Origin of the sequence: Pseudomonas lundensis (genome assembly GCF_001042985.1) — a bacterium.
Classification (GTDB): domain Bacteria; phylum Pseudomonadota; class Gammaproteobacteria; order Pseudomonadales; family Pseudomonadaceae; genus Aquipseudomonas; species Aquipseudomonas lundensis.
Map to the genome: position 1 here is coordinate 168,608 of NZ_JYKY01000003.1, position 57,193 is coordinate 225,800.

Here is a 57,193-nt window from a genome sequence, read left to right on the forward strand (position 1 = left end):
GGTGCGACCCCGTTCAAGAACCTGTTCCTGAACACCGGCCACGGCACACTCGGCTGGACCATGGCGTGCGGCTCCGGTCGTTACCTGGCTGATGTGATGGCCAAGAAAACGCCACAAATCAGCACCGAAGGCCTCGATATTTCGCGTTACGGCAACCACCAGGAGACTGCTAAACATGGCAATCCAGCGCCAGCTCACCAATGACCGCATGAGCCAGATCGTCGTCCACAACGGGACGGTGTACCTGTCCGGTCAAGTCGGCGATGACATGAATGCGGGTGTCGAGCAGCAGACCCGTGAAACGCTGGTTAACATCGAGCGCCTGCTGGATTTGGCTGGCACCGACAAGCATCACATCCTGTCGGTGACCATCTACCTCAAGGACATCGATGCTGATTTTGCCGGCATGAACCGTGTGTGGGACCAATGGCTGCCCAACGGTGTGCAACCGGCCCGTGCCACCGTTGAAGCCAAGCTGTGCGAACCCGAAATTCTGGTTGAGCTGTCAGTGATTGCAGCTCTGCCTTAACTGTTCTGCTCCGTGTAACAGTCCCTCTTGCGGCGCAGCTCGCAGTTAACGCTGCGGGTAGCGCCGTTTTTTTATTCATTAGCCGTTAGAAGCCCGCCATGCGCCCAGCCCGTGCCCTGATCGACCTTCAAGCCCTGCGTCATAACTACCAATTGGCCCGCGAAGTGACGGGGGCCAAAGCCCTCGCCGTGATCAAGGCCGATGCCTACGGCCATGGCGCCGTACGCTGCGCCCAGGCGCTGGAGGGCGAAGCGGATGGCTTCGCTGTCGCCTGCATTGAAGAAGCCCTGGAACTGCGCGAGGCGGGCATCCGTGCCCCGATCCTGCTGCTGGAGGGTTTTTTCACCGCCCAGGATGAACTGCCGCTGATCGTCGAGCACGACCTGTGGTGCGTGGTGCACTCGCTGTGGCAACTCGATGACATCCTCGCCAGCACGCTCGCCAGACCGATTCACGTCTGGCTCAAGCTTGACACCGGCATGCATCGCGTCGGGCTGCATCCGGCGGACTTTCAGGCGGCTTACCAACGCCTGCTCGCCAGCCCCAACGTTGCGAAGGTGGTGTTGATGAGCCACTTCTCCCGGGCAGACGAACTGGGATGCGGCCGCAGCGAAGAACAGGTGGCGGTGTTCGAAGCGGCCCGCGCTCAATTGAACGCTGAAGTGAGCCTGCGCAATTCGCCCGCGGTGCTTGGCTGGCCGAGTGTGCCCAGCGACTGGGTACGCCCTGGCCTGATGCTGTATGGAAGCACCCCGTTCGAAGAAGCCCATGCGCTGGCTGAACGTTTGCAGCCGGTGATGACACTGGAGTCCAAGGTCATTTGCGTGCGTGAATTGCCTGCCGGCGAACCGGTGGGCTATGGCGCCCGCTTCATCACCGACCGCCCCATGCGCATTGGCGTTGTGGCCATGGGCTACGCCGACGGTTATCCCCGCCACGCCCCCACGGGCACGCCGGTTTGGGTGGGCGGGCAACGCAGCCAATTGCTGGGGCGCGTGTCGATGGACATGCTGTGCATCGACCTGACGGATGTGCCAGAGGCGGGTCTGGGGTCTACCGTTGAACTGTGGGGTAAACACATCCTTGCCAGTGAAGTGGCGGCACATGCTGAAACCATTCCTTACCAGATTTTTTGCAACCTCAAACGTGTGCCACGCCTCTATTCCGGGAGCTGATGGCAGACCGTCCAAATAAGGAGCCAAACGGTTGCGCAGGTTTGAAGTCGAAGTGTTGTAAATACTGAACGCTATCGCCATGATGGCGCCCATTCGACCTAAATCTGAACCCCAGGAGGCTCCCGCATTGGACGTCGGTGAACGACTGCAATCCATCCGCAAACTGAAAGGGCTATCTCAGCGTGAACTCGCCAAACGGGCGGGGGTCACCAATAGCACCATTTCAATGATCGAAAAGAACAGTGTCAGCCCTTCGATCAGTTCGTTGAGAAAAGTGCTGAGCGGCATCCCGATGTCGATGGTCGAGTTCTTTTCCGAAGAAATCCTTCAAGAAACACCGACTCAGATTGTCTATAAAGCCAATGAGCTGATCGACATTTCCGACGGTGCCGTGACCATGAAACTGGTCGGCCGCGCGCACCCTAGCCGGGCCATTGCCTTCCTGAACGAAATTTACCCACCGGGCGCCGACACCGGCGACGAAATGCTGACCCACGACGGTGAAGAAACCGGCATTTTGCTCGAAGGTCGTCTTGAATTGACCGTAGGTCTTGAGACGTTCGTGCTGGAGGCGGGTGACAGCTACTATTTCGAGAGCTCGAAGCCGCATCGTTTTCGCAATCCGTTCGACGTCGCAGCGCGACTAATCAGCGCAGCGACCCCGGCGAACTTCTAAGAAAAGAGGCGCCCTGCAGGCCCTGCAGAGGCGGCCCACGTTGCATTTCGCCACTTATAAGACCCCTTCTACTTTAGGGTTGTTTCAGAGTGGCGGGCTAACCGTTATACTTTCGCCCGCCCGCGAAACCGTGGTTGTGGGCGTGACTAGCCACCATTGAGGGTGAACGCGTGAACCTAATTATGAAAATGCTGGCCGTACCAGCAGCAGTAGTGGCCCTTTGGGCAGTCAACGCTCAAGCAACGACGAACGATGACATCGCAAAACGTCTTGAGCCTGTGGGTAAAGTTTGTATTGAAGGCCAGGAATGCAAAGGGATGGAAGTTGCAGCCTCGGTCGGCGGCGGCGGCGGTATGTCGGCAGACGACATCATCGCCAAGCATTGCAACGCGTGCCATGGCACAGGCCTGTTGGGCGCACCGAAAATCGGTGACACCGCCGCCTGGAAAGAACGCGCAGATCACCAGGGCGGCCTTGACGGCATCCTGGCCAAGGCCATCACCGGGATCAACGCCATGCCGCCCAAAGGCACGTGCACAAGTTGCTCCGATGAAGACCTCAAAGGCGCCATCGAGAAGATGTCCGGTTTGAAATAAACCGATCTCCTGCAAAAAAGCCGCTGATGGGCGGCTTTTTTGTGCCTGCCGTTTCACCCCTGCCCACGGCCCTTACGCCGCAAGGCCGAAAGACCAAGTTACAAACCGTTCAGAAAACTCAGAATTCTCCTACGTGTCCCGTACCGGCATGTCGCTAGCATCGCGACACACCCATCCAGCGACTCATGCCTGTGTACGAAACGTGTGTGGCCTCATCTCATTCCCCTTGCCCCTGTCGCGCCTGCACCCGGCAGCGCAAGGCCGTCCCGGCGTTCAACGCACCTGCAAGCCCGCCAGGGATGGCACGCGGCAGCGTGTTCGCCAAGTCGTGTGCGCTGCCAGACGGGCTGATGGACTTCAGCAATTACAACGAGTTCGTCCCCGTGGAGGCGCTGACCCAGTACGGCGAATTTGCCGTGCTGGGCACCGACATCCGCATTGCCGGTGACCATACGGATTTGCTCTGGATTGGCGGCTCTCTCAGCGCCAGGCTGTTCGCCGCCCGCCTGCAGGGCAGCCTGGCCGTGAAGGCCCCACCGCGAAGCCGGGTCGTCGTCACCGTGCTGATGCCCAGCACCAATTCGGGGGACAGCGCGTTCTACCGTCACGAGCAATATGGCCAACTCACGGAAGGCAACACGCGTGTGAGGTTGACCGTCAAACATCTGCACGACGGCGCCATCAGCGCCTACGGTTTTTATACCGGCACCAAAAGAGAATGGCAGCGAGTCCCCGTCATCGCGGCACACGCGCACGCTGAACAACGGGTCGCCCGCGTGGGCAACGGCCTTGAAATAAGCTGGAAACCCGCACCCGACCCGTCGGCCATCGCCCCCCTTGCGCCCCTCGAAGGGGCATCCCTCAAACCGGCCGCCTGGGTGTTCCCGCCCTCCGATCAGGCCGACACGATGCTGGTCAACCCCGTCTACCCGCCTGACTATCAAGACGCCATTGTGTGGTTTCCCGGCCTTGCCCACCGTGCGCCTGTGTATGTTTCGATCAACGTGCGCTTGCCGGAAACCGGCGAAATCCACAACGTGGGTTAAACACGCTGTTCCTGTTCCGGGCAGGCCGGTCGGGGTTAGTCTTGGTCAGTGCAACCAACACCCGTCACTCTCAGTCACATCTCTACACATGGTGGTTTTGGAGGATCAGATGGTGCAGTCCTGTTCAATCGAGCGCGCAGTCGATGACGTATTGGCGCGGCTTCCCTCGCATATTCACCTGGGTTTACCGCTGGGTCTGGGCAAGGCCAATCGCTTCGTCAACGCGCTCTACCAACGCATCAGGCAACTGCCCGAACGCCGACTGACGATATACACCGCCCTCAGCCTTGGCCGCCCGCCTCTGGGCGAAGGGCTGCAAAGGCAGTTTCTCGAACCGTTCATCGAGCGGGTGTTTGGCGACTACATTGAGCTGGACTACCTCGCCGACCTGCACCGCAACAGCCTCCCGGACAACATCCACGTCGAGCAATTCTTCATGCAGCCGGGCAGCCTGCTCAACAGCCCGTCGGCCCAACAAGACTACGTCAGCAGCAATTACAGCCACGCCGCCCGCGACATCAACGCCAATGGCTTGAATCTGGTCGCGCAACTCATCGCCCGTGATCCGCAGGATGCCAATCGCCTGAGCCTGAGCTGCAACCCCGACATCACCCTGGATCTGCTGCCGATGATCGCCAAGCGTCGGGCCGCGGGCGAGACCATCCTGATGCTGGGCCACGTCCACAGCGACCTGCCGTTCATGCCCGGCGACGCCGAAATGACAGCCGACGATTTTGACCTGCTCATCGAGGAGGAGGAGCGCACCACGCTGTTCTCCACACCCAATATGCCGGTGAGCCTGCAAGACCACTTTATCGGCCTGCACGCCAGCACCCTGGTGCGCGATGGCGGCACCTTGCAAATCGGGATCGGTGCCATGGGGGATGCGCTGGTGGCGGCATTACTGGCACGTCAGGCCGACAACGCAGGCTATCGCGCCTTGCTCGACGACCTGGACATCAGCCCTTGGCACAACCTGATCGAAGCAGAAGGCGGCATCGTGCCCTTCGCCCAAGGCTTGTACGGTTGCAGTGAAATGTTTGTACACGGGCTGATGGTGTTGGTGGACGCGGGCATCGTGCGGCGCAAGGTGTACCCGGACGCCGAACGTCAGGCGCTCGCCAACACGGGCATGCTTGACGAGAGCCTGCACACTGACGGGGTGTGCGTGCATGGCGGCTTCATCCTCGGCCCGGCCAGTTTTTACCAACGCCTGCGGGAGGTGCCTCACAGCAAACGCAGCGAATTCAACATGACCGCCATCAGCTTTATCAACGAGCTGTACGGCCAGGAAGCATTGAAACGCCTGCAACGCCGATACGCGCGCTTTGTGAACAGCGCGTTCACCATGACCCTGCTTGGCGCCGGGGTGGCCGATCAACTGCAAGACGGCCGCGTACTCAGCGGCGTGGGCGGGCAATACAACTTTGTCGCGCAGGGGCACGCCCTGCATGACGCACGCTCGGTCATCATCCTGCGCAGCTGGCGTGAGTCGGGCGGGGAGGTGAGTTCCAACATCGTCTGGGAATATGGGCACTGCACCATCCCGCGCCACCTGCGCGACATCGTGATCACCGAATACGGCATCGCTGATTTGCGCGGCAAGACAGACCGCAAGGTCATCGAAGCCTTGCTCAACATTACGGACTCACGCTTTCAGACCGCGCTCATCGAGCAGGCTCAGCACATCGGCAAGCTGCCCAAAGACTTTTGCCTGGATCCGCGCTTTGCCAACAACAGCCCGGAGCGCTTGCACGCCATCGCCGCGCGCCATCCGCACCTGTTCCCGGAGTACCCGCTGGGCTGTGATTTCAGCGCGCAGGAGCAAGACCTGCTGCGAGCCCTGAACTGGCTCAAGAGCAAATTCAAACTCACGCAGATCTATGAACTGGGCAAGGCCACGCTGGACGCACCCGCGCCCCATGCCTTCCCGGAGCACCTGGCGCGCATGCAACTGGCAAAGCCCACTGGCCTGCGCGAAGAGTTGTATCAGCGCTTGCTGCTGGCGGGTTTACAGGCAACCGCCAAGCCGCACTGAAACACAGGCACGCACGTGCTTTAACCGTTGGCGGCGCACGGCGTGGCCAGCGGTTAAAGAGGCAACGCCTTACTCGATAAAGGTCACTTTGCCGTCGGTCAGGGACTTGACCCGAGCCAACGACTCAACGCGATAACCCTGAGCGTCCAGTTCGGCACGGCCGCCCTGAAACGACTTCTCGATCACGATGCCAAGGCCTGCAACCGTGGCGCCCGCTTGCTTGATGATCGAAATCAGTGCCTGCGAAGCCTTGCCGTTGGCCAGGAAGTCATCGATGACCAGCACGCGGTCGGTGCTTTTCAGGTGACGCGGCGAGATCGCAACGGTGCTTTCGGTCTGCTTGGTGAACGAATAAACGGTCGCCGTCAGCAGGTTCTCAGTCAGGGTCAGCGACTGGTGCTTGCGGGCAAAAATCACCGGCACGCCCAGGTTCAAACCCGTCATCACCGCAGGTGCAATGCCCGACGCTTCGATGGTGACGATCTTGGTGATGCCCGCATCTTTGAACAAACGCGCGAACTCGTCGCCGATCTCTTTCATCAATTGCGGATCGATCTGATGGTTCAAAAAGGCGTCGACCTTCAAAACCTGATCGGAAAGCACGATGCCTTCTTCGCGAATTTTCTTGTGCAGTGCTTCCAACGTAACGTCCTCAAATAGCGCTTATGCGCTGAAGGTAGAGTGAAAAATAGTCGATTTTAGCGTTTAAGCATGGCGCGTATATCGGCCAATGCCGTATTTCCGCGAACCGCTTTAACTTCGGTAGGGGTGTCGTCGTTACCTTCCCAGGCCAAGTCGTCCGGGGGCAGCTCATCCAGAAAGCGACTAGGCGCGCAATCGATGATCTCGCCGTACTGTTTACGCTTGGCGGCAAAGGTAAACGCCAGCGTCTGACGTGCGCGGGTAATCCCGACGTAGGCCAGGCGCCGTTCTTCTTCAATGGTGTCGGCTTCAATACTGGAACGGTGCGGCAGGATTTCTTCTTCCATGCCCATGATGAACACGTAGGGGAATTCCAGGCCCTTGGACGCGTGCAAGGTCATCATCTGCACGCCTTCGGCGCCGTCTTCCTCTTCTTGCTGACGTTCGAGCATGTCACGCAACACCAGCTTGCCGATGGCCTCTTCGATGGTCATGCCGCCGTCTTCGTCTTTTTCGAGGGTGTTTTTCAACGCCTCGACCAAAAACCAGACGTTGGCCATGCGGTAGTCCGCCGCTTTCTCGCTCGAACTGTTGGTGCGCAGCCAGTTCTCGTAGTCGATGTCCATGATCATGCTGCGCAGCGCGGCTATCGGGTCTTCGCCCGCGCACTGCTGGCGGATGCGGTCCATGAAGCGCTTGAAGCGTGCCAGTCGGTCGGTGTAACGGGTGTCGAGGTGCTCGCCCAGGCCGATTTCGTCGGTGGCCGTGTACATCGAAATTTTGCGTTCAGTGGCGTAGTTGCCGAGTTTTTCCAGCGTCGTGGAACCGATTTCCCGGCGCGGCACGTTAATCACCCGCAGGAAGGCGTTGTCGTCATCCGGGTTCACGATCAAGCGGAAATAGGCCATCAGGTCTTTGACTTCCTGACGTCCGAAGAAGCTGTTACCGCCAGACAGACGATACGGAATCTGATGGTGCTGCAATTTCAGCTCAATCAGTTTGGCCTGATAGTTCCCGCGATAGAGGATCGCAAAGTCGCTGTAGGGCCGGTCGGTGCGCAAGTGCAACGTGAGGATTTCAACCGCCACACGCTCGGCTTCTGCGTCTTCGTTGCGGCAGCGAATGACCCGCACTTCATCGCCATGCCCCATCTCGCTCCACAGTTGCTTCTCGAACGCGTGCGGGTTGTTGGAAATGAGCACGTTGGCACAGCGCAGGATGCGGCTGGTGGAGCGATAGTTTTGCTCCAGCATCACCACTTTCAGGGACGGGTAATCGTCCTTGAGCAACATCAGGTTTTCCGGGCGGGCGCCGCGCCAGGCGTAGATTGACTGGTCGTCGTCGCCCACCACAGTGAACTGGTTGCGCGTGCCAATCAGGTACTTGACCAGCAAATACTGGCTGGCGTTGGTGTCCTGGTATTCGTCCACCAACAGGTAGCGCACCTTGTTCTGCCACTTTTCAAGGATGTCGGCGTGCTCTTCGAACAGCTTGACGGGCAACAGGATCAGGTCGTCAAAGTCCACCGCGTTGTACGCCTTGAGCGTGCGCTGGTAGTGGGTGTAGACAATGGCGGCCGTCTGTTCCTTGGGGTTGCGGGCGTCCTCAAGGGCCTTGGCAGGCAGGATCAGGTCGTTTTTCCACGAGCCGATCATGTTCTTGATTTCATCGACCCCGTCGTCGCCCGAGTACTCCTTCTGCATGATGTCGGTCATCAGCGCTTTGACGTCCGCTTCGTCAAAGATCGAAAAACCCGGCTTGTAGCCCAGCCGCGCATGCTCCTTGCGGATGATGTTGAGCCCCAGGTTGTGAAACGTACTCACTGTCAGGCCACGGCCCTCGCCCTTTTTGAGCAATGTGCCGACCCGTTCCTTCATCTCGCGCGCCGCCTTGTTGGTAAAGGTCATGGCGACGATGTACTGGGCGCGGATGCCACAGTTCTGGATCAAGTGCGCGATTTTGCGGGTAATCACGCTGGTTTTGCCCGAGCCCGCGCCGGCGAGCACCAAAAGAGGGCCGCCGACGTAGCTCACGGCTTCTTGCTGCCGGGGATTGAGTCGGGACATGACGAGTCAGGGGGTCGTATCTGAAAAGGGCGGGCATTTTAACAGGCTGAGCAAATATTGCTGCCACTCTGCGACAGTGTGACGTAGCACTCTGTCTAAATTTGCTGCTTTTGTTACTTTCGCGCAGGATGCCGGGCGGATTTGAGGCTACCGTGAGAGGTGGACCACAAATATGTATTTGATAACCAATGTCATTTGCCATTGGTCGTCGGCGCGTCATAATGCTCACCGCCTGAAATTACTGCAGAGTCTAGGGAGCCAGCTTGTCTACGCCTGTCGAACCCTTGCGTTTGCTGCTATTGGCCGAAGAGCCTTCTTGGGCAGCGTTGTTGCGCGAGTGTCTGGCGCCCATAAAAACCGTTGCCGTTCTTGTGTGTGCGCCGAATTGGGAATCGGTCAGTTATCTGTTCGAAAACGACCGCAATGCGTTGCTGCTCACCACCCCCGCGCTACAACCCGCACCGGGCCGTTGCCGGTTATCGACCATTCTGCTGCTGGAGGCTGAACCCGATGCCTCGCCGCAAGGGGTCAGCGACTGGTTCGTGGCGTCCAACCTGACGACCGATTTATTGCGCCGAAGCCTGCGGCATGTTCGCGAGCGCGGCGTACTCGAACACACCTTGCAGCGCTTGGCCGAAGAAGACCCGCTGACCGGCATCGCCAACCGCCAGGGCTTTCAGACCCTGCTGGCCGTGCGTCTGGCGGAAAGTGAAGGCCGCGGCATCGCCCTCGGGCATCTGGATCTGGACAACTTTCGCCACGCCAACGATGCCCTTGGGCACCAGGCGGGGGATCGCCTGATCCTGCAAGTGGTGGCCCGGCTCAAAAGCCAGCTGGAAGCGGGCGATCAACTGGCCCGACTGGGCAGCGACGAATTCGCCTTGTTGATCGACACCCGCCGCGCCCCCGAACGCGCCGAGCAGATCGCTGAACGCATCACCGAAGCGCTGGCCGAACCTTACTGGATTGACGGCGAAAGCCTGTTGATCGGTTGCAGCCTCGGTATCGCCCATGCGCGCGCCAACGCCGGGGCCGATCCGCTGATGTGGCATGCGCACATCGCCATGCAGCAGGCCAAGAGCACGCAAGGCTGCACGTTTCACCTGTTCAATGAACGCATCAACCGCAACGCCCGCAGCCTAGCAGACCTTGAAAGCGAACTGCGCCGCGCCCTGCGCCGCGACGAGCTGGAGCTGCATTACCAGCCGCGCCTGGATTTGGGCACCGGGCAGATTGTCGGCCTTGAAGCCTTGGTGCGCTGGCGTCACGGCGAACGTGGCCTGCTGGCTCCCAGCGAGTTTGTGCCGCTGGCCGAACAAAGCGGGTTGATTGTGCCGCTGGGCTATTGGGTGATTTCCCGGGCGCTGCGCGACATGCAAGCCCTGCGCGAACACGGGTTTGCGCCGCTGCACATGGCGGTCAACCTGTCGTTCCGGCAATTTCAGGACAGCCAGTTGCTCTCCACCCTCAGCCGCTTGATTAGCGAGCGCGGGGTCGAGGCGCAGTGGTTGGAATTCGAACTGACTGAAACCGCCGTGATGCGGCGCAGCGACCTGGTCAAGCAGACGATGGATGCGCTGGGGCGGCTGGGCGTGAGGTTTTCGCTGGACGACTTCGGGACGGGGTTTTCTTCTTTCGTGCACCTCAACAGCCTGCCGATCGCCTTGTTGAAAATCGACAAAAGTTTCGTCGGCGGCATGGAGAGTCGCGAAGAAAACCGCAAGCTGGTGCCCGCCATGATCAACCTGGCGCACAACCTCAAGCTGGAAGTGGTCGCCGAAGGAGTCGAAACCCCCGAGCAACTGGCCCTGCTGCGTAGCTTTGGCTGCGATCAGGTACAGGGCTATTTCATCAGCAAGCCCTTGCCACTGACCGAACTGGTGGCCTTCTTGAGCCAGGCCATGGGCAAGCGCGAGGCGGCCTCGCGCTAACGTCGCGAGGCTCGGCTACGCCTACAGGCGGATCGCGGCGTTGTGCGCACGCCTGAGCATGCGCCGCATCTTCCACTCGAACGCCAGAGTCAGGCTGATGGCCGCGCACGCGAGCCCCAATGCCAGCCCCCACCAAACGCCCGCCGGGCCCCAGTCGAAGGTGAACGCCAGCAACCAGGCCAGCGGCGCGCCAATGGCCCAGTAGCAGAACAAGCCGACGAGAAAGGTCGTGCGGGCGTCTTTCAGCCCGCGAATCGCGCCCATGGCGATGGTTTGCGCACCGTCGAACAGCTCAAACCACGCCGCCACCGCCAGCAAGCTCATCGCCAGCTCGAACACCGGGCGGAACGCCAGATTGTCGTAGTCCAGCAACAGGCCGACCAGCTCCTTGGGCCAGAACCAGAACACCACCGAAAAGCACAGCATGGTCGCCGCGCCAAAGCCGATCCCGACCCGTCCCGCCAGGCGTGCGCGCAACAAATCGCCACCGCCGTAATGCTGACCGATGCGCATGGTGATCGCATACGACATGCCCGCGGGCACCATGAACGCAGCCGACACAATTTGCAGCGCGATCTGGTGCGCGGCCAGTTGCGTGCTGCCCATGGTGCCCATGCACAAGGCTGCAAAGGCAAACAACCCGACTTCCACCGCGTAGGTGCCACCGATGGGCAAGCCCAAGCGCCACAGTTCGCGCAGGTACGGCACGTTAAGCCGCGACAGCCCTTTGCGCAGCGGATAGGCGTCGTAGGCCGGGTGCCGATGAATATGCCAGGCAAGCCCCAGCGCCATGGCCGTGGCCACAATCGCCGTCACCAGGCCGATGCCCATCAACCCCAGTTTGGGCAGGCCGAACATGCCGGTAATCAGCGCGTAATTGAGCAGGAAGTTGGCCACGGTGCCGATGACGCTAATGACCATCACGGGCACCGGGCGGCCCATCGCACTGGTAAAGCCGCGCAAGGCCATGAACGTCATGTAGCCGGGCAGTGCAAAAGGCAGTAACAACAAGAACTGACCAGCCATTTCGACGTTGCTCGGGGTTTGCCCGAACAGCAGCAACACCGGCTTGATGTTCCACAGGATCAATGCAGCGCCCAGCGCCAGCCCCCACGCCAGCCAAACGCCGGCCTGGGTGAGACGGGTCGCGCCCTCGATGTCGCCCGCGCCCTGGCGGATCGACACCAGCGTGCCCACGGAGGCAATCACCCCCAGGCAGAAAATCGACACGAACGAATAACTGGCCGCCCCCAAACTGCCGCCCGCCAGTGCTTCGGGGCTCAGGCGCGCCATCATCAGGGTGTCGGTGAGCACCATCAGCATGTGCGCCAACTGCGAAGCAATCAGCGGCCCAGCCAACCGCATGATGGCGCCGAGTTCGATACGTGCAGAATGCTGTTTGGTCATCGGTATGAATTCTTAAGATACGTTGAAAGGCTGGATTCTCGGCGCCTTCAGTGATTTAAGCAAAGGGATAAAAACGATCTATGGCATGATTAAAACTCATATCAAATACCTTTATGCCCGCATAAACCTCTCGTATACATGGAATATTCCTCATGTCTCGTAGCCTTCCTCCGCTGTATGCCTTGCGCGCGTTTGAAGCCGCTGCCCGTCACAGCTCGTTTACCCGTGCGGCCGATGAGTTATCGATCACCCAAAGCGCCGTCAGCCGCCACATCAAAACCCTGGAGGCGCACTTTGCCTGTCGACTGTTCCAGCGCAATGGCCGCACGCTGCAACTGACCGAAGCCGCACGCTTACTGGTGCCGGGCGTGCGCGAGGGGTTCCTCGCACTGGAGCGCGCCTGCACCACCTTGCGCGCAGAAGATGACATCTTGCGCATGAAGGCACCGTCGACCCTGACCATGCGCTGGTTGTTGGCCAGACTCAGCCGCTTTCGCCACTTGCAGGTGGGCAACGAAGTCCAGCTGACCAGCGCGTGGATGGACATCGACCATGTCGATTTCAATCAGGAGCCGTTCGACTGCGCGGTGTTGCTGAGTAACGGCCACTTCCCGCCTGACTGGGAGTGCACCTTGCTGTTCCCGGAAATGCTGATCCCGGTGGGCGCGGCCAACCTGCTCGACGAGCAACCGTGGGATGTCTCACGGCTGGCGGGCACCGAGTTGCTGCACCCCACGCCTGACCGTCGCGACTGGCGCCGCTGGCTGGACTGTCAGGGCCTGACCGGGCAGGTGTCGCTCAAGGGCGGGCAGGTGTTCGACACCCTCGAACTGGGGATGATCGCGGCGGCGCGCGGGTATGGCATCTCCATGGGCGACTTGCTGATGGTGGCCGAGGACGTCGCACAGGGGCGGTTGAGCCTGCCGTTTCCAACCGCCGTGGCCAGCGGCGAAAACTACTACCTGGTGTGGCCAAAAACCCGGCCCGGCGGCGAGCGCTTACGCCGCCTGAGCGACTTCTTGCAGCAAGAAGTCGCCGCCATGGAGCTGCCCGACGTGCGGCGGCTGGCGTGAGGCTGGCGCGCCCGGCCTCACGCTACGACAGGGTCATTCGCACTCTGAAACAGCCTGGGTGGCATGTTTGAGGGCGTTGGCCAAGTCGCTGGCGTTACGGCTGGAGTAGATGCTGCCGCCGGTGTTTTCCGCAATGCAGTTGGACAGCGAGCTGTCACCGATGTTGACCACATTCACCCGCAGCCGCGGTTGTTCGACAGCAATGCGCTGCGCCACCTTGCAGACGTTTTCATTGCAGCCGTCGTCGCCGTCCACAAACATCACGATCACCGCGTCGCGATCACGGCCATTGACCTGCCGGGCCGCCTTTTTCAGGCTCGACGCCAGCGGCGTGCCTTCGTTGGCGTGCAGCCCCTGAATCCCGGCGATCAATTGCGGGCGTTGTGCCGCACTGAAGACCCCGTGGTCCGGCTGGCGGGCACACCCGGCAAAGGTCATCAGCCGCGTATCGATGTCCGGATGCAAGTTGTTGATGATCCCGGTCAGCGCCGTTTTCGCGACGTCAAGACGGGTTTGCGGGGCGAAGATGTTCACCGTGCGCGGGTCATTGTCTTCGGGCTGGGGACGGCTCTTGAAGTACCAGTCCTCATCGTCCTTGGTCGCGTTGATGTTGAGGTTCATCGAACCCGATGTGTCGAGGATCACCACAAACTCAGGCGGCAACTCGCTGCCTTGCGGCGTGCTGGCACGGCACACAGGATTGCTCTGCACCGGCAACAGGTTCATCGGCGGCAAGCGCCAATGCCATAACGCCCACAGCAACAAGCCCAGCAGCAGAAACAGCGCCAGCAGCCACCACGGCCAGAGACGCCGTGGGCGCCGCACCACAACGGGTGCGGCAACGGGCGCAGGCGCCGGGGTCGCCACCGCGGGTTGTGCCTGCAACCCCCAGCGCACCACCACCGGATCGCCATTGATGCTGTAGAGGTTGTTCAGATCGGGCGCACCAATCAGGGTACGCAAACTGGCGGCCTGCTCCGGCTGACCGCGGGTGACCAGTTCATCGGCCAGTAACCCGAGGGTTTCCTGCCGCTGGCGATAGCGCTCCAGCAACGCCGCCTGCTGGTCTTCATTCAAGTCATGAAAGCGCGTGGGCTGGCCGCCCAGCTCGGTCCACCACTCCACCACGTCGCCACTGCCAATGCGCGGGATCGCGTAGACACTGGCCACCGACGGCGGGAAGTGCTTGAGGATCAGGGCGATTTTGTCTTTTAGCGCGTCCAGTCCGTGTGGCGTGGCGTGCTCGTCCCGGGTAATGCGCTGCATGGGGTGAATTCCTGAAAAAGACGTCGGCAGCGCCAGGCTGCCGACCGGGTCAAGCAGAAGGGCTTATTCGTAACCGAGGCTGAATTGCAGCTGGTTGACTTTCTTTTGCAGCGCCTTGAGTTCCTGTTGCTTGGCCGCCATTTGCTTGGCGTTGCCGGTGCTGGCGGGCTTGGCTTGCGCGGCTTTGAGCTGCTGCTCAAGCGCGGCAATTTGCTGCTGCACCTGCGCCTTGTTGCCGCTGCGGGTCTTGAGCGAACCCAGCAGTTGGCTCAGGGACTGGTTCAGCGCCGCCTGGGACTTCTGCTGCGCCAGCAAGTCATTGCGCGACGCCGCCTGTTGCGCGGCAATGTCCTGGTACACCTGATGGAACATCGCGTTTTCTTGTTGGGATTTGGCCAGCGCCGCCTCGTTCTGGCGGATTTGCTCGCTGTAACCGCCGCCCGCGTCGCAGTTCACTTTGGTGAACAGGCTGGCATCACGGTTCGTGGCATCGCATTCCCCCGGTTGGGTGGCGCAACCGGACAACACCAGCAACGCGCCCACCCCTAGCATCAATCGTACGTTCATGGTCTCAACCCAACGTGATCGCGGAACGCTGGCTGTACAAGCCATCGACTTCTTTTTGCAGGCTCGCCACTTTCTCGTTCATCTTCGAAATGTTGGCGTCGATCTGCTTCAACTCAGGGGCGTTGCCCTGGGCGCGCTCGACTTTCACCACGTCGTTGTAGCCCGCGACTTTGGTCTGCATGTTTTTCACTTCGCTGCGCAGTTGATCGATGTTGCTGTCGATCGCGGCAATCTGCTGTTGCGCCTGAGCCTTGTCGATTTTTTTGCTGGCCAGGTCGCGTTTGATCTGGGCGATCTGCGCCTTGTCATCGTTAATCACTTGCTGAGCCGTGGCGGTGCGCGTGACGACCTTTTGCGTGTCCAACTGCACGTCGCTGTTGTACTTCTGCAAGCGCTGCGTGGTGTTGGCGTATTCGCTACGACGCTGATCCACGTAGTAGTTGGCCCCCATCGCCACCCCACACGCCGCCACGCCTGCGGCAATCATGCACACTGCTTTGTTGCCGGAGTTGCTCAGGGCACAGGTCAACACCGCAGCCCCCGCGCCCATGGCGCACGCCTGATAGCCCGACTTGCTGAAAAACTCGGCATCGGTGCCCTGGGTCAGGCGCGGATCGGGTGCCGGGGCGCCCGAACCCAACATGCCACTGCCAGTGCTGGCGCAACCGGTCAGCAGCACGCTGGCGGTGAGCATGAAACTGACCAGTAACTTCGAAGAGGACCAGAGGCGGCGCATCATTGTATTTCTCCTTGTTGAAGCGGGTTTCAGGGCTTATTGGGTGACGGACTTGCAGCTACTCAGCCAAGCGTCAGTGTCGATCTTCTGCTTTTGCAGGTAGGTCTTCTGATTGGCCCAGTGGGTGCGCAGGTACGGTTTGAGTTCTTGCAGTTGTTTGTTCTGGCTGATGATTTCTTCCATCACCGGCACTTGCGGCTCCAGCAACGGCTGGCCGTACAAGGACGCGGACTCCACCAGGCTGCTGGCGTAATAGCGGCTGAGTTTGTGCAGGCGGTCCTTTTGCTCGTCGAGCTTGCCCTTGCGCATGTCGCAGCTCGGGTCTTTGTCTTCGGATTCACAGTTGAGCGCGTAGTTTTTCTGCAAGAAATCCAGGTAGCGGCCGTCATCAAGCATCTTGGTGCACAGGAACGCGCCCAGGTTGAGGCTGGCGCGAATGGCTTGGTCGCGGGTCTCTTCCTGCTGCTGGTTGCTGGCGCGCAGCTGGTTTTCCAGCGCTTGCAGCTTCTCTTTGAGGGCTTTGTCTTCCACCGCGGAAGCGAGGTTGTTCAACTCCTGAACCGTGCCTTTGTCCTGCGACGCATCCCCTTGCTGGGCGCCCGTGCCGAGTTTTTTCCAGCTCTTCTCGATGCTGCCCACGCGCTCGCGGGACGTCAGGGTGGGCGACACCAGCACCAGGCGCAAACCGGTGGTTTTGTTTTTCACCTGGCCGTCAGCGTTGTAGTACGGCTCTTCCTTGCGCAACGCGGTGCGAAGATCGGCCTGCGGCGTCAGGTAGTTGCCGCCGCGCACCACGTAACCACCGGCCTGACCGTGCTGGCGGTCCAGTTTGTTCAGGCGGAAGGGTTCAAACATCATTTCGTCGGCGTTGCCGAGCATGTCGTGCAGGCCCAGCGGGTTAGGCTTTTGCAGCCCTGAGAGTTGCAGCTTGCCGTTGGACGACTGCGCGCCGCCAAACCACTCATAGGCATTCAGACCGTCGGGCATCGGGTAGCGCGTGTCGCTGAACTCGGCCGCGCCGACTTCCAGCCCGCCACGGGCCGCGAATTCCCACTCGGTTTCCGTGGGCAGGCGCAGGAAGCCCAGCGCACCATCTTCTTTCGGCAGTTTGTCGGCGGCGTTTTTACGCAACCACAGGTTGTACTTGTCCCCGGCATCGATGGCCTGCACCCAACTCACCGCCACCTGCGGCAGGCGCAGTTTGTTCGACGGGGTCGGGCAGGTCTCGGCGGTCAGCGCCTGATACTGCAACTGGCTCATCTCGTACTTGGCCATCAGGTAGTAACGGGACTTGTCGTTCTTGGCACCGGTGAAGCTGCCCGCAATGAACGCGGGGCGCTTTTGCTCGACATAACCCCAGTCCGGGCTGTCCTGACCAATGTTGATCGGGTAATCGTCCAGCGGGCCGGTGACCGGGATGAACACCTTGCGAAACACCATCGAGCCGTCGCACGGCATCGGCAGCACCACGTCACTGGCGTCGGGCACAGGGTTGAAATACTTCTCGTCCCAGCCTGCCGCCGAAGCGTTAAGCAAGTAGCCGAAGCTCAGGGATGCGAGCAACACAACACGTTTATAGCTCACGCAAACTCTCCGCAGGTTGGATGCTGATGGCCCGCAGCGCGCCGATCACGGCGACCAGTGCAGCGACCAACAGTGCAATCAGCAGGGCCGCCAGCCCGTGCCAGACAGTGATGTGACAAACAAAGGTGCCCGTGGCCTGACTGCTGCCGAGCAGGTGGTCGAACAGCAGGCTGCCAACCCCGTAAAACGCGAGCCCGCCGAGATACCCGGCAAGGCTTAACAGCATCGCCTGGGCGATCACGAACCCCGCCACCGCCGGGCTGCTGAAACCGAGCAGCCGCAGCACGGCGAGGCTTTTGCGTTTGCGGTCGATGTTGGCCAGAAACGCGCCGATCATCGACGCAATGCAGCCGATCAACGCCGCCCCGGCGATCACGCCAAAAATCAGACCCAGCACGTGGTTGATGGCTTTGACGTTGTCGATGTCGGCCAGGCGGCTGGACGTTTCAATGTTCTGCCCGTTCAACCAGCGCTCCAGCGGCGCGACGCCATCCACGTCGCGGGCGTACACCCGCGCCCTGGCGTAGAGCGGTTGCAGGTGGCCTAGAGGCTGACCGGTGTCGAGGCCGAACGCGGGCACCTGATAACCGTCGCGAAACCGCTCCAGCGCCAGCAGCAACGGTGGCGCGACAAACCCCGCGGCCCGGCCGAAACGGGCGGCGTCGAGCACCGCGACCACCTGCAAGGTCAGTTCGCCGCGTTCGTTGATGCCGTCCAGACGCCGGGTTGCGCGCAAACGCACGCTGTCGCCGACCTTGGCCTGCAAGCGTTGCGCGGCGCGGTCACTGAGGATCACTTGTTGGCCGCTCAGGTGGATCTGCGGCAGGTTGAGCAACGGGTCAGCGGCCTCGCTGGGGATAATTTCCGCGTTTTCGACAAAGCGCTGCAGGCCGACCAGCAAATCAGCCTGGGTGTTGAGCGAGCGGGTCTGGCCAATGGCAAAGCCGACTTCGGGTTGCTCACGCAACCGCGCGATCCAGGCCGCGTCGTAATTGCCGCTGCTGAGCATTTTCACTTCGAGGTTGCGCGGGTCGCTGAGCAGTTCGTTCTGCAACTGGCTGACCACGCCGTGCTTGAGGCCAAACAGTAGCAACAGCGGCGCAATCACTGCCACCAGCGAGGCAGCAATGCAAAACGACACCTTACGGTCATGCCAGAGGTCGTCGACCGCCAGCTTGCCGAGCAGGCCGAGACGGCTAATCCATGGCTTCAAACAGCGTTTCTCCCTGACGGCTGATCGCGCCCAGGCGCGGTAAGCCAAAGTCGCGCACCAGCGCCCAATCGTGGGACACCACCAGCGCACTCAAGCCAAGCTCATTGACCAGGCTCAGTAACAATTCGAACAGGCGCCGGGCGCTGTGGGGGTCGAGCGCGGCCGTCGGTTCGTCGGCCAGCAACACCTGCGGCTCATGGGCGATGGCCCGCACACAGGCCACCCGCTGGCGCTCGCCGATGGACAAGGCTTGGGGCAGCTTGCCCAGCAAACCGTCGAGGCGCAGTGCCTGCACGGCCCGATCCACCTGCGCGCTGTCGGCGGGCATGCCGAGCAAGCGGCGGGGCAGGCTGATGTTGTCGCGCACGCTCAAGAACGGCAGCAAGCCGCCGCTTTGCAGGATGAACCCCAAGTGCCGCGAGCGTACGGCCGACAAACCGGGCTGGTCATTCGCGGCAAGCATCTGCGCGATATCCAGCGAGGCCGTCGCCGGGCCGAGGCGAAATCGCCCCAGCTCCACGGGCTGCAATAACAAGCCGATGGCTTCGAGCAGGGTGCTTTTGCCGCAGCCGCTTTCGCCGGTGATGGCCAGAATTTCTCCGGGCTTCACCTGCAACGTCGGCAAACGCACATTGTGCGCCTGGGCGCCGCTGCCCCGGCGCACCCACATGTCCTGAATATCGAGCATGGGCGTCCCGTTAAGGCATCATTTCCAGCGGCACCGGGTACACGTTGTCCCGTGCATCGCTGTCTTTGGCCAAGGCCACCCAACGGTCCACGTCCGCGTTGTAACGCTGGTAGTGGCGCAGTTTGGTGCTCAGGTTGCGGATAAAGCGTTCTTGCGCCAGACCGTCCCAGCTCTTCCAGGTTTCTTCGTCCAGGTTGAGCACTTCGCTCTGGTACGGCAGGTCTTCGAGGTACTCACCGAGCACGCCCATGTCCGCCAACTTGGCGTTGCCGTTCTGCTTGAGCTGGTTGGGGTCGGCGCCCATGGTCGCCGCGACCGAACGCAGGCGATCAAACATTTCCGTCGGTGAGATCAACCCTTCGTTGGCCGCGTCCAGAATCTGTTTCATCACGTCGCTCAAATCGCTGAGCTGGGCTTTGGTCAGCAGCACACGCACATCGGTGGTGGGGATGTTTTGCTTGATCAGGTCGCGGTCCGTGATCCACGCCTCAAACACAGGCGGCGCCTGGCTGTTGGTTTTTTCACCCAGATACGCCAGTTGCATGGCATGACCGATCAAGGCCGCGTCATCGAGCATTTTTTGCTCGGCCGGATCTTTCTGAACAGCCACGTCCTGCTTGGCATTCAACGCGCTGCCGATGGCGTCATCGCCCATGTAGGCGGCCTTGACCTGCGCGGTGATGGCACCGGCCAGCGCATCGACCTTCTGACCGAACGCCTGCACGTCACCGGCATTGACCGGGTAGTACAGCGAGGTGTTGGTGCCGGGGTAGGTGGACAGGTTCTGGTACTGCGCCTCGGCCTTGCCGTGATCCTTGATCCCGGCCGGGGTTTTGAGGTGCAGGGTGTAAATCGCCACGCCAGGGTTGGCCGCTTCAAGGCGAACCTGATCGGCGCTGAGCCCGGTGCTGCTGAGCTTGTCATCGCCTTCAAGAGCACCCGCGTCGGTAATCAACACCACATACCGGGCGCCGAACTGTGACCAGTCGACCTTCTCGATGCTGTGCATCACACCGGCATACGAGTCTTCGTCGAAACTTTTGCTGGAGACCTTGGCTTGCTTGAGGTCCGCGACCTTGGCCAAAAAGTCTTCACTGCCGGTGACCTTGTTCGGGTCGGCGTACATTTTGGTCACGTATTCCAGCCCCGGCACCGCCTGGGTGTTGGAACGAAACGCCACCAGGCCGAACTTGACCTGATTGCCCAGGTTCTCGCTTTCGATCTGTTTGTAGACCTTGCGAATCGCTTCGCGGGTGCGGTCGATGTACGGGTCCATCGAGATGGTGGAGTCGATGACAAACACCACGGCCGCACTGAATTCTTTCAATTGGCTGGTTTTCACCGCGCCCGCGTCAGCGGCGTTGGCGGGGGCCGCTTGCACCGCTTTGTCCTCGGCCTTGCTCACCGACGCGACGTTGAGCAAACGCGTGCGGAAGCCTTCTTCGGTCATGACTTCTTCGCCGCTCAACACCGGCAGCAGGTAGAACTGCTTGTGCAGGTCGACGAAGTATTCCGGCTCCTGGGCCAGTACACCCGGCGCCAGCGTGCCCTGTTTGAGTTTGGCCCGCAGCGGCGCCACCTTGCTCACCGGGTCGGGCGCGTCGAGGATGCCTTCGAGCGTGGCGCGGTCCTTGAAGAACATCAGGCGATCACGGTTGGCCGGGTTGGTGAAGGCCAGTGTCAGCTGCATCTTCCAGTCCGTGGTGCAACTGGCCGGCAGCCAGCCGATGGTTTTGCCGTAGCTGTCAGGCCCGACCTTGAGCCACTGGGCATTGCCGGCGTCGGCCCGCTCGTACACGTAGAAACGGCTGAATGTCGGCTGAGCCGCCCCGGCGGCGCCACCCGCGCTGCTGCTCAGTGCGCAGCCCGGCGTGGTGAGGACGCGCTGGAACAGGGTCTTCTTGCCTTCCTGAATCAGCGGCTTGTCGTCGGCCCAGGCCAGCGAACTGCCCATGCACAGGGCCAGCAGGGCGCTGGCGGCCAAAGCAAAACGGCTCACGGCTTCAACTCCTCAAAACGCGCCTTGGCGTCGGCATTGTCCGGGTCCTGGCTGAGAATGGTTTCGTACCAGTAAGCGGCCGTGGCGTTGTCCGGCTCGGCAAAGCAGGTGCTGGCCTGATGGAATTTCGGGTCGTACTCATGGGCGTAGGCCATGGCGATGGGCAGATCACCGGCCTGTGCACGGTTGGCGTACAGCCGCTGGGCGACGCCGCAGTGGTTGTTGGCCTTGGCGACGTTGATGATTTCCAGCAGTTCGGCGCTGCCCGGCGCTTTTTTGATGCAGGTTTGCACAAACGTCAGCTCGGGCAAGGTGCTCATGCTCTCCAGCGTGCAGGCTTCGACGCCCGTGATTGCCGGTGCAGGGGCGGGGGCCGGTTCAGGCGCAGGCGCTTGGGCCGCAGGGGTTTTGTTCAGCCAGAACCAGGCGCCCACCGCAATGGCCGCCAGCACCACCAGGGCGATGATCAAAGGCAGCAACCAGGATTTTTGGCGAGGCACAGGCGGGGCCGGGGCCGGGGTGGGTTCAGGGTCTGGTTGCGGGGTGACGGGTTCGACGACCGGCTCCGGCTCAACCACGGGCGCCGGTTCAGGCTGCGCCGGGGCGGGCGGAGGCGGCAGCTCACCGGTGTCCTTGTGCTCGGGCAGCTTTTCTTCGGTGTTCGCTGACGACGGTTGCAAGCCCACCGCCGGTTTCAGCACCCCACGGTCGCTGTACCCGCCACCGCCCTGTTCGCGCAGCTCGATCATGAACTGGGCATTTGCCCCGCCTTCGAGCACCGGGTCGATCAGTTGCGGGCCGACCACGGTTTCCAATTCTTCTTCAGTGGCCCCCACGCTGAAATGCGCGACCTTGAACCAGTACGGGCTGTTGCTCCAGTGCTGGTCGCCCTGAAGGAAGTGGCCGTCCTGATTGCGCTGGATCGAAAACTCCAGGCACTCATGGCCGCCTTGCCATTTTTTGACCGACAGGCAGCCCTGACCGGCGATGTGGGGTTGCAACTTGAACAAGTCGACTCGAATGGTCATTGCTTATCTCGCAGGGAACATCTTGAGCACGTGGCCCAAGCGTTCATTTTGTTCTGGAGTGATTTCATTACCGGAGCCATGCCCGGCGTTTTCCATCGTGATGTAGGCCACGCCGCTCAGCCAGTCGCCCAAAAATTGCTGGGCCTGATTCGCCGGTTGCGCAGGCAGAATCGGCAGCTGGTCCGGGGCCACGTCGCCGTAAAAGGCAAACAACGCCTCGCGATTTCCGGCATGGCTTTTCGGGCGCTCGGCCACAGGCTTTTGGGTGTAACCGAACCAGGCCACGAAGTCGCTCAGTACGCGCTGTACTTCCAGCACCTGACGTTCAACCATCTGATCGCGGCGTGACCCGCTTTGCGCGCGTTTGAGCACGGCGTCGCGCAGTTGACCGGGCAGATCGAGGCGATAGCCGCTGGTGATGAGTTCATCCACCAGCGCCTCAATCGACGGTTTGTCCAGTTGCAGCACGTCCATCAGGCCCTGACGGCCCGGGATCGCACGCAGGTAGGCAATCCAGTCCTTGAACACCGCACGGGCGAATTTGTGCTCGTTGCTTTGCAGTTCCGGGGCCTGGTTGGCCTCGGCCGCCGCGGCGACCGGCGCATCGAAGTCCACCGACAGATCCCCGAAGCTGTCACCGAAATCAAAGTCGCTGCTCGGCGCGTAGAGCTGCGGCTTTTTCTCCACCACCTGGTCGGCATCGTCTGCCGGTTCGCTGTCGTCCTCGTCATACACACCGTTGAGGTACAGCTCGCGGATGTCTTCGTTGGGCAATTGCAAGGTGTTGATCAGCTCGCCCAACACCGGGCCGCGGCGCTTGAGCTGGGCCAGAATCATCTGCGCCTGCTCGCGCTTGGCGGCGCTGGCGTCATCGCCATCGGCACGGTACAAGCGGCTCAAGGCCTTGAGCGTGTCGCCGTTGAGCGTCTGTTGCAGTTGTTCGCGGATGCGGCTGAGTTTGAACTCCAGCCCCGCCAGTTCGCTGAAACTTTCGCTGAACCGGGTGATGCCGCCATCGTTGAGGGTCAGCATCGCGTCCCACGCCTGATCGACGTCTTTGACGTGCTTGCTCACCAGCTCCGCCTTGACGAAGGTCTTGCGCATCAGCGTCAACTGCTCGCCGCAGCTGTCGGAGAATTGCTGCTCGTCCTTGCCCACAAGGTTGATAAACGGCGTCGGCATACGCGGTTTACGCACCAGATAGGTGTTGTTGAACGCCTGGTCGTTCTTCCAGTTGGCCATCCACGGGAAGCTCTTGAAGCGCTCCAGCATGGTGCGCGTCATCATGCTTTCCCACTCTTCGTCCAACTGAAGCGCGGTTTTTTGCAGGGACTGGGCGATGCACTTGTCGAACATGGTCAGGGCCCAGATCAGGCCGGTCGCACGGCCCGCACGCTCTTGCGCGGTCTTGCCCTGAGTGACTTCAATCCAGCGGCTGAGCACCGGGCCTACGTCATTCACGTCGCTCTGGTTGGTGGAACCGGTACACACCACCAGCGCGTTCATTTCCTGATCGTCGGTGTAGCGTTCGAACAGGTAGGCCACCTTGCCCCGCAGGATCAATTGCGAGACCGAGTTTTCCTGACCGTTTTCGCTGGAGATGCTGCTGATCTGACGTCGCCCGCGGTAGCCGGGGAAGTCGAGCAGGTCGACTTGTTCAACGATTTTCGCGTTCGGGGTTTCAACCAGCCGAAAGGTCATTTCCGCCGTCAGCGCCGCCAGTTGGGCAATGGGCAGGGAGTTGGGGTTCTGCAGGCGGCCGTCGGTGAACGGACGCACTTCGACCGGCAGATCCTGCGGGCTGGCGAAGCGCTCCAGGATGTCGACGCTCATGATGCTGTTGCGGCGGCTGTATTCCTCGCCCTGACGCTCCACCAGCACCGACAGCGGCGCGAACACGGTGGCGGGCATGCCCAGGCGGTTCAGTGAACCCGCCAATTGCTGATACACACGGGTCAGCGCGCTTTGCTCGCCCCACAGGATCGAAAACAGCTCGCCACGCTCCTGGAAATTCAGGCGCGGGGCCAGCTTGATCACTTTGGGCCAGTAGTGATGGGTCAGGGCCTTGAGGGATTTTTCGAAGCTCTTGTTCAGGTAATCGAGCAACGAGACCACGTCGTCAGCGTTTACACCCGGCTGCAAAGGCCCGGTTTCACGGCCTTCGAAGGGCTTGAGCGCTTTGCGGATGCACTCTTCGTCGATGACGTAATTGACCTTTTCCTGATCAAAATCCTTGAACCAGGTGTTGGCCAGAATTTTCGCCAGCTCGATTTCGTTGAACAGTTTGAGCTCGACCGGGAAGTTATCGTCTTCGCTCTTTTTCGCCAGACGGCTGAAACGCGTGACCAGCCCGGTGGCTTCTTTACCGCCGCCGCCGGGGTTCACGTGCTCGATGAAGTCCATGCGCTGAGGGCCGAAGTCGGTTTCCAGCGTGCCTTTGGGGCCTGCGGCGAGTGCCGAAATCAGAAAGGACTTGCCCGCCTGCGACAAGCCGAAAAACCCGGCCGTCATCGGCGTGGTCGCCACACGGCTCAGGCTCTTGGCCTGATTGCGCGCCTTGTGCAGTTCCAGACTGAGTGCGTCGGCTTCGCTGTCCAGGCGCGGGGCGGTGACACGGGTTTTCTCAACCCAGTCCAGCGCCTGACCGGCACCTTCATACACCGCGGCCCAGCTGTCACGCAGCGCTTGTTGCTCAGGGGTCAGGTTGCTCATTTGCGTTTTACGCTCCCGCTGTCCAGCCAATACTTGTTGTCGCTCAAGCCCGCCACCAGCAACGTGTTGAGTTGCAGCAGCAAGTCACTTTTGCGGAACTGCTTGTCGGTGTTCGATTCCACCTGGTCGATACTCAGCAGGTCACTGAGCTGTTCCTGACGCTTCATTTGCGTGGTCGGCTCAAGCACTTTGAAGGTGACCTTGACCACCGGCATCTCGCCTGCCACCACCGGCCGCGCTTCGGAGAAACGCTGACGCCCCGACGGCGTGAAACTCAGGGTGTACAGCGGCGAGGCGGACCAGCGTTCGGCCGCCAGTTGGCGGAAGCCCAACCGCATGTCACCGCGCATTTCCAGCGCAGGCGTGCGGGCGTCGAGGCCCTCACCGATTTCAGGCAGCACGATGCGCCCGTCCGCCGACTTCAGGTCGCGGTACAGCACGTCGGCGTCGGTGATGATGTTGCTCAGGTCGATCACGCCCAGGTGCTTGATGGTCGAATAGGGCTTGAGTGCCGAAGAACGGAAGTAGAAGTTCGGCACGCTGTGATTGGCGCACAGCAGGCACAGCATGGCGCCCACCGAGGCGGTGCTTTTCGGGTCGTCGATCAGGCCGTTCTTGTGGAACGGGTACCAGCCGCCGGTGCGGTAGTTTTGCAGCGCGAGAATGCGCCCCGGTGGCAGCGGCAGCATTTTGCGGATAAACGCTTGAATGCCCGGCAAGCGGGACGGGCGGCCGGTCAGCAGCAACATGTCGCACGGGTAGTGGGCGATCACTTCACACAGCGCACCGAGGATTTTGGTGATGTTGATCTGGCCGTTGAGGAACGCGCCATGCATCACTTGCAGGTCAAAGGTAATGGGGGTCTTGCACAGGTCGAAATCGGTCTGGCCGCCCAGCTCGCGGCGTACCGCGCTGTTCACGTAATCGAGCACGCTCTGGCTGATGGCGTCTTTGCCCAGCAGCTCAAGGTAGGTGTGGGTGCTGGCAACGACCGGGAACTCCGGGTTGTAAAGCTCGTACTGGCGCAGCAGTTCCAGCCCCAGCGGGGTGAACACCTGCAAGTTCAGTTGCTGGCGCAGCACCATGTCTTGCGCGCTGCCGGACTCGGCGCCGCACAGGCGCGACATCAGCGAAGCCGGGGCTTTTACGCCCGCGTCCTGCAAAGCCTTCTCGAAGCTGGGCAGGATGAATTCCTGAATCACGTCGAGCAGGATGTCGTCGCCCGCCACCTTGAAGCCGTCCCGGAAACGCTGTTCCGGCACGATGTGCACGTTACTGCCGCTGGTGGCGTTGCCCGCACGGTCCAGCCGATAGTCGGTGATGACCAGGTCAGTGGTGCCGCCGCCGATGTCGATGGTGGCCAGCGTGATGCGCTCACGGTCTGTCTTGCCGGGGCGGGAAATGGCGTCGAAGAACTCTTCGGGATGGCCCGCGAAGTTTTCGTTCACTTCGGTGTAGAGGTACACCAGTTGCCCGCACGACGCCTCGTCCCACTCCACGCGCACTTTGGGCAGCGGCGTGGTGGACGGCGCGGCGTCCTGATCGTAAGGGTCCAGTTCATCGGTTTGCCAGTTCAGGCTTTTCCACACCAGGCCGATGGCGTGGCGCATGCGTTTCTCAAGGATGCTGCGCTCGGCCTGCGGCATGCCCGGCGGCACGGTCAGCGTGATGCTGTTCAGGCGACGCGGCACGCGGGTATGACCCTGACGCGAACGCTGGGCAGGGCTGTTGATTTGCATCAGTGCCTGCGCCAGCACTTCGGCCAGCATGAAGGTCATCAGCGAGCTGCGTGAGTAACGCGGCATGAACACGGGCAGCTGTTCGTCAGGGTCGAGGCTGTACAGCGCGTCGCCGGTCTCATTAATCAGGTGCGAAAACGGCGCGGCAGTGGCGAACGGCTCCTTGTCGGTCTTGACGTAGGCGCAGTTGAAGCGCCAGCCGTGGTCGTACGTGTTCTCATCCCACAGATAGCGTTTGGGGCTCGACAGCCCGGTCGACCCTTCGGTGCCACGGCGACGGCTGGCCAGGCGCCCGGCTTCTTTGCCCACGCGGGCGATGGTGGCCCACTGGAAGGCATCGTGACGGCCGCTCTTGACCGAGCAATGGTCCTTGCCGAACGAGGCTTGCGCAAACTCGACGCGGCTTTCGAACGCATCGTTGTAGGTGTGCTCGGGGGTAATCAGGTCACGCAACTCAAGCACATAGTTGTCCTTGAGGCCCGAACCGGTCTGGCCGTGGTCTTCGATGAGGATCCCACAGGTGCGCGAGTTGCCGACGTCGAGGACCAGGTCCACCGGAATCGGCGGCGTGACACCGCTGCCGTGGCTGGCCACAACCTTGAGTTCCGGCACTTTGACCTGCGGCGGCGGGGTGGTGTTGTCGCGCGTGGTGCACGGTTCCATGAACAGGCTGAGCAGGTTGAGGTAGTGCGCCTCGGGCCAGCCTTCCTTGATGTCTTTTTCCAGCTCGTCACGCGGGGTTTTCGCGTTGCCTTCCTTGAACACCTCCAGCAGCCATTCCTTGACCCAGATCTGATCGAGGAACCAGCGCGCCTGCTGCGGCTTGCACGCCAGTTTGAAGGTGACGCCCGAGCTGGCGTCATCCTTGTTGGGGCCCAGGTAGAGGCTGGTGTCGTGCTTGTCCATGGTGCGGGTGTCGAATGCCAGCGTCAGGCGATGGGTATTGCCATCGACATCCGGCTCGGCCAGGCGCACCAGGCGCATGCGCGACCAGTTGGTCGGGCCTTGATCAAAGGTGTACGGCGGGCGGTGACGGAACACCGGAATCGGCAGCCAAAGCCCGTCGTAGAGCTGCAGGCTGCTGTCCATGCTGATGTTCAGGGTGCTGCGCGCTTCGACGGTTTTGCCTGGCTCGCTTTCGTAAAAGTAGCTGGTCAGGCCATTGCGTTCGCCTTCTTCAAGGCGGCACAGCAAACCGTTGGTCAACGGCGCGAAGTCACCGGAGGGCAGCTTTTTCGGGTCCAGTCGCAGGGCGAAATCCATGAACTGGACGCCGGTGTCACCCACGAGGATGACGGTGTCTTCAAATTGGGTAACTTGAGGCAGCATGTCAGAGTCTTCCGGTCATTATTCGCCCGTCTGGCGCATGGAGATGGGGAATTTCTTGTCTTCGTAAACGCCGGTGCAATCGGCAATGCTGCGGGCACCCTGGCGGCAATCAATCTGCGGCATCTCGTAACTGCTGCCGTCGCTGCACGCCGCCTGACCCTGGCTATTGATCGCCAGACTGCCGCCCTGCATCGCAGCCGATACCGGGCCGGTGCAGTTGATGCCGTTGGCCTTGCGCACAATCACGTCGCCTTTGCCGTCCTTGAACTGGTATTCAAGGCGCAGTGGCTTGCCGGTGTTTTTGTCTTGAATGCCCGCACCTGCGCGGTAGTGGCCATTGAGGAAGTCCGCCTGACCATCAGGGCTTTGTGCCGGGATGGTCAGCGGTTCGCCGGGTACATTCGGCGCTGGCGGTGGCGTCGACGCTTGCGGCTCATCCGGGATCTGCGGCGGGGCAGGTGGCGTTTGGTCGGCAGCCTCGGCTGGCTCGGCTGCATCCGGCGCTGACGGCTCGTCTGCAGGGGCAGGCGGCGCGGCGTCAGGCTCCGGTTGCGGCTCGGACTCGGGCTGAGGCTCAGCAGCGGGCTGTGCATCCGGCACGGTGGGCACCTGAGCATTGGGCACCGAAGCCCCCAGACCTGCGCCCGGCACGGTGGGGCCGCCATTGGGCAGCGACAGGTCAGCGTTGACGTCAGGGGCGGGCACGCTCACGTCAGGCACGTTCACATCCGGCACGGTTGGCCATATCTGCGCGGGCAAGCCCAATTGTGGCGCGCAGCCGCGCAGGCCAAACAGCAGCAGGAGCAACAACAGCAAAAGCAGCGGCAACAGCCACCACCAACGACGCCACCATGGCCGCGCCACCACCGGCAACGGTGCAGGCGCGGGGACGGGTTCGGCAATCGGCGGCACCACGGGCGCAGGCGTGACCAGCGGCGCGGCCTGCGGGCGCAAGCAGTGCAACGGGTCCATGTTGTGATCGGCCCCGGGGCGACGGAACCCCCAGAACGTCAACACGGGTTTGCCGTTGACCAGGTACACGTAATGTTCGTCCGGGAAAGGCAGCACGTGCCCCAGCAGTTTGCCGAACACGGTGCGGTCGACAGAAGGCTTGGTATCGCTGTTCGGGTCGAGGTAGGTGGCACTGAGCTGGTTGAGGAACGCCTGGAGCTTTTCCAGCTCGCCTACGGCATGGGCGCGCTCATCAGGGGTGGCGCTGCTCCAGGGGATCACATCGCCCGGCAGCTCGCTGTACCAGTCAATGTTGTCGCCCAGTTCATCGCTTTGCGGGATGGCCAAGTGCTGAGCCATTTCTGGATTTTTGCGGCGAATGGCTTCGCGTAACTGCAGTGCTGCCCGGTAAACCGGCTGTCCGGTTTCGCCAAGGGCTGTGAAATCACCGCTTTTACCACTGCGTAGAAGTGCGCCGCGCATCCGAGCTCCATCTTTTTAAATTCGCGCGGTTAAACCCGGACGTGTGCCCGAACCGCTTCCCTGATTAAGCGCGTGACAGTACTGGCTAAACGATATCGGAGTCAATTAGCCATTAACTGATGCCTGTCATTTTCAACGCTTTGGCAGGCAAGCAGGCGCGAGGTAAAGGGCCGTGACGCCCTAAAGCGTACGGCGCAGGGTGTGAAGGATTGCGCGCGGTGGCGCTTCAGCCACTGACCGGCCGATACTGCAACGCCTCGGCCAGATGCCGGCGTTCTATCGATCCGGCCCCTTCCAGATCCGCCAGCGTGCGCGCCACTTTCAACAGGCGATGCGCCGCGCGCAACGACAAGGTCATGCGCTCGCAGGCGTTTTCCAGCCAGGTGTTATCCACAGCCGTCAACTGACAATGGCGGCGTACGCCGGGCAAGTCGAGAAACGCATTGGCGCAGCCCTGGCGCTGAACTTGCCGCCCACGGGCCAACGCCACCGAGGCGGCAGCCGTTGCGGTGTTGTCGCCCGATTGCGCGAGCGGATTGAGCGAGGTGGTTTCACGGGCCACGGTCAGGTGCAGGTCGATACGGTCCAGCAGCGGACCGGACAGTTTGTTGCGGTATCGCTGGATCTGCTCCGGCGTGCAGCGGCAGCGCCCGGTGGGCTCTCCCAGAAAACCGCAGGGGCAGGGGTTCATGGCGGCCACCAGCTGGAAGCGCGCCGGGAAACGCATGCGGTCTCGCGCTCGCGCTATCACGATAAAGCCCGACTCCATTGGCTCGCGTAAAACCTCCAGCACCTTGCGGTCAAACTCAGGCAACTCGTCGAGGAACAAGACGCCGTGGTGGGCCAGCGTGATTTCACCCGGCTGCGGCCTGGAACCTCCGCCCACCAATGCCGGGCCGGACGCGGAGTGATGTGGCTGACGAAAGGGGCGTTGCGGCCAACTGCTCAGCGGCTCATGGCTGGCCACGGACTGAATGGCCGCGACCTCAAGCGCCTCCTGTTCATCGAGCGGCGGCAGTAAACCGGGCAGGCGGCTGGCCAGCAGGGTTTTACCGGTGCCGGGCGGGCCTGTGAATAAGAGGTTATGGCTGCCAGCGGCGGCGACCAGCAGAGCGCGCTTGGCCGATTGCTGGCCTTGTACATCGCTCAGGTCGGGGTACGGCTTGCTCACTTGGAGCAGGCCGCTGGCGATGTAAGGCTCCATCACCGTGCGGCCCGAAAAGTGCGCGACCACTTGCAGCAAATGCTCGACCGCAATCACCGTCAACCCGGAGGCCAGACAGGCTTCCTCGGCATTGGCCACGGGCACCACCAGCGCACGCCCCGCCGCCCGGGCAGCCAAAGCAGCGGGCAGAACGCCCTGCACCGGACGAATCGCCCCCGACAACGCCAACTCACCGAGAAATTCCACGTTTTCCAGCGCCACGGCAGGCAATTGCCCACTGGCCGCCAAGATCCCCAGCGCGATGGCCACATCAAAACGCCCGCCGTCCTTGGGCAGGTCGGCGGGCGCGAGATTGAGCGTGATGCGGCGAGCCGGGAAGTCAAAACCGGCGTTGAGGATCGCACTGCGCACCCGGTCTTTGCTTTCTTTGACGGCGGTTTCAGGCAAACCGACCAGCGTCAGCGCAGGCAAGCCATTGGCCAGGTGCGCTTCGACGGTCACTACAGGCGCCTCAACGCCCACCTTGGCACGGCTGTGAACAATCGCCAGAGACATGACTCACTCCTTGAGTTCGCAAAAAACGCATCCTGCGCGAATTGACGCTCATGGGAGGAGGTTGAATGGATACGGAATGTGAACAGGCGCTGCGTCACGTGCTGGCAACCCTACCGGCGGACACCCACGGGTTTCAGGGCGTCATGCAAACACGTCCGTTGCCCATAGCCGGGGCTGCGCGATTATTCGGCAGGTGGCAGCAATCGGGCTTCCATTTCGGCCACTTTGGCTTCCAGCGTTTCAAGGCGGGCACGGGTGCGCGCCAGAACCACCATCTGGCTGTCGAACTCTTCGCGACTGACCAAATCCAGCTTGCTGAAGCCGCTTTGCAGCAGGGCTTTGAACTGGCTTTCGATTTCATTGCGCGACAAGGCGGTGTCGCCATTGAACAAACGAGCAGCTTGGCCACTCAGGGCATCGAGAAAATCTTTGGGCGCGAGCATGGAATAGGTCCTTAACACTGATGGCGCCGAGTGTATCACGGGGTTTCAACCCTAACGGCGCCGGGGGCCGTTGCACATTTTATGAGCATGCCATCCCCCTCCCGCGCACTGTTTTTGTGCACAAAATCCGTGCTTCTTCCGGCTGTGTTTTCTCTACACCTGATAAGTCGCTGTAATTTCTGACTTTTCCAGACATGGCAAGGTTTCTGCTAAGGCAGTAATGACTCATGCACTGATGCAGTTGCTGTGACGAAGGCAGTGCGGCAGGCGGATCAAGGGATGTTTTCGTCACCAGCAGTTAACTGAGGTTGAACGGCCTGAAGAAGGCTGACGACGCGTTACAAAGCCAGACACTGCGCTTAGACTTGGGCCGGGTTTGTTTTCCTGGGGCAAGTCCACCAATTCGGGAGAAGTTTCATGAAGCTAGTCACCGCCATTATCAAGCCGTTCAAGTTAGACGACGTGCGCGAGTCGCTGTCCGAGATCGGCGTGCAGGGCATTACCGTTACTGAGGTCAAAGGCTTCGGCCGGCAGAAAGGCCATACCGAGCTATACCGCGGCGCTGAATACGTGGTCGATTTTCTGCCAAAGGTGAAGATTGATGTCGCCATCGACGACAAAGATCTTGACCGGGTTATCGAGGCGATAACCAAGGCTGCCAACACCGGCAAGATCGGTGACGGCAAGATTTTTGTGGTCAATCTGGAACAGGCTATCCGCATCCGTACCGGCGAAACCGATACCGACGCCATCTAAGCCGCCAAACCCCAACGCCCCAGGAGAAAACACTATGACTCTGCGTAAATTCGCAGGGCTCGGAGCCCTGTTGTCTGTCGTAATGCCCGGCCTGGCCATGGCGGCAGACGAAGTGGCCGCTCCAGTCCTCAACTCCGGCGATACCGCCTGGATGCTGACCGCAACGGCCCTGGTGCTGTTTATGACCATTCCCGGCCTGGCGCTGTTCTACGGCGGCATGGTGCGCTCCAAAAACCTTCTTTCTGTGATGATGCAGTGCTTCGCCATCACCGGCCTGATCAGCATTCTGTGGGTCATTTATGGCTACAGCATCACGTTCGACACCACCGGCATGGAGCAGGGCGTCACCAACTTCAACTCGTTCATCGGCGGGTTCGGCAAAGCGTTCCTGGCAGGCGTCACGCCCGCCAGCCTGACATCGCCCACCGCACTGTTCCCGGAAGCCGTGTTCATCACCTTCCAGATGACCTTCGCCATCATCACTCCCGCGCTGATCGTCGGCGCCTTTGCTGAGCGCATGAAGTTCTCGGCGATGCTGATCTTCATGGGCGTGTGGTTCACCCTGGTGTATGCGCCCATCGCGCACATGGTGTGGAGCGGCAACGGCGGCCTGATGTGGGACTGGGGCGTGCTCGATTTCGCGGGCGGCACCGTGGTGCATATCAACGCGGGTATCGCGGGCCTGGTGGCGTGCATTGTGCTGGGCAAGCGCAAAGGCTACCCGACCACCCCCATGGCGCCGCATAACCTCGGTTACACGCTGGTCGGTGCCGCGATGCTGTGGATCGGCTGGTTCGGCTTCAACGCAGGTTCTGCCGCAGCCGCCAATGGCACGGCCGGTATGGCGATGCTGGTGACCCAAATTGCGACCGCCGCCGCTGCGCTGGGCTGGATGTTTGCCGAGTGGGTCACCCACGGCAAGCCAAGCGCGCTGGGCATTGCCTCAGGCGTGGTGGCCGGTCTGGTGGCCATCACCCCGGCGGCTGGCACCGTAGGCCCAATGGGTTCGATCGTGATCGGCCTGGCGTCGGGCGTGATCTGCTTCCTCTGCGCCACCAGCCTCAAGCGCAAACTGGGCTATGACGATTCGCTGGACGCCTTTGGTGTACACGGGGTGGGCGGTATCGTTGGCGCCATCCTCACTGGCGTATTTGCCGCCCCGGCACTGGGCGGCTTCGGTACGGTGACCGACATCGCGGCCCAAGTCTGGATTCAGTGCAAGGGCGTAGCGTTCACTGTCATCTACACCGCGATTGTGACCTTCGTCATCCTCAAAGTACTGGATGCCGTGATGGGTCTGCGGGTGACGGAGGAAGAGGAAGCCGTAGGCCTGGATCTGGCGCAACACAACGAGCGCGGCTACAACTTGTAAGCAGCCCCTCGAAAAAAATACCCGGCCTGCCGGGTATTTTTTTGCCCGGAATGTGGCGCCATTCGCATCAAGAGAATGATTTTTCCTACACCTTTAAGCAGTTATCAGATCTACGATGAAATGTAAGACGAACACTTACATCACAACTCGACTATTAGCTGCTTTGCTTTTTTCTTCAGCACGCTAGAATGCGCGCCGAAGGGCGGAGTTAAGCGCCCGAAAACCACGAAGGCACGGATCATCTCCTCAGGCTTTCAAGGTCAGCGTACCAAGGCCCTGCGCCAGGTACCTGACACGTGTTTATTTAATGAGCGAATGCCCTCAACGGCATTCGTAAAGTCCTACCGCCTTACAAGGCGAAGAGGCGTAAGCCGCGGGTCATCCGGGGCTACTTTTTCACCAGCGGCGGTCCACGGTGGGCGTAGCTGGTCTATAACTAATCTGCTTTACGTAAGTCATGGGGTAGAACATGAGCGACGATGATCTGGAAAATGATGACCTCGAAGTAGGTGACGAAGACGAAACCGAAGAAGGTCTTGAAGCGGCCGCCGATGACGTGGCTGACGACGACGGTGGCGACGATGTGCCGGTCCCGGTGGCCAAAGGCAAATCCAAGGCAGCGGTGTCGGTCGATGACCTGCCCAGCGTAGAAGCCAAAAACAAGGAGCGTGACGCTCTGGCTCGCGCCATGGAGGAGTTTCTTTCCCGTGGCGGCAAGGTGCAGGAAGTCGAGGCCAATGTGGTGGCAGATCCACCCAAGAAGCCTGACAACAAGTACGGCAGCCGACCTATTTAAGGTCTGTTGTTTGCTTGAAAAAAAAGCCCGCCGTCGCTGCGGGCTTTTTTGCGAGTGCCGGGAATGGATCCGGGCCAGCAGCCGAGGCACGAAGCCGTAACCCGGCTCCCCCCTCAGCGGCGATAAACAGCTTCAACCAAAGTGCTTGAGCACCTGAGGCAACTCGCTCAGGCAGCCGATTTCAGCGTCAGGACGCGTGTCGCCTTGCCAGATGTTGCCACCGGGGTTAAACCAGACGGCGCGCAAGCCGGCCTGCTGGGCGCCAGCGATGTCGTCGCCCGGATGATCGCCCACATGCACGGCAGCACCGGCCTTCACGCCGCCTCGCGACAAAGCTTCGTGGAACAAACGTGCATCCGGCTTGGCGATGCCGATGTCTTCGGCGCACAACACAAACCTGAAGTGATGCCCCAAACCGATGCGCCGCACGTCAGCATTGCCATTGGTGACAACCCCCAGTGCGTAATCGCGCGCCAGTAACGCCAGCATTGGCTCGACCTGCGGGAAAACTTCCAGCGCGTGGCGGGCCTCGATGAACACCTCAAACGCCGCGTCTGCCAACGCGTGTGCATCAGCGTATTGCGCCTCCTGCAGGGCGTGGAACAGCACGTGCCGACGCAGTGCACTGATTCGGTGCTTGAGGTGCGGGTGTTCACTTAAAACCTGCTCGCGAATCGCCTGGAATGTTCCAGGTTCCAGAGCGCCCACATCCGGTGCGTTTACAGCCAGCCACTGCCGCAAGGTCTCTTCGGCCCGCATGATCACGGGGGCGGTGTGCCACAGCGTGTCGTCAAGATCGAAGGTAATCAGTTCAATCGTCATTCACTGCCCTTACTGCGTTTGGCCCGTGGGTGGGCGCTGTCGTAGACCGTCGCCAGATGCTGGAAGTCCAGATGGGTATAGATTTGCGTGGTTTTGATGTCCGAATGCCCGAGCAACTCTTGCACCGCGCGCAAATCCTGAGAGGACTCTAGCAAATGGCTGGCAAACGAATGGCGCAGCATGTGCGGGTGCAGGTTTTGCCCCAACTCGCGCTCGCCCGCAGCCTTGACGCGCAGTTGAATGGCGCGAGGCCCGAGACGGCGCCCGCGCTGGCTGACAAACACCGCGTCGTCTTCAGGGTTGGCCAGCGCCCGCAAAGGCAGCCAGACCTGCAGCGCCTCGCGGGCCTTTTGCCCGACCGGCAGCACACGCGTCTTGCTGCCTTTACCCAACACTTGCACCAGCCCGTCAGCCAGGTCCAGTTGATCCAGATTCAACCCCGTCAGCTCCGACAGGCGCAGCCCGGAGGAGTAAAACAATTCCAGAATCGCCTGATCGCGCTGCGCGAGGAAATCCTCTTCCACGGCGCCTTCCAGCAGTTGCAGGGCGCGGTCGGTGTCGAGGGTTTTGGGCAGGCGACGTTCGCCTTTGGGCGGCGCCAGACCGTTGGCCGGGTCGTGATCGCACAGGCCTTCGCGGTTGAGGTAGTGATACAACCCGCGAACGGCCGACAACAACCGCGCAATGCTGCGCGAAGACTGTCCCTGATGATGCAGGCGCGCCACCAACTGACGCAGGCGCTGAATATCCAGGGCCGCCCAGTTGGGGATGGCTTCTTTGCTGCAAAACGCCACGACCTTGCCGAGATCGCGGCGATAGGCTTCCAGCGTGTGGGGCGACACTTGGCGCTCACTGCGCAGGTGAATGCAGTAAGCGTCCAGTTGCCGTTGCATGCCTAGCGCACCGAGCGCAGGGCGTTGGTGAAACGCGGCAACACGCGACCCAGCACTTCAGCGATGTAGCTGAGGAACAGGGTGCCCACCGAGCTTTTATAATGCTGCGGATCGCGGCTGGCGACGGCCAATACGCCGTGCAGGCCCAGATGGTTGAGGGCAACGACAGCCGTCGAGCCTATTTGCTTGCGCTGCGCTTCGCCGAACAGGAAGTCCAGTTCATGCTCGCGCAGGCTGCCACTCACGGCCTTGCCTTCGGCCAGCAACCCCCCGAGGGCACGCTGGGCGTCCGCGCTATTGACCCAGCGCCCTACCGGCATCGGGTTATCACCAAACAACACAAGGCTGACGAAGGGCACCTGAAAGTCCTGTCGCAGGCTGTCTTCAACGGCGATCACCAGCTCTTCAAGGCTGGTGGCGTCCATCAGGGCCAGGTTCAAACGGCGGGTTTTCTCAAACAGGCGATCGTTGTCGCGGGCCACATCCATCAGTTGTGACAGGCGATGGCGCATCTCGATATTGCGGCCACGCAACAGCTCAAGCTGGCGCTCCACCAACGACACCGTATCGCCGCGCTGGTGAGGAATGCGTTGGGTCAACAACAGTTCTTCGCGCTGGCTGAAGAAGTCGGGGTGAGCCTGAAGATAAGCCGCCACGGCCGCAGCCTCGGGGCTTTGATCCTGGACATCGAGGTCTGCTGGCTGTGGCTGGTCGGTCATCGTGTGCGCTCGCTCATAAACGGACTTGTCCTTCGTAAACACGCATCGCCGGGCCGGTCATGATCACTGAATGACCCGGACCTTCCCACTCGATGGTCAAACGACCACCGGGCAGGTCCAGCGTCACCGGGGTGTGCATCCAGCCCTGAAGGATGGCAGCCACCGCCGCAGCGCACGCGCCTGTGCCGCAGGCCTGGGTTTCCCCGGCGCCGCGCTCCCAGACACGCAATTGCGCGCGGTGACGGTCGATGACGTGCAAAAAGCCGACATTGACCCGGGCCGGGAAGCGCGGGTGGTGTTCAATTTTCGGGCCTAACTCATGAACCGGCGCGGCATTGATGTCGTCGACGCGCAACACCGCATGCGGGTTGCCCATCGAGACCGCGGCCAACTGGACCGTCTGGCCATCGACGTCCACGTCATAGCTCAGCGCCTGCGCATCCGCCACAAACGGAATCTCGGCCGGCACCAGACGCGGCGGGCCCATATCCACGCTGATCTGGCCGTCACTGCGCACGTTCAGTTCAATGATGCCGCTTTTGGTTTCGACCTTGATCTGACGCTTGGTGGTCAGGCGCTTGTCGAGCACAAAACGGGCGAAACAGCGGGCACCGTTGCCACACTGCTCAACCTCGGAACCGTCGGCGTTGAAGATCCGGTAACGGAAATCCACTTCCGGGTTGCTGGGCGCTTCAACGATCAATAATTGATCGAAGCCGACGCCCGTGTGCCGGTCGCCCCATTGCTTGGCGTGCTTGGGCAGGATGTGCGCGTGCTGGCTGACCAGGTCGAGAACCATGAAGTCATTGCCCAGGCCGTGCATTTTGGTAAAACGCAGCAACATGGGTTCACTCCGGCAGCAGGCTTTCGCCAGCAAACAGCTCGGCAACCGTCTCGCGACGACGCACTTCGAACGCCTGATCGCCGTCCACCAGCACCTCGGCCGCACGGCCACGGGTGTTGTAGTTAGAGCTCATGACAAAACCATAGGCACCGGCCGAATGCACCGCCAGCAGATCACCTTCGGCCAGCGCCAACGGGCGGTCTTTGGCCAGGAAGTCGCCGGTTTCGCAGATCGGACCCACGATGTCGTAGGCACGGGCTTCAGTGTCGCGCGGGCGAACCGCCGTCACGTCCATCCAGGCCTGATACAGCGCAGGGCGGATCAGGTCATTCATCGCCGCATCAACGATGGCGAAGTCTTTGTGTTCGGTGTGCTTGAGGTACTCGACCTGTGTCAGCAGCACGCCCGCGTTGGCCACAATGAAACGGCCCGGCTCGAACACCAGCGCCAGATCACGGCCCTCGATGCGCTCGCGCACCGCCTTGATGTAGTCAGCCGCCAGCGGAGGTTCTTCATCGCGATAACGCACGCCCAAGCCACCGCCCAGGTCGATATGGCGCAGGTAAATCCCGCAGTCGCCCAACCGGTCGATCAACGCCAGCAGGCGGTCGAGCGCATCGATGAACGGGTCAAGGGTGGTCAGTTGCGAACCGATGTGGCAATCGACGCCGACCACTTCGAGGTTCGGCAACTGCGCAGCACGGATGTACACATCCTCTGCGTCCGCGATGGCGATACCGAATTTGTTTTCTTTGAGGCCAGTGGAGATGTACGGGTGGGTGCCCGCGTCCACATCCGGGTTGACCCGCAGCGAGATCGGCGCACGCACGCCCATCTCGGCGGCCACGACCTGCAGGCGCTCCAGCTCGTCGGTGGACTCGACGTTGAAGCAATGCACGCCCACTTCGAGTGCGCGACGCATGTCATCGCGGGTCTTGCCGACACCGGAAAACACGATCTTGTCAGCCGAGCCGCCTGCGGCCAGCACACGCTCCAGCTCGCCACGGGACACGATGTCAAAACCGGCGCCCAAACGCGCCAGGACATTGAGTACACCCAGGTTGGAGTTGGCTTTAACTGCAAAACACACCAGATGCGGCATGCCGCTCAATGCGTCGGCATACGCGTTGTATTGCGCCTCGATGTGGGCCCGGGAATACACATACGTGGGCGTACCAAAACGCTCGGCAATGGCCGTCAGCGAAACACCTTCAGCGAATAACTCGCCGTCCCGGTAGTTAAAAGCGTCCATGGTGTTCCCTTATCAGTGCTTGTGCGGTTGCGACGACTTCGCTTGGTCTTCAGGGGACTTGGTGTCATCGGGCAGGTACAGCGGACCTTTTTGACCACAGGCAGAAACAAGGCAAGCAACCGCGACGAGCGCAGCAAGGGAAGAGATCAGGCGCTTCATGGCGAAATCCTTTGAAAAGCTTTAATTGCGCCCGAGTATACCGAGCACCCACCGGCTTGCCTATGCAGCAGAGCGGTCGCGCAAAAGCACCTGTGCGGATAATCAGTCCTGTGCCGGCTGCGGGTCGGTTGGGGTTTGCAATCGGTCTGGAGCGCCCGTATCTTGCGATCTCCGAGCATGACTAGACATTACGAGGTTCCACCATGAGTTTGACTGAAGCCCGTTTCCACGATCTGGTCGATGCAACCCAGGAAAACCTGGAAGACATTTTTGACGACAGCGATCTGGACGTCGACGTAGAGAACGCCGCAGGTATTCTGACAATCAAGTTTGAGAGCGGTAAACAGCTGATTTTCAGTCGTCAGGCCCCTCTGCTACAACTTTGGCTGGCGGCGCCTAGCGGCGGTTTCCACTTCGATTACGACGAAAAACTCAGCACCTGGAAGTGCGACAAATCTGATGAACTGTTGTGCGAAATGGTTGAGCGCTTAACACTGGAACACGCCGAGACCGAGCTGGATTTTGACGAGATTTAACTGTGACTGCCCCTGCTAAACCTGCAAAACCGCTGTACAGCAACGTCAGCCCGGCGGTGCCGTCGCCTTGCATCAGCACGTGCCGGCTGGATGAACACAAAGTGTGTCTGGGCTGCTTTCGGCATGTCGAAGACATCCGCGAGTGGCGTTCGGCAGACGACCAGCGGCGCCGGGTGATTTGTGAACAGGCGCGCCTCAGGCGCGCCCCGTAATCACGGTTACAGGCTGCAACGGCATTGGCCTCTGGCTTGTGTATTTATTTTGCTGTGGTAGTGTCCGGGTTCGCCTCGCACTAACGAGGTTGGTCAAAACCCCGCCATTTTCTGGCGGGGTTTTGCTTTTTCGTGCAGAAAAAAGGAGTCTGCCAGGTCATGACCACTTCACCCCAACCCTCCATCATCCTCACCCGCCTGGACGTCCAGCGTCTGGAGCAATTGATTGAGTCCCTCGACGATTCGTTGCCAGGCGTCGTCGCGCTACAAGAAGAACTTGATCGTGCCGAAACGGTTGTAGGCCATACCGAAGTGCCTGCAGGCGTTGTCACCATGAATTCGCGTGTGCACTGCCGCGAACAGGGCAGCGGCAAGGATTACCACCTGACACTGGTTTACCCCAAAGACGCGAACGCAGACGAAGGCAAGATTTCGATTCTTGCACCCGTCGGCAGTGCCTTGCTGGGTCTTCAGGTCGGCCAACATATCAACTGGCCAGCACCGGGCGGCAAAACCCTCAAGCTGGAACTGCTGGAAGTTGAATACCAGCCTGAAGCCGCTGGCAATTACGACCTTTAAGCCTCAGACCTGCGCCAGCGCCTCGTTGAGCGCCTGCTCCAGATCCGCCTTGTAGCGCAGGCATAGATGGCTCGGGCTGTGGTTTTCGCCCAACAGCCCCGATAAATCCAGATCAGTGATGTAACAGCGGTAGCGCTCGGTTTCACGGCGCTGCCCGACAATTTCCCGCGCCACCGCTGCGTATAACTGATCGCCATAGTCCATCTGGCTGAATTCGCGCTGGTTGCAGAACAGCGTGACCCATTGGCCACCATGCGCGCCTTTACCGACCACCGCTTGCACCTCGTAGTAAGGCGTCAACGCCGCACTGGCCGGGATGCGCCGCGCTTCAACGCTGCGCGCCCGGCCCTTGCCCGACGGCAATAGCTGGTAATACAACAGGTCCAGTGGCGGGGCGGGGCTCTCGTCTTCCAACGGCTGGCACGCTTCCCGACGAAACAACGACGCCTGTAAAAAACGCTGCAAGGGCACCAACAGGCTCATCTCGTCATGGAACGAAACAGTCTGCTGCCACAGCACATTGCACTCGTCGAGCACGCTGAGGTCGGCCTCACCATCATTGAGTCGATAAAACACTTGAATGGCCCCCGGCTTGCCTTTGGGCAGGATCAGCCCCAGGTCATCCTCGCCTAAAGCCATCGGGTCCAGATGCACCGGCCGATACGTTGCCAGGCTCTGGCTCAGATAGCCGGCCAGTGCGCTGCGGTCCGCCAGGGCCACGTGGTGTACGTGCTCTTTGGTCAACTCCAGCACATGTAGACGCTGCTCGACTTGCACCACATACCGCAGCGCTTGCCCGCTGGCACGCAGCGCCTGTGCCGTATTGAAAATCCCTTCCACCCGATGCGCGATAAATTGCGCCCGGTTGTGGCACAAGCAGCGCACGCGCAACTGCGGGGCTTCACGCCCGGTCGGTTGCGCATTGAGGTAGTACGCCAGGCATTCAAACAGCGCATGTTCGCCATCGAAACGGCTGACGATGACCTCGTTCCAACTGTTGAGCGTGACTTGGTCCAGGGTCAGCACCAGGTTTTCGCGCACCCCGGCGTAACTCAGCGAATCCGTGCGTTCGGTGGTCATCAGGATATTCATTTCACGGTGATGCTTGAGCGGGTCAATTCCGACGTTGACCACAATCAGCACCTGCGCCGGCACACTGGGCCGCAACAACTGCGTTTCGTCCACCGCCCCCAGCGGCAACGGAATCAGTTGTTGCAAACACCCCAGCAGGTTGAACAGTTCGTACTCGCTGACATCCGTCGTGCCGGGGTTGAGGGCCAGACGGGTGCTGTTGTCGATGACCCCGTTGCGATGGCACCAGGCCAGCAACTCAAGCAGCGCAGGGCTGCGCTTGATGACCGGCGTGTGCTCCCACTCGTGCACCGCGAGGTTGCCGCGATAGACGCCCCAATGAAACTCGCCGGGTTCTTTCTTGTTTGGCGAGTGCACCAGTGTCAGCAGGTCTTGCGCCAGATTGGGCGCAATGCCGGGGTTGATGTGGTCGACCTTGCCGGCCTTGCGCTCAAACGCGGCGTACAACCGTCGCCCCAGCACATTCAAGTCACGTTTGTTGGTCAGCCCGGCGGCTTGCTCATCGCGGGCAAACTGGCTCAAAAAGCGGTAGCTGTAATTGAGTTCGTGCACCAGCGCCCGGCGTTCATGGATCGCCTGTTCGGCCTTCCATACCGGGCGGCTGTCGAGCCAGGCCAACTGTCGCTCATCCCAGCCCCACTCCCGCGCCAGACGCTCCAACAACTGGCGCTGCCATTGCGTGCCGCGTTGGGCGAGGTTGCCGGTCAGCTTGCGGTTAACTTTCAGATACAAACTGCGGCGCACCAGTTCCAGCCGCTCGACGTCGCCCCGCGCCTTGAGGTACTGCTCAATGCGCCGGTACACCACCACATACGGATCGAGTTCATCGAGGTCCAGCTGATGGGCATACACCGCCTGCTTGAAGCGCAGGCTCAGGCACTGCACCTTCGGGTGTTCACTGGCATACACCTCGATCAGCAGCAGTTTGAGCACCGACTTGTAGGGCGACTCAATCCCTTTGAACAACTGCCACAACCCGGCCCCCACGAATTCGCCGGGCGGGATGTGTGCCAGATGCCCCAGGTCGACGGTTTCGTCAGCCCGAATAAAACGCTTGGAGAGCAGGGTGTGGGTAAATTCGGCGTAGTTGGCCTCTTCATTGGCCGGCACCCACCACCACATCGGGGTACGCCCCGCGAGCCAAATGGCGGTGCGATAAAACTCATCCAGCAATAAATAATGCTGCGTCGTACCGCAATCGTCCGTGCTCAGGCGGGCATCGCGTTCGCCCAGGGCAAAGCGGGGCGCATCAATAAGGAAAAAATGCGCATCGGCCCCTAAACCGGCCGCCCAGGCTTCCAGCAACTGGCATTTCTTGCGCAACTCTTCGAGGGCCAGTTCACTCAGGTCCGGAGCATGGCAAATCCACACATCCATGTCGCTCTGATCAGTCTGGGCCAAGGTTCCCAGGCTGCCCATCAGGAACAGGCCGTGGATCGGCAACTGTGCAGTGGGCGTGCGCGCCTTGTAGGAAAACGAGCGGGTCAGGCGCTGGGCTTCGGTCAGGGCAGGGCCGTCAGGCTCATACCCGGCAACCCCGGCAGGCGTGCTGCCCGACACATAACCGGGCAACAGCGGGTGATTCACATGAAAAAACAACGGCAGCAGGCTCAGCACCGTTTGCTGACGCGGGGTCAGGCCCTCCGTTGCCCGCAGCAGGCGTGCGCGATTGACGTGAAGAAACCGATCACGCAAATGAGTGAGTGTCTGTCGGTCAATACCTTCATTCAGATCTATCTGAATTTCTTGGGTGCGCGTCATATCAAACTCAAACCGGCTCGCTAGGCGAGAAAGAGAAGGGAGGCAACGTAGGGGGGAGTCTACAGCGAGAGTATGAAAAGGCTTAGGACGAAAGCGCTTTTGACGTCAGATTTTTTGCGGGGAGGAGACGGTAAGCCTGCGGAATCCCTCATTCACCGAAGAGATTCCGAAGGCGATCAGTGGCGTCAGGCAAGTTCTGCCAACTTCACGGCCACCAGAGGCTTGGTGGTCAGAATCGACAGTATCGTTTGCACGTGCTCTACAGCATCACGGCCCAGGCTAGTGAGGTAGCCCCCGTCAGGTTGGGTGATGAGGTCTTTTTCATGGAGCCGCTTGGCGGCAGCGATCAGCTTTTTGTCAGCTTTTTGATGGACTTTAAGCCCTTCTTGAGTGCTGTTCAGATCGAACAGTGCAAGGATTTCCAGTTCGGCAACCAACTCAGGGGTAAACGACATAAGGACTCCAGACTATGCAGGAAAAGACGACAACGGCCCTAAGGTGAGCCTGATTAGCCTGACTGTCCAGTAACAGTTCTCGCCGGGCCCGAGCCATTTGCCGCACCTGCCCCGCGTGGTGCACGGGCGAGGCAGTTGGAGTGTAGACCGCGTATGACAATGTGCTGGCCGGTGTGGCCGGGCGGTCTGCCGCCCCCGTGAACGTCCACTTCAGGGCCCCGATCAGCCTGCATGGCCGGGCAGCGGAGACCGGGCAGGTCGTAAATCGTATTTCAGTTATATAAACATTCTTAAATAGTATTTTTAAGAATAATCGCGCCTCACTACTATTGCCCCCACGCCGACACGAACCCCTCGGCACCCCCTATTTTCAGGAGCAGCACCATGAGCGCATCTCTGCGTAGCGTTGACGGCCAGGACGAAGCCACCATTCTGCGGGAAATCCAGAGCGCGCTACGTGACCTGCGCTTCGGTGCCGTGGAAATCACTGTGCACAACGCGCAAGTGGTCCAGATCGAACGTAAAGAGAAGTTTCGTCTGCAGAATCCCGGCCAAAAAAATAGCTGAATACCGCAGGCGCCCTGTCTGGGGCGCTTATAAAAACTAAAAATACACGCTGCTCTGGAGCCTCACCTATGTCCCTACGCCGTTACGCTTTGGCCGCGCTGGCCAGTGCCATTTTTGCGGGTTCTGCCGTGGCCAAAGATTACGAGTTGTTGAACGTTTCCTACGATCCAACCCGTGAGCTGTATCAGGATTACAACGCTGAATTCACTCAGTTCTGGCAGCAAAGCCATCCCGGCGACACAGTCAAAATCCAGCAATCCCATGGGGGCTCGGGCAAACAGGCCCGTGGCGTGATCGATGGCCTGCGCGCTGACGTGGTGACCCTGGCGTTGGCAGGCGACATCGACGAAATCGCCAAGTTGGGTAAAACCCTGCCGGATAACTGGCAAACCCGCCTTCCGGACGCCAGCACCCCGTACACCTCGACCATCGTGTTCCTGGTGCGCAAGGGCAACCCTAAAGGCATCAAAGACTGGAACGACCTGACCAAAGACGGCGTGTCGGTGATTACACCGAACCCGAAAACCAGTGGCGGCGCACGCTGGAACTTCCTCGCGGCCTATGCCTACGGCCTCAAGGCCAATGGTGGCGACGAAACCAAAGCCAAGGCCTATGTAGAAAAACTGTTCCAGCATGTGCCTGTGCTGGACACCGGCGCGCGCGGCTCGACCATCACCTTCGTCAACAACGGTCAGGGTGACGTGCTGCTGGCGTGGGAAAACGAAGCCTTTTTGGCGCTCAAAGAAGATGGCGGGGCAGACAAGTTCGACATCGTCGTGCCTTCACTGTCGATTCTGGCCGAGCCTCCGGTCGCCATGGTCGACAAGAACGCGGACAAAAAAGGCAACGCCGAGATCGCAAAAGCCTACCTCGAACACCTGTACAGCCCGGCCGGTCAGGAAATTGCTGCAAAGAACTTCTACCGTCCGCGTGATGAGAAGGTCGCGGCCAAATACGCACAACAGTTTCCGAAGCTGGACCTTGTGACTATCGACAAAGACTTCGGTGGCTGGAAGACTGCCCAACCGAAATTCTTCAATGACGGTGGCGTGTTCGACCAGATCTATCAGGCGCAATAACCTGTGGGGCGGGCCTTTTAGGTATCGCTGAAAGCTAGAACATAAAGCCCGCAATCGGTTTGCGGGCTTCGTGCGTTAAACAAGGACTTTTATGTCGCGTCGTATCTCCCCCGTCATACCCGGCTTCGGGCTGACACTGGGCTACACCTTGGTGTATCTCAGCCTGATTGTGCTGATCCCCCTGGCCGCCATGTTCGTGCATGCCGCCCAGCTGACCTGGGACCAGTTTTGGGCCATCGTCACCGCCCCTCGCGTACTGGCCGCGCTCAAATTGAGCTTCGGTACTGCCTTTGTTGCAGCACTGATCAACGGCATCATCGGCACCGTGCTGGCCTGGGTGCTGGTGCGCTACACCTTCCCGGGGCGCAAGGTCATCGATGCCATGATCGACCTGCCTTTCGCGCTGCCGACCGCGGTCGCCGGTATCGCCCTGACCGCGCTTTACGCCCCCAACGGCTGGATTGGCCAGTTCGCCACCGACCTGGGTTTCAAAATCGCCTACACCCCGATGGGTATCACCCTGGCACTGACCTTCGTCACGCTGCCGTTCGTGGTGCGCACCGTCCAGCCGGTGCTGGCTGATATCCCGCGTGAGGTCGAAGAAGCTGCCGCGTGCCTGGGCGCCAAACCCTTGCAAGTGTTCCGCCACATTCTGGTGCCCGCGTTGTTGCCCGCCTGGCTCACTGGCTTCGCACTGGCCTTCGCCCGCGGCGTTGGCGAATACGGCTCCGTGATATTCATCGCCGGCAACATGCCGATGAAAACCGAGATCCTGCCGCTGCTGATCATGGTCAAGCTGGACCAATACGACTACACCGGTGCCACGGCCATTGGCGTGATGATGCTGGTGGTTTCCTTCATTTTGCTGCTGGTGATCAACCTGATTCAGCGCCGCATCGAAACCCTTTGAAGGAGGCGTCACCATGTCCAACTCCACTTTGAACGCAGCCTCCGTCGCCAACGCCGCCCGCCGTGGCAGCCCGCTGTCGCGTCGGGTACTGATTGCCTTTGGCTGGTTGTTCTTCGTCGTCTTCCTGCTGTTGCCTCTGCTGATCGTGGTCTCTCAGGGCCTGAAACTGGGCTTCGGCGCGTTCTTCGACGCCATCCTTGAGCCCGATGCCCTGTCGGCCCTGAAACTGACCGTGATCGCCGTCGCGATTTCGGTGCCGCTCAACGTGGTCTTCGGCGTCAGTGCGGCCTGGTGCGTGAGCAAATACAGCTTCCGCGGCAAAAGCATCCTCGTCACCCTGATCGACCTGCCGTTCTCGGTGTCGCCGGTGATCGCCGGTCTGGTCTACGTGCTGATGTTCGGTGCGCAGGGCTTCTTCGGTGAGTGGCTGCAAGACCATGACATCCAGATCGTGTTCGCACTACCAGGCATCGTGCTGGCGACCATTTTTGTCACCGTGCCCTTCGTGGCGCGCGAACTGATCCCGCTGATGCAGGAGCAGGGCACGCAAGAAGAAGAAGCCGCACGCCTGCTGGGCGCCAACGGCTGGCAGATGTTCTGGCACGTCACGGTGCCCAATATCAAATGGGGCCTGATCTACGGCGTGGTGCTGTGTACCGCGCGGGCGATGGGCGAATTCGGTGCAGTGTCGGTGGTGTCCGGGCACATTCGTGGGGTGACCAACACCCTGCCGCTGCACGTCGAGATTCTCTACAACGAATACAACCACGTTGCCGCCTTCGCCGTGGCCACCCTGTTGCTGATCCTGGCGCTCTTCATCCTGCTGCTCAAGCAGTGGAGCGAATCCCGTATTAACCGCCTGCGCGCCAGCGCCGCAGAGGAATAAAGCATGTCGATCGAAGTTCGTAACGTCAGCAAAAACTTCAACGCCTTCAAGGCGCTGGACCGCATCAATCTGGACATCCAGAGTGGCGAGCTGGTGGCTTTGCTGGGGCCGTCGGGCTGCGGCAAAACCACGTTGCTGCGCATCATTGCCGGCCTGGAAACCCCGGACGAAGGCAACATCGTGTTCCACGGCGAAGACGTCTCCGGCCATGACGTGCGTGATCGCAACGTCGGGTTTGTGTTCCAGCATTACGCGCTGTTCCGCCACATGACGGTGTTTGACAACGTCGCGTTCGGCCTGCGCATGAAGCCGAAAAAGGAACGCCCGAGCGAAAGCCGGATTGCCGAAAAAGTCCACGAACTGCTGAACATGGTGCAACTGGACTGGTTATCCGACCGTTACCCGGAGCAACTGTCAGGCGGCCAGCGTCAACGTATTGCCCTGGCCCGCGCCCTGGCGGTTGAGCCTAAAGTGCTGTTGCTCGACGAACCTTTCGGCGCCCTGGATGCCAAGGTGCGCAAAGAGCTGCGCCGCTGGTTGGCGCGCCTGCACGAAGACATCAACCTGACATCGGTGTTCGTCACCCACGACCAGGAAGAAGCGATGGAAGTCGCGGACCGCATCGTGGTCATGAACAAAGGCGTGATCGAGCAGATCGGCTCCCCGGGTGACGTCTATGAAAACCCGGCCAGCGACTTTGTCTACCACTTCCTGGGCGACTCCAACCGCCTGCACATCGGTGAAGACCAACACGTCCTGTTCCGTCCGCACGAAGTGTCGTTGTCACGCCATGAGATTGAAGAACACCACGCCGCCCAGGTACGCGACATCCGTCCGCTGGGCGCGACCACTCGCGTGACCTTGAAGGTTGAGGGGCAAAGCGAGTTGATCGAAGTAGAAGTGGTCAAAGACCATGACAGCCTGACCGATCTGACCCGTGGCGAGACGTTGTTCTTCAAACCGAAGGTGTGGCAGAAACACTCTAGCCTGTAACGTTCGCACGCCCCACCAAAGCCTGACGTCTCTCGACGCTCAGGCTTTTTTTAGGCGCTTGAACACTACTTCTGCACCTAAACCCCTACAAAACTATCGGCTACTTCTCTCGCAAGTTACCCATCGGCCCCGACATAGCTATCCGACTTTCGCACTTAAAGTCCGCCTCTTCTCTCACAGCAAGATGCAAGGATTCGCATGAAGGAAAACCGAAGGCCCATCAAGGCACGCGCCTCCAAATGGGCGACGGGCATCACAGATGCCTTGCTCAAAAGAAATATCTCTCCCAACCAGATTTCAATCGCCAGCGTGGTCTTTGCGTTAGCCGGTGCCAGCCTGTTGATCGTGGACAACGGGGTCATGGGGTCGATCGCGTGTGCGCTCTTTATTCAACTGCGCCTGCTGTGCAATCTGCTCGATGGCATGGTGGCGATAGAGGGTGGAAAACAATCCAGCCTCGGCAGTCTGTACAACGAATTTCCGGATCGCGTGGCCGACAGTGTGCTCATCGTCGGGCTTGGCTATGCCATCGGTTATTCAGACCTTGGATGGTTTGGCGCCCTGGCTGCAGCCCTGACCGCCTATGTCAGGGTTTTTGGCGGTTCGATTGGCCTCACTCAGTGCTTTAAAGGGCCCATGGCCAAACAGCACCGGATGGCACTGATGACGGGCGCCCTCTTATTCAATGCGATTGAAACGGCCGTTTATGGCACGCACCTCGCGCTAGTGGCCACCCTGTTCATCATCGTTATCGGCTCGCTTATCACCTGCGGCACACGAACGCTCGCTATCGTCAGACAGCTAAAGGAAAACGCCCATGTGGATCAGTAACGCTCTGATTTCAGTGCTTCGTGTCCTGATTGGTGTGAACGCCCGCTGGGAGAGCCCTCCCGACCTGACCCGCCAGCGCATCTATTTCGCCAACCACACCAGCCATATGGACACACTGGCCATCATTGCGGCCCTCCCGCAAGAGGCTCGCCGTAATGTGAAGCCGGTGGCCGCAGCCGACTATTGGGGCAAGAACGCATTTCTTTCGTACATTTCAAAAAAAGGGCTGAATGCCGTATTGATTGAGCGTAAGCCAGACGCCGGTAAACCCGCGCTGGAGCCCATATTCGACGTGCTGCACGCCGGGCACTCCATCATTTTCTTTCCGGAAGGAACGCGCTCCTGCCAAGCCCTGCCGGGCGATTTCAAATCGGGTCTGTTCCGGTTGAGCGAAACGTTCCCAGATGTCGACCTGGTGCCCGTTTATTTGGAAAACCTTCATCGCTCAATGCCTAAAGGCAAACATTTCCCCCTGCCCATTATCTGCACCATCAGGATCGGCAATCCGCTGCCCACCATCGCTGGCGAAGAGAAACAGCTATTCCTTGAGCGGGCGCGCGATGCCATCGTGAGGTTATCCAAATGACATTTGAAACCAAGTTTCTGTGGTTCTTTGCCGGGCTTGCCAGTCTGCTGGTCATCGCCTCGATCATCGGTCATGTACTGGCCAGGCGCGCGACCACCGAGCATGGCGTGGAAACGGTCGAAAACCTGAATCAGCGTGTGAATGCGTGGTGGGGGATGGTGATTGTTTTCTTTACCTCCTACCTGCTCGGCAGTCATGCAACCGTCATTCTTTTCGGTTTCATTTCTCTGTTAGCGCTCCGAGAGTTCATCACGTTGGCCCCCACCAAAAGAGGCGACCATAACGCGCTGTTTGTCGCCTTTTTCATCCTTATACCGCTGCAATATGTGCTGATCGCTACCCATTGGTATTCGATGTTTACGCTATTGATCCCGGTGTATGCCTTTCTACTGCTACCCGCGATTGCGGTACTGAGTCAGGACACCGACGGGTTTTTGGAGCGCACGGCAAAAATCCAGTGGGGGGTGATGATCTGCATTTTCTGCATTAGCCACGCACCCGCGCTGTTAATGCTGGATCTGGAGGGGTTTGAGGGGCAAAACGCGTTGCTGTTGTTCTATATGGTGTTTGTGGTGCAGATGAGTGATGTCCTGCAGTACGTGTTTGGCAAGCTCTTTGGCAAACACAAAGTCGCGCCACAGGTCAGTCCTTCAAAAACCGTTGAGGGTCTGGTGGGCGGCGGTCTGGCGGCGACCCTGATTGGCGGGGGCATGTTTTGGCTGACCCCCTTCAATTTTTGGCAATCACTGTTGATGGCCTTTGTGATCGTGGTGATGGGGTTTGTCGGCGGGCTGGTCATGTCGGCCATCAAGCGAAGCCTGAGCGCCAAAGATTGGGGCACATTGATCAAAGGCCACGGCGGGATGCTCGACAGAATGGACTCGATTTGCTTTGCGGCGCCGATCTTCTTTCACCTGACACGCTACTTCTTCTCGGCCTGAAAGCCGCCCGGTGGTCGCACCGCAATAGCGACCACAGGGCGTTTGGCGTTAAGGCTTTTTCAACTTCGGATTGGGAAAGAATTGCACCGCCTGAACCTTGGGATCAGGCGTTTTATTCAAGGCCGAGGTATTGACCCGCGTCCCCAATTCCTTGGGTATCGACAGGCCTTGCTCATTCAAGGTGTCCGAATAACCGCATGCCACACATTCGCGGTGTGGCACGTCGTTTTCATTCCACATCATCAATTTGTCAGGCTCGCTGCACGCCGGGCAAACTGCCCCGGCGATAAAGCGTTTTTTGGTTTTGATCACGGGTGCATCGCTCATGCTGCCGAACCCTCGGTCAGGCCGCTGTGACGCAACAGCGCGTCAATCGATGGCTCACGGCCACGGAAATCCTTGAACAGCTCCATCGGCGCTTTGGAGCCCCCGCGGGCCAGAATCGCCTGACGGAATGCCTTGCCGGTGTGCGGGTTGAACACGCCTTCTTCTTCAAAGCGCGAGAACGCGTCCGCCGACAGCACTTCGGCCCACTTGTAGCTGTAATAGCCCGCCGCGTAACCGCCCGCGAAGATGTGCGCAAAACTGTTCGGGAAGCGGTTATACGCCGGTGGGCGCATGACCGAAACCTCATCGCGGATGCCGTCGAGCACTTGAGCCACGCTGCGGCCGTCACCGTGGGTAGCGTGCAGTTCGAAGTCGAACAGCGAGAATTCCAGCTGGCGAACCATCATCAGGCCGGACTGGAAATTCTTGGCCGCGAGCATTTTTTGCAGCAAGTCTTGCGGCAAAGCTTCGCCGGTTTCGTAGTGACCGGAAATCAGCGCCAGGCCTTCAGGCTCCCAGCACCAGTTTTCCATGAACTGACTCGGCAGCTCGACCGCATCCCACGCCACGCCATTGATGCCGGACACGCCCGAGTGTTCGATCTCGGTCAGCATGTGGTGCAAGCCGTGACCGAACTCGTGGAACAGGGTGGTCACTTCGTCGTGTGTCAGCAAAGCAGGCTTGCCCGCCACTGCCGGGGTGAAGTTGCACACCAGGTTCGCCACCGGGCTTTGCAACACGCCAGCCGCCGTGCGGCGACGATCGCGGGCGCCGTCCATCCACGCACCGCCGCGCTTGTTGGCGCGGGCGTACAGGTCAAAGAAGAAACGCCCGATGTGCTGGCCGTTTTCCTTGATTTCAAACAGGCGAACGTCCGGGTGCCAGGTGTCGAAACCTTTGAGTTCAACGATGTCGATGCCGTACAGGGTATGCACGATGTCGAACAGGCCCTTGAGCACTTTGTCGATCGGGAAGTAAGCGCGCAGGGTTTCCTGAGACACGCTGTAGCGCTGCTCGCGCAGCTTCTCGCCGAAGAATCCGGTGTCCCAGCTTTTGAGTTCCGGGCAGCCCTGTTCGGCGGCATAGGCTTGCAGCTGCTCCAGGTCACGCGCGGCAAACGGCTTGCTGCGCTTGGCCAGATCACGCAGGAAGGTCAGCACCTGGTCCGGGGTCTCGGCCATTTTGGTGGCCAGGCTCAGCTCGGCAAAACTGCCGAAGCCCAGCAATTGCGCCAACTCCTGGCGCAGGTCGAGGATTTCTTCCATCACCGGGCCGTTATCGAACGTACCGGCATTCGGGCCTTGATCCGATGCGCGGGTGCAGTACGCCGCGTAGACTTCTTCGCGCAGCGCGCGGTCTTCGGCGTAGGTCATGACTGGGTAGTAGCTCGGGAATTCGAGGGTAATCAGCCAGCCGTCCAGCCCTTTGGCTTGAGCCGCTGCCGCCATTTGCGCCTTGGCCGACTCGGTCAGGCCCGCCAGGGCCGCTTCGTCAGTGATGTGCTTGGTCCAGGCTTGCGTGGCATCCAGCAGTTGGTTGGAAAACTTGCTGCCCAGCTCGGACAGCTTGCTCTGCACCTCGGCGTAGCGCTTTTGCTTGTCGTGCGGCAGGTCGATACCCGACAGACGGAAATCGCGCAGCGAGTGCTCCAGAATGGTCAGTTGCGCCTGATCGAAGTCAGCGACGTGCGGGCTGTGCGCGAGGGCTTCGAACGCTTGGAACAGCTCGCGGTTCTGGCCCATCTCGGTCGAATAGGCACTCAAGGCAGGCAAACATGCCTCGTAGGCAGCCCGCAGTTCGGCGCTGTTACACACGGCATTGAGGTGGCTGACCGGGCTCCAGGCAGCGCCCAGCCGGTCGTTCAGCTCATCCATGGCCAGCACCAGACCTTCCCATGTCGGGTTTTGGCCTTGGTCTTGAAGAATTTTTTCGATGCCGGCGCGGTTGTCAGCGAGGATCTGCTCGATGGCCGGCTGCACGTGCTCAGGACGGATCGCCGAGAACGGCGGCAGGTCGTAGGGCTGCAATAGAGGGTTGTTCTCGCTCACGTTAAGCACCTTGGCTGGAAGAAACATTGGGCCATCTTAATTACAATCGCCGCAGTCCGCAGCCCTGTGACGCCCTATTACTGCTAAAGAAGGAAGCTATTTGTGTCCATCCGTCCGTTCCAGCAGCACACCCCCGCATTGGGCGAACGCGCCTTCGTTGACCGTTCGGCCGTGGTGATCGGCGATGTCGAGATCGGCGCCGACAGCTCCGTCTGGCCACTGACCGTAATTCGCGGCGACATGCACCGCATCCGTATCGGCGCGCGCACCAGCGTGCAAGACGGCTGCGTGCTGCACATCACCCACGCCGGGCCGTTCAACCCCGACGGGTTCCCGCTGCTGATCGGGGACGACGTGACCATCGCGCACAAAGTCATGCTGCATGGCTGTACCGTGGGCAACCGCGTGCTGATCGGCATGGGCAGCATCGTGATGGACGGCGCCGTCATTGAGGACGATGTCATCGTGGGCGCAGGCAGCCTGGTGCCACCCGGCAAGCGTCTGGACAGCGGTTTTCTGTACGTTGGCAGCCCGGTCAGGCCAGTGCGTGCGCTGACCGACAAGGAAAAGGCCTTCTTCACCTACAGCGCTGGCAACTACGTCAAACTCAAGGACCAACACTTGGCCGAAGGCTACCACCAGCCGGTTTGAGCCTCTTCAAGATCACGGCTTAGGAGCCTTGCATGCATTACCAAAACGTATTGTTCGACCTTGATGGCACGTTGACTGACCCGCGAGAAGGCATTACCCGTTCAATTCAGTACGGCCTGAGCAAAATGGGCATCGACGAACCTGACCTGAGCAAACTGGAACACTTCATTGGCCCGCCTTTGCTGCAAGCGTTCATGGCCACCTATGGCTTTGACGAGGCCCGTGCCTGGGAAGCCATGGGCTTTTACCGCGAGCGGTTTGCCGTGACCGGGCTGTATGAAAACCACGTGTTTGACGGTGTGACGCCGTTGCTGGAAGAGCTGGTCGACCAAGGTCGACAGCTGTTTATCGCCACCTCCAAGCCGCAAGTGTATGCCCGCGAAATCGCGCGTCACTTTGACTTCGCCCGCCACTTCAAAGTGATTTACGGCAGCGAGCTGGACGGCACGCGCACCCATAAAGTCGAGCTGATCCGCCACTTGCTGACCGAGCAAGGCCTCGACCCGGCCCAGACCTTGATGATCGGCGACCGCAAGCACGACCTGATCGGCGCCCGGGAAAATGGCCTGGATGCCGCCGCCGTTGGGTATGGCTTTGGCAGTTTTGAAGAGCTGAGCGCGTTCGCGCCCACGTACCACTTCCAGACCCTGGCGCAACTGCATCAGGCGTTCAGGTAAAGGCGCTGCCGAGGTTGGGCGGGGGGGCAGGCCCCGCTCAACGCATCAGCGGCTGCGTTGCTCGATCGCCTGCTGCAAATCCTTGCGCCAGCCCAGCAAAAAGCCCAATTCAACCACGACAAACAAAGGGCCGACGATCAACCCGGTCACGTCATCGATGAACGCCGGTTTGCGGCCTTCGTAGTAATGCCCCACGAACTGAATCACCCACCCCAGCACAAACAAGCCGACGCCCCAGCCCAGCCACAGCCCCGTGCTCAGGGCGGCGAGCCGATAACCGAGCCACACCGCCACCCCCATCAATACCGTCATCAGCAACCCGAGCCGTCGCTCAAGTCGCAGATAAAACACCGCGCAGGCCACCATCAGCACCAACGCTGGCGAGATGGCGGCCCACTGCGGGCGTGACAGCAGCGTCGCCACCGCAATCACGATCAGCGGAATGCCGACAAAGTGGCTCAGGATATTGCGCGTATCGCGGTGATACGCGGCGTACTGGCTCAAATGCTCGACGAGGGTTTTCATGGCGCCGCCTTTGGGATGAACGATCAACCCAGTGTAGGCGCTTGCCTCACACCGCGATAAAGGCCAAGCGCACATCACGCACCTGAATGGGCGCAACCGGCGTGTAGTGATCCGCGTGGGTCAGCTCATGCAGCAGCTCTTCGCGCAGTTGATGAAACGCAAAGCTGGCGCGTTGACGCGGGTGCGGCAGGTCAACGTTGACCACCTGTTTGATCCGGCCCGGACGCGGCTCAAGCACCACCACGCGGTCAGCCAAAAATATCGCTTCTTCCACGTCGTGGGTCACCAGCACCGTGGTGATTTTCGCCCGTGCCCGAATTGCCAGCAGCTCATCCTGCATGTGCTGACGGGTCAGGGCATCCAGCGCGCCGAACGGCTCGTCCAGCAGCAGAATCCGTGGGCTGGCCACCAACCCGCGAGCAATCGCCACACGTTGCGCCATGCCGCCCGACAACTGATGCGGAAGGGCGCGGGCGAAATCCGTCAAACCCACCAATTCGATGAACGCCGCCACCCGCTGACGGCGCTCCACGGGGCTGAGCGCTTCGTTGACCAGCCCCAGGCCGATGTTGTCCTCCACGCTGAGCCACGGGAACAACCGGTGCTCCTGAAACACAATCCCGCGTTCACTGCCCACGCCCGTGACCGGCTTGCCATCGACTTCAATCGTGCCGTGAAAGTCGGTGTCCAGCCCCACCAGCAGGCGCAGCAAAGTCGACTTGCCGCAGCCACTGGACCCGACGATGGCGACAAACTCACCTTCAGCGATCTGCACGTTGAAATCACGGATGGCTTCCAGTGCCGCGCCATCCACTTCGAAGGTTTTGCCCACGTGGTTAAAACTGACAATCGGTGCGTTCATGCGTGTCTCCAGCGCGTTGCGCGACGTTCCAGGCCTTGGCCAATCAGGTTCAAAGCGGCGCCGGTCAGGCCGACCAGCAGCATGCCGCTGAAGATCGTGTCCATGCGCAGCAGTTGTTGCGCACCGATCATCAGGCTGCCGATGCCGCCGTTGGACGGCATGAAATATTCCGCGCCGATGGTGCCGAGCCACGCATAGATCAGGCTCAGGCGCAGTCCGGCGAAGATCCCCGGCGCGGCCCCCGGCAAGACCAACACGCGCACGCGCTGCCACAGGCTCAGGCGCATCACCTGCGCGGCCTCTCGCAGCAGGGGCGAAAGCGTCGCCACGCTGCGCTGGGTGGCAATAAACAGCGGAAAAAAAGCAGCCAGAGCAACGAACGCCCACTTCGACAACTCGCCCAGGCCAAACCATGCCGTGAGCAGCGGCACCCACGCGAAAATCGCAATTTGGCGCAAGGCCGACAAGCTCGGCCCGAGCAACCGCTCACTGACACGCGACATCCCCAGCAGCACGCCCAGGCCAAACCCCAAACCGCCCCCCATCACCAGGCCACCCAGCGTGCGTTTCAGGCTCAAGGCCAGCGCCGTGGGCAAACTGCCGTCAACCAGCCCGGTCCAGGTGCTCTGCAACACCGCCAGCGGGCTGAGCAAAATCTGCGGGTCGACCCACTGCAACGCCACTGCCAGTTGCCACACCCCGAACAACCCCAGCGGCAACCACCAGGACTCCAGGCGCTGCCAGCCTTGAGCACGGGGACCACGCGCCAATTGGGCGGTGGCCGCATGGGGCCAGTGCACCCATTTTTTATCCAGCCAGCCGATACCGCGGTCCATCACCACGCCCATCACCCCGATCACCGCGATGCACACAAACACGATGTCGAGCATAAACAGCTGCCGCGCATACACCATCAGGTAGCCGATGCCTTCGCTGGACGCCAGCAACTCCACCGCCAGTAACGACGTCCAGCCCGTGGCCAGCGCCAGCCGTAACCCGGACATGAAGCCGGGCAGGGCCGCCGGGATAATCAGGCGCCGCAACCGTACCGTCAGCGGCAAGCGCAACACCTGCGCGGCCTCGCGCAACGTGGGCTGGGCATCGCGCACGCCGATCAACGTGTGCAGGGTGACGAGCACCACGATGGCCTTGATCAGCACCACCAGTTTGAGCACTTCACCGATGCCGAAAAACACCATGAACAGGGGAATCCACGCCAACGTCGGGATTTGCGCCAGTGCGCTGAAGGTCGGCAGCACCACGCGCTCGGCGCGGCGGCTCAATCCCATCACCGCCCCCAGCACGGCACCGATGCTCACCCCTGCCAACCACCCCACCAGCAGGCGCTGCAAGCTGATGGCCAAATGTGCCCACAGCTCGCCGGAACCCAGTTCCAGCGCGCTTTGCCACACCAGCGAAGGCGGC

54 protein-coding genes (2 of these 54 cut by a window edge) are annotated in these 57,193 nt (G+C 60.7%); 25 read left to right on the forward strand and 29 right to left on the reverse strand.

Annotated features, from left to right (window positions below):
- The 7 genes from dadA to TU74_RS03845 all read left to right on the forward strand — a co-directional run.
- Positions 1–204, forward strand: the final stretch of a protein-coding gene (gene dadA, locus TU74_RS03815) for a D-amino acid dehydrogenase (protein ID WP_047296499.1). 1,098 nt of this gene lie to the left of the window's left edge; 204 of the gene's 1,302 nt are visible here — the last part of the coding sequence; its start codon lies beyond the left edge, outside the window; it ends in the stop codon at positions 202–204.
- Positions 176–529 carry a RidA family protein gene (locus tag TU74_RS03820; RefSeq protein WP_047296497.1) on the forward strand — a complete coding sequence of 118 codons (354 nt, stop codon included), beginning with the start codon at positions 176–178 and terminating at the stop codon, positions 527–529. Before dadA ends, TU74_RS03820 begins: the two co-directional genes overlap by 29 nt.
- Before the next feature lie 98 nt (positions 530–627).
- Complete coding sequence (gene alr / locus TU74_RS03825) at positions 628–1,704, forward strand: alanine racemase (protein WP_047279581.1); 1,077 nt, start codon at positions 628–630, stop codon at positions 1,702–1,704.
- A gap of 127 nt (positions 1,705–1,831) precedes the next feature.
- Positions 1,832–2,380 carry a cupin domain-containing protein gene (locus TU74_RS03830; protein ID WP_047278802.1) on the forward strand — a complete coding sequence of 183 codons (549 nt, stop codon included), beginning with the start codon at positions 1,832–1,834 and terminating at the stop codon, positions 2,378–2,380.
- A 182-nt stretch (positions 2,381–2,562) separates the two neighbouring features.
- Positions 2,563–2,976, forward strand: a complete 414-nt coding sequence (locus TU74_RS03835; RefSeq protein ID WP_048375174.1) for a c-type cytochrome — start codon at positions 2,563–2,565, stop codon at positions 2,974–2,976.
- Positions 2,977–3,275: 299 nt separating this feature from the next.
- The gene (locus TU74_RS03840; protein WP_053069956.1) at positions 3,276–4,022 is read left to right on the forward strand and encodes an S-type pyocin domain-containing protein; all 747 of its coding nucleotides are present in this window, start codon (positions 3,276–3,278) and stop codon (positions 4,020–4,022) included.
- Between the two features lie 109 nt (positions 4,023–4,131).
- Complete coding sequence (locus tag TU74_RS03845; protein ID WP_048375176.1) at positions 4,132–6,060, forward strand: acetyl-CoA hydrolase/transferase C-terminal domain-containing protein; 1,929 nt, start codon at positions 4,132–4,134, stop codon at positions 6,058–6,060.
- A 69-nt stretch (positions 6,061–6,129) separates the two neighbouring features.
- Here TU74_RS03845 and TU74_RS03850 read toward each other — a convergent pair whose 3' ends face one another.
- A complete protein-coding gene (locus tag TU74_RS03850) occupies positions 6,130–6,702 on the reverse strand; it encodes a xanthine phosphoribosyltransferase (protein WP_047296491.1) in 573 nt (190 codons plus the stop codon).
- A 56-nt stretch (positions 6,703–6,758) separates the two neighbouring features.
- On the reverse strand, positions 6,759–8,768 hold the full coding sequence (gene rep / locus TU74_RS03855; RefSeq protein WP_048375177.1) for a DNA helicase Rep: 2,010 nt from the start codon (positions 8,766–8,768) through the stop codon (positions 6,759–6,761).
- Positions 8,769–9,031: 263 nt separating this feature from the next.
- Between rep and TU74_RS03860 the strand changes: the two genes are divergently transcribed.
- Positions 9,032–10,699: a putative bifunctional diguanylate cyclase/phosphodiesterase gene (locus tag TU74_RS03860; protein ID WP_047278816.1), complete on the forward strand. Its 1,668-nt coding sequence runs from the start codon at positions 9,032–9,034 to the stop codon at positions 10,697–10,699.
- A 21-nt stretch (positions 10,700–10,720) separates the two neighbouring features.
- On the opposite strand, the gene TU74_RS03865 is transcribed toward TU74_RS03860, so the two are convergent.
- On the reverse strand, positions 10,721–12,106 hold the full coding sequence (locus TU74_RS03865) for a NorM family multidrug efflux MATE transporter (RefSeq protein WP_048375178.1): 1,386 nt from the start codon (positions 12,104–12,106) through the stop codon (positions 10,721–10,723).
- 152 nt (positions 12,107–12,258) lie between these two features.
- Between TU74_RS03865 and TU74_RS03870 the strand changes: the two genes are divergently transcribed.
- On the forward strand, positions 12,259–13,179 hold the full coding sequence (locus TU74_RS03870) for a LysR substrate-binding domain-containing protein (RefSeq protein ID WP_047278820.1): 921 nt from the start codon (positions 12,259–12,261) through the stop codon (positions 13,177–13,179).
- Positions 13,180–13,212: 33 nt separating this feature from the next.
- Here TU74_RS03870 and TU74_RS03875 read toward each other — a convergent pair whose 3' ends face one another.
- The 13 genes from TU74_RS03875 to TU74_RS03935 form a co-directional block, all read right to left on the reverse strand.
- Entirely contained in the window at positions 13,213–14,445 is a 1,233-nt protein-coding gene (locus TU74_RS03875) for a vWA domain-containing protein (RefSeq protein WP_048375180.1), read from the reverse strand.
- A 63-nt stretch (positions 14,446–14,508) separates the two neighbouring features.
- Positions 14,509–15,012 carry a lipoprotein gene (locus TU74_RS03880; protein ID WP_047278824.1) on the reverse strand — a complete coding sequence of 168 codons (504 nt, stop codon included), beginning with the start codon at positions 15,010–15,012 and terminating at the stop codon, positions 14,509–14,511.
- 4 nt (positions 15,013–15,016) lie between these two features.
- A complete protein-coding gene (locus TU74_RS03885) occupies positions 15,017–15,751 on the reverse strand; it encodes a hypothetical protein (RefSeq protein WP_047278827.1) in 735 nt (244 codons plus the stop codon).
- Between the two features lie 33 nt (positions 15,752–15,784).
- Positions 15,785–17,332: a formylglycine-generating enzyme family protein gene (locus TU74_RS03890; RefSeq protein ID WP_047278829.1), complete on the reverse strand. Its 1,548-nt coding sequence runs from the start codon at positions 17,330–17,332 to the stop codon at positions 15,785–15,787.
- On the reverse strand, positions 17,322–18,545 hold the full coding sequence (locus TU74_RS03895) for an ABC transporter permease (protein WP_048375183.1): 1,224 nt from the start codon (positions 18,543–18,545) through the stop codon (positions 17,322–17,324). Before TU74_RS03895 ends, TU74_RS03890 begins: the two co-directional genes overlap by 11 nt.
- Entirely contained in the window at positions 18,529–19,233 is a 705-nt protein-coding gene (locus TU74_RS03900) for an ABC transporter ATP-binding protein (protein ID WP_047279587.1), read from the reverse strand. The genes TU74_RS03895 and TU74_RS03900 overlap by 17 nt, the downstream gene beginning before the upstream one ends.
- A gap of 10 nt (positions 19,234–19,243) precedes the next feature.
- Positions 19,244–21,187 carry a vWA domain-containing protein gene (locus TU74_RS03905; protein ID WP_175441921.1) on the reverse strand — a complete coding sequence of 648 codons (1,944 nt, stop codon included), beginning with the start codon at positions 21,185–21,187 and terminating at the stop codon, positions 19,244–19,246.
- 41 nt (positions 21,188–21,228) lie between these two features.
- Positions 21,229–22,260, reverse strand: a complete 1,032-nt coding sequence (locus tag TU74_RS03910) for a hypothetical protein (protein WP_048375187.1) — start codon at positions 22,258–22,260, stop codon at positions 21,229–21,231.
- Between the two features lie 3 nt (positions 22,261–22,263).
- The gene (locus TU74_RS03915; RefSeq protein ID WP_048375189.1) at positions 22,264–24,972 is read right to left on the reverse strand and encodes a putative virulence factor; all 2,709 of its coding nucleotides are present in this window, start codon (positions 24,970–24,972) and stop codon (positions 22,264–22,266) included.
- Complete coding sequence (locus tag TU74_RS03920) at positions 24,969–28,040, reverse strand: virulence factor SrfB (RefSeq protein WP_047278841.1); 3,072 nt, start codon at positions 28,038–28,040, stop codon at positions 24,969–24,971. The genes TU74_RS03915 and TU74_RS03920 overlap by 4 nt, the downstream gene beginning before the upstream one ends.
- Before the next feature lie 18 nt (positions 28,041–28,058).
- Positions 28,059–29,474 (reverse strand): SrfA family protein, encoded by a 1,416-nt coding sequence (locus tag TU74_RS03925; protein WP_047296474.1) that lies wholly within the window; start codon positions 29,472–29,474, stop codon positions 28,059–28,061.
- 226 nt (positions 29,475–29,700) lie between these two features.
- The gene (locus TU74_RS03930) at positions 29,701–31,194 is read right to left on the reverse strand and encodes a YifB family Mg chelatase-like AAA ATPase (RefSeq protein WP_048375191.1); all 1,494 of its coding nucleotides are present in this window, start codon (positions 31,192–31,194) and stop codon (positions 29,701–29,703) included.
- Positions 31,195–31,376: 182 nt separating this feature from the next.
- On the reverse strand, positions 31,377–31,637 hold the full coding sequence (locus TU74_RS03935; protein ID WP_048375193.1) for an accessory factor UbiK family protein: 261 nt from the start codon (positions 31,635–31,637) through the stop codon (positions 31,377–31,379).
- Between the two features lie 417 nt (positions 31,638–32,054).
- On the opposite strand from TU74_RS03935, the gene glnK reads away from it, so the two are divergent.
- From glnK to sutA, 3 genes are all read left to right on the forward strand, one after another.
- Complete coding sequence (glnK, locus tag TU74_RS03940; RefSeq protein ID WP_002555808.1) at positions 32,055–32,393, forward strand: P-II family nitrogen regulator; 339 nt, start codon at positions 32,055–32,057, stop codon at positions 32,391–32,393.
- 34 nt (positions 32,394–32,427) lie between these two features.
- Entirely contained in the window at positions 32,428–33,765 is a 1,338-nt protein-coding gene (locus TU74_RS03945; protein ID WP_047296471.1) for an ammonium transporter, read from the forward strand.
- Positions 33,766–34,234: 469 nt separating this feature from the next.
- Positions 34,235–34,561 carry a transcriptional regulator SutA gene (gene sutA, locus TU74_RS03950; RefSeq protein WP_047278851.1) on the forward strand — a complete coding sequence of 109 codons (327 nt, stop codon included), beginning with the start codon at positions 34,235–34,237 and terminating at the stop codon, positions 34,559–34,561.
- A gap of 132 nt (positions 34,562–34,693) precedes the next feature.
- On the opposite strand, the gene TU74_RS03955 is transcribed toward sutA, so the two are convergent.
- The 6 genes from TU74_RS03955 to lptM are packed head-to-tail and all read right to left on the reverse strand — an operon-like array spanning position 34,694 to position 39,250.
- Positions 34,694–35,383, reverse strand: a complete 690-nt coding sequence (locus tag TU74_RS03955; protein WP_048375195.1) for an HAD family hydrolase — start codon at positions 35,381–35,383, stop codon at positions 34,694–34,696.
- Entirely contained in the window at positions 35,380–36,276 is an 897-nt protein-coding gene (gene xerC / locus TU74_RS03960) for a tyrosine recombinase XerC (RefSeq protein WP_048375197.1), read from the reverse strand. Before xerC ends, TU74_RS03955 begins: the two co-directional genes overlap by 4 nt.
- 2 nt (positions 36,277–36,278) lie before the next feature.
- Positions 36,279–36,995, reverse strand: coding sequence for a DUF484 family protein (locus TU74_RS03965; protein WP_048375199.1), 717 nt, complete (start codon positions 36,993–36,995; stop codon positions 36,279–36,281).
- Between the two features lie 13 nt (positions 36,996–37,008).
- Positions 37,009–37,839, reverse strand: a complete 831-nt coding sequence (dapF, locus tag TU74_RS03970) for a diaminopimelate epimerase (protein WP_047281571.1) — start codon at positions 37,837–37,839, stop codon at positions 37,009–37,011.
- 4 nt (positions 37,840–37,843) lie between these two features.
- Complete coding sequence (lysA, locus tag TU74_RS03975; RefSeq protein WP_047278862.1) at positions 37,844–39,091, reverse strand: diaminopimelate decarboxylase; 1,248 nt, start codon at positions 39,089–39,091, stop codon at positions 37,844–37,846.
- Positions 39,092–39,103: 12 nt separating this feature from the next.
- Positions 39,104–39,250 (reverse strand): LPS translocon maturation chaperone LptM, encoded by a 147-nt coding sequence (gene lptM / locus TU74_RS23300; RefSeq protein WP_047296461.1) that lies wholly within the window; start codon positions 39,248–39,250, stop codon positions 39,104–39,106.
- 203 nt (positions 39,251–39,453) lie between these two features.
- Between lptM and cyaY the strand changes: the two genes are divergently transcribed.
- From cyaY to rnk, 3 genes are all read left to right on the forward strand, one after another.
- Entirely contained in the window at positions 39,454–39,786 is a 333-nt protein-coding gene (gene cyaY / locus TU74_RS03985; RefSeq protein ID WP_047296458.1) for an iron donor protein CyaY, read from the forward strand.
- A gap of 2 nt (positions 39,787–39,788) precedes the next feature.
- Positions 39,789–39,998, forward strand: coding sequence for a DUF1289 domain-containing protein (locus TU74_RS03990; RefSeq protein ID WP_047278869.1), 210 nt, complete (start codon positions 39,789–39,791; stop codon positions 39,996–39,998).
- Positions 39,999–40,157: 159 nt separating this feature from the next.
- A complete protein-coding gene (rnk, locus tag TU74_RS03995) occupies positions 40,158–40,577 on the forward strand; it encodes a nucleoside diphosphate kinase regulator (RefSeq protein WP_047296456.1) in 420 nt (139 codons plus the stop codon).
- Between the two features lie 3 nt (positions 40,578–40,580).
- Here rnk and TU74_RS04000 read toward each other — a convergent pair whose 3' ends face one another.
- Positions 40,581–43,430 (reverse strand): class I adenylate cyclase, encoded by a 2,850-nt coding sequence (locus TU74_RS04000; RefSeq protein WP_048375202.1) that lies wholly within the window; start codon positions 43,428–43,430, stop codon positions 40,581–40,583.
- A 185-nt stretch (positions 43,431–43,615) separates the two neighbouring features.
- Positions 43,616–43,885 carry a TIGR02647 family protein gene (locus tag TU74_RS04005; protein ID WP_048375204.1) on the reverse strand — a complete coding sequence of 90 codons (270 nt, stop codon included), beginning with the start codon at positions 43,883–43,885 and terminating at the stop codon, positions 43,616–43,618.
- A 384-nt stretch (positions 43,886–44,269) separates the two neighbouring features.
- Here TU74_RS04005 and oscA point away from each other — a divergent pair, with 384 nt between their 5' ends.
- The 8 genes from oscA to TU74_RS04045 all read left to right on the forward strand — a co-directional run bounded on the left by oscA (position 44,270) and on the right by TU74_RS04045 (position 50,678).
- Complete coding sequence (gene oscA / locus TU74_RS04010) at positions 44,270–44,452, forward strand: sulfur starvation response protein OscA (RefSeq protein WP_047278876.1); 183 nt, start codon at positions 44,270–44,272, stop codon at positions 44,450–44,452.
- 68 nt (positions 44,453–44,520) lie between these two features.
- A complete protein-coding gene (locus tag TU74_RS04015; RefSeq protein WP_048375206.1) occupies positions 44,521–45,531 on the forward strand; it encodes a sulfate ABC transporter substrate-binding protein in 1,011 nt (336 codons plus the stop codon).
- 91 nt (positions 45,532–45,622) lie between these two features.
- Positions 45,623–46,441, forward strand: a complete 819-nt coding sequence (gene cysT, locus TU74_RS04020) for a sulfate ABC transporter permease subunit CysT (RefSeq protein WP_048375208.1) — start codon at positions 45,623–45,625, stop codon at positions 46,439–46,441.
- Between the two features lie 13 nt (positions 46,442–46,454).
- Positions 46,455–47,327 carry a sulfate ABC transporter permease subunit CysW gene (gene cysW, locus TU74_RS04025; protein WP_047279603.1) on the forward strand — a complete coding sequence of 291 codons (873 nt, stop codon included), beginning with the start codon at positions 46,455–46,457 and terminating at the stop codon, positions 47,325–47,327.
- Between the two features lie 3 nt (positions 47,328–47,330).
- Positions 47,331–48,320 (forward strand): sulfate/molybdate ABC transporter ATP-binding protein, encoded by a 990-nt coding sequence (locus TU74_RS04030; protein ID WP_047278886.1) that lies wholly within the window; start codon positions 47,331–47,333, stop codon positions 48,318–48,320.
- Positions 48,321–48,518: 198 nt separating this feature from the next.
- Entirely contained in the window at positions 48,519–49,151 is a 633-nt protein-coding gene (locus tag TU74_RS04035) for a CDP-alcohol phosphatidyltransferase family protein (protein ID WP_047296447.1), read from the forward strand.
- Positions 49,138–49,737: a lysophospholipid acyltransferase family protein gene (locus tag TU74_RS04040; RefSeq protein WP_048375210.1), complete on the forward strand. Its 600-nt coding sequence runs from the start codon at positions 49,138–49,140 to the stop codon at positions 49,735–49,737. The genes TU74_RS04035 and TU74_RS04040 overlap by 14 nt, the downstream gene beginning before the upstream one ends.
- Positions 49,734–50,678, forward strand: coding sequence for a phosphatidate cytidylyltransferase (locus tag TU74_RS04045; RefSeq protein WP_048375212.1), 945 nt, complete (start codon positions 49,734–49,736; stop codon positions 50,676–50,678). Before TU74_RS04040 ends, TU74_RS04045 begins: the two co-directional genes overlap by 4 nt.
- Positions 50,679–50,726: 48 nt before the next feature.
- Here TU74_RS04045 and TU74_RS04050 read toward each other — a convergent pair whose 3' ends face one another.
- Together TU74_RS04050 and prlC are read right to left on the reverse strand one after the other, a co-directional pair.
- Complete coding sequence (locus TU74_RS04050) at positions 50,727–51,005, reverse strand: YheV family putative zinc ribbon protein (protein ID WP_047296443.1); 279 nt, start codon at positions 51,003–51,005, stop codon at positions 50,727–50,729.
- On the reverse strand, positions 51,002–53,053 hold the full coding sequence (gene prlC, locus TU74_RS04055) for an oligopeptidase A (protein ID WP_047279685.1): 2,052 nt from the start codon (positions 53,051–53,053) through the stop codon (positions 51,002–51,004). Before prlC ends, TU74_RS04050 begins: the two co-directional genes overlap by 4 nt.
- Before the next feature lie 102 nt (positions 53,054–53,155).
- On the opposite strand from prlC, the gene TU74_RS04060 reads away from it, so the two are divergent.
- Together TU74_RS04060 and TU74_RS04065 are read left to right on the forward strand one after the other, a co-directional pair.
- Positions 53,156–53,704, forward strand: a complete 549-nt coding sequence (locus TU74_RS04060) for a gamma carbonic anhydrase family protein (RefSeq protein WP_048375213.1) — start codon at positions 53,156–53,158, stop codon at positions 53,702–53,704.
- Between the two features lie 32 nt (positions 53,705–53,736).
- Entirely contained in the window at positions 53,737–54,381 is a 645-nt protein-coding gene (locus TU74_RS04065; RefSeq protein WP_048375215.1) for an HAD family hydrolase, read from the forward strand.
- 45 nt (positions 54,382–54,426) lie between these two features.
- Here the strand turns inward: TU74_RS04065 and TU74_RS04070 are convergent, their stop codons facing one another.
- The 3 genes in view from TU74_RS04070 to TU74_RS04080 are tightly spaced (at most 46 nt apart) and all read right to left on the reverse strand, a layout consistent with a single transcriptional unit that may run on beyond the window.
- Complete coding sequence (locus tag TU74_RS04070) at positions 54,427–54,906, reverse strand: Mpo1 family 2-hydroxy fatty acid dioxygenase (protein ID WP_048375217.1); 480 nt, start codon at positions 54,904–54,906, stop codon at positions 54,427–54,429.
- A 46-nt stretch (positions 54,907–54,952) separates the two neighbouring features.
- Positions 54,953–55,768 carry an ABC transporter ATP-binding protein gene (locus TU74_RS04075; RefSeq protein ID WP_048375218.1) on the reverse strand — a complete coding sequence of 272 codons (816 nt, stop codon included), beginning with the start codon at positions 55,766–55,768 and terminating at the stop codon, positions 54,953–54,955.
- Positions 55,765–57,193: the 3' portion of an ABC transporter permease gene (locus tag TU74_RS04080; protein ID WP_048375220.1), read on the reverse strand. 170 nt of this gene lie beyond the right edge of the window; 1,429 of the gene's 1,599 nt are visible here — the last part of the coding sequence; the start codon falls outside the window, past its right edge; its stop codon occupies positions 55,765–55,767. Before TU74_RS04080 ends, TU74_RS04075 begins: the two co-directional genes overlap by 4 nt.

Bases quoted from the DNA above. Each gene is read 5' to 3' on its own strand.
- lysA (WP_047278862.1), bottom strand. From the start codon at position 39,091: ATGGACGCTTTTAACTACCGGGACGGCGAGTTATTCGCTGAAGGTGTT.
- TU74_RS03865 (WP_048375178.1), bottom strand. From the start codon at position 12,106: ATGACCAAACAGCATTCTGCACGTATCGAACTCGGCGCCATCATGCGG.
- TU74_RS03910 (WP_048375187.1), bottom strand. From the start codon at position 22,260: ATGACCATTCGAGTCGACTTGTTCAAGTTGCAACCCCACATCGCCGGT.
- oscA (WP_047278876.1), top strand. From the start codon at position 44,270: ATGAGCGCATCTCTGCGTAGCGTTGACGGCCAGGACGAAGCCACCATT.
- cysW (WP_047279603.1), top strand. From the start codon at position 46,455: ATGTCCAACTCCACTTTGAACGCAGCCTCCGTCGCCAACGCCGCCCGC.
- TU74_RS03900 (WP_047279587.1), bottom strand. From the start codon at position 19,233: ATGCTCGATATTCAGGACATGTGGGTGCGCCGGGGCAGCGGCGCCCAG.
- TU74_RS03920 (WP_047278841.1), bottom strand. From the start codon at position 28,040: ATGCTGCCTCAAGTTACCCAATTTGAAGACACCGTCATCCTCGTGGGT.
- TU74_RS03945 (WP_047296471.1), top strand. From the start codon at position 32,428: ATGACTCTGCGTAAATTCGCAGGGCTCGGAGCCCTGTTGTCTGTCGTA.
- xerC (WP_048375197.1), bottom strand. From the start codon at position 36,276: ATGCAACGGCAACTGGACGCTTACTGCATTCACCTGCGCAGTGAGCGC.
- TU74_RS04035 (WP_047296447.1), top strand. From the start codon at position 48,519: ATGAAGGAAAACCGAAGGCCCATCAAGGCACGCGCCTCCAAATGGGCG.
- TU74_RS03870 (WP_047278820.1), top strand. From the start codon at position 12,259: ATGTCTCGTAGCCTTCCTCCGCTGTATGCCTTGCGCGCGTTTGAAGCC.
- cyaY (WP_047296458.1), top strand. From the start codon at position 39,454: ATGAGTTTGACTGAAGCCCGTTTCCACGATCTGGTCGATGCAACCCAG.
- TU74_RS03875 (WP_048375180.1), bottom strand. From the start codon at position 14,445: ATGCAGCGCATTACCCGGGACGAGCACGCCACGCCACACGGACTGGAC.
- glnK (WP_002555808.1), top strand. From the start codon at position 32,055: ATGAAGCTAGTCACCGCCATTATCAAGCCGTTCAAGTTAGACGACGTG.
- TU74_RS03955 (WP_048375195.1), bottom strand. From the start codon at position 35,383: ATGACGATTGAACTGATTACCTTCGATCTTGACGACACGCTGTGGCAC.
- TU74_RS04040 (WP_048375210.1), top strand. From the start codon at position 49,138: ATGTGGATCAGTAACGCTCTGATTTCAGTGCTTCGTGTCCTGATTGGT.
- rep (WP_048375177.1), bottom strand. From the start codon at position 8,768: ATGTCCCGACTCAATCCCCGGCAGCAAGAAGCCGTGAGCTACGTCGGC.
- TU74_RS04050 (WP_047296443.1), bottom strand. From the start codon at position 51,005: ATGAGCGATGCACCCGTGATCAAAACCAAAAAACGCTTTATCGCCGGG.
- alr (WP_047279581.1), top strand. From the start codon at position 628: ATGCGCCCAGCCCGTGCCCTGATCGACCTTCAAGCCCTGCGTCATAAC.
- TU74_RS03935 (WP_048375193.1), bottom strand. From the start codon at position 31,637: ATGCTCGCGCCCAAAGATTTTCTCGATGCCCTGAGTGGCCAAGCTGCT.
- sutA (WP_047278851.1), top strand. From the start codon at position 34,235: ATGAGCGACGATGATCTGGAAAATGATGACCTCGAAGTAGGTGACGAA.
- TU74_RS04065 (WP_048375215.1), top strand. From the start codon at position 53,737: ATGCATTACCAAAACGTATTGTTCGACCTTGATGGCACGTTGACTGAC.
- TU74_RS04000 (WP_048375202.1), bottom strand. From the start codon at position 43,430: ATGACGCGCACCCAAGAAATTCAGATAGATCTGAATGAAGGTATTGAC.
- TU74_RS03845 (WP_048375176.1), top strand. From the start codon at position 4,132: ATGGTGCAGTCCTGTTCAATCGAGCGCGCAGTCGATGACGTATTGGCG.
- TU74_RS04030 (WP_047278886.1), top strand. From the start codon at position 47,331: ATGTCGATCGAAGTTCGTAACGTCAGCAAAAACTTCAACGCCTTCAAG.
- TU74_RS04045 (WP_048375212.1), top strand. From the start codon at position 49,734: ATGACATTTGAAACCAAGTTTCTGTGGTTCTTTGCCGGGCTTGCCAGT.
- TU74_RS03820 (WP_047296497.1), top strand. From the start codon at position 176: ATGGCAATCCAGCGCCAGCTCACCAATGACCGCATGAGCCAGATCGTC.
- TU74_RS03925 (WP_047296474.1), bottom strand. From the start codon at position 29,474: ATGCGCGGCGCACTTCTACGCAGTGGTAAAAGCGGTGATTTCACAGCC.
- TU74_RS04075 (WP_048375218.1), bottom strand. From the start codon at position 55,768: ATGAACGCACCGATTGTCAGTTTTAACCACGTGGGCAAAACCTTCGAA.
- TU74_RS03915 (WP_048375189.1), bottom strand. From the start codon at position 24,972: ATGAGCAACCTGACCCCTGAGCAACAAGCGCTGCGTGACAGCTGGGCC.
- TU74_RS04070 (WP_048375217.1), bottom strand. From the start codon at position 54,906: ATGAAAACCCTCGTCGAGCATTTGAGCCAGTACGCCGCGTATCACCGC.
- TU74_RS03965 (WP_048375199.1), bottom strand. From the start codon at position 36,995: ATGACCGACCAGCCACAGCCAGCAGACCTCGATGTCCAGGATCAAAGC.
- TU74_RS03905 (WP_175441921.1), bottom strand. From the start codon at position 21,187: ATGGGCAGTTCGCTGGCCTGGGCCGACGACAAGCCGCTGATTCAGGAA.
- cysT (WP_048375208.1), top strand. From the start codon at position 45,623: ATGTCGCGTCGTATCTCCCCCGTCATACCCGGCTTCGGGCTGACACTG.
- TU74_RS03840 (WP_053069956.1), top strand. From the start codon at position 3,276: ATGGCACGCGGCAGCGTGTTCGCCAAGTCGTGTGCGCTGCCAGACGGG.
- TU74_RS03835 (WP_048375174.1), top strand. From the start codon at position 2,563: ATGAAAATGCTGGCCGTACCAGCAGCAGTAGTGGCCCTTTGGGCAGTC.
- TU74_RS03885 (WP_047278827.1), bottom strand. From the start codon at position 15,751: ATGATGCGCCGCCTCTGGTCCTCTTCGAAGTTACTGGTCAGTTTCATG.
- TU74_RS03930 (WP_048375191.1), bottom strand. From the start codon at position 31,194: ATGTCTCTGGCGATTGTTCACAGCCGTGCCAAGGTGGGCGTTGAGGCG.
- TU74_RS03880 (WP_047278824.1), bottom strand. From the start codon at position 15,012: ATGAACGTACGATTGATGCTAGGGGTGGGCGCGTTGCTGGTGTTGTCC.
- lptM (WP_047296461.1), bottom strand. From the start codon at position 39,250: ATGAAGCGCCTGATCTCTTCCCTTGCTGCGCTCGTCGCGGTTGCTTGC.
- TU74_RS04015 (WP_048375206.1), top strand. From the start codon at position 44,521: ATGTCCCTACGCCGTTACGCTTTGGCCGCGCTGGCCAGTGCCATTTTT.
- TU74_RS04005 (WP_048375204.1), bottom strand. From the start codon at position 43,885: ATGTCGTTTACCCCTGAGTTGGTTGCCGAACTGGAAATCCTTGCACTG.
- dapF (WP_047281571.1), bottom strand. From the start codon at position 37,839: ATGTTGCTGCGTTTTACCAAAATGCACGGCCTGGGCAATGACTTCATG.
- rnk (WP_047296456.1), top strand. From the start codon at position 40,158: ATGACCACTTCACCCCAACCCTCCATCATCCTCACCCGCCTGGACGTC.